55 protein-coding genes (2 of these 55 running past the window's edge) are annotated in these 57,671 nt (G+C 32.3%); 38 read left to right on the top strand and 17 right to left on the bottom strand.

The genetic code is table 11. From position 1 onward, the window contains the following. The 4 genes in view from GB234_RS11410 to GB234_RS11395 are tightly spaced (at most 8 nt apart) and all read right to left on the bottom strand, a layout consistent with a single transcriptional unit that may run on beyond the window. Positions 1–569, bottom strand: the beginning of a protein-coding gene (locus tag GB234_RS11410; protein WP_235906125.1) for an MFS transporter. It extends 598 nt beyond the left edge of the window; the window shows 569 of its 1,167 coding nt (coding positions 1–569); it begins with the start codon at positions 567–569; the stop codon falls past the left edge of the window. An 8-nt stretch (positions 570–577) separates the two neighbouring features. Beyond that, positions 578–817 (bottom strand): DUF1272 domain-containing protein, encoded by a 240-nt coding sequence (locus tag GB234_RS11405; RefSeq protein WP_151894695.1) that lies wholly within the window; start codon positions 815–817, stop codon positions 578–580. 4 nt (positions 818–821) lie between these two features. Next, on the bottom strand, positions 822–1,496 hold the full coding sequence (locus GB234_RS11400; RefSeq protein WP_151894694.1) for a LytR/AlgR family response regulator transcription factor: 675 nt from the start codon (positions 1,494–1,496) through the stop codon (positions 822–824). After that, positions 1,493–2,503 carry a sensor histidine kinase gene (locus GB234_RS11395; RefSeq protein WP_151894693.1) on the bottom strand — a complete coding sequence of 337 codons (1,011 nt, stop codon included), beginning with the start codon at positions 2,501–2,503 and terminating at the stop codon, positions 1,493–1,495. The genes GB234_RS11400 and GB234_RS11395 overlap by 4 nt, the downstream gene beginning before the upstream one ends. Positions 2,504–2,693: 190 nt before the next feature. Between GB234_RS11395 and GB234_RS11390 the strand changes: the two genes are divergently transcribed. The 16 genes from GB234_RS11390 to GB234_RS11320 all read left to right on the top strand — a co-directional run bounded on the left by GB234_RS11390 (position 2,694) and on the right by GB234_RS11320 (position 16,639). Then, positions 2,694–2,987 (top strand): EF-hand domain-containing protein, encoded by a 294-nt coding sequence (locus GB234_RS11390; RefSeq protein ID WP_151894692.1) that lies wholly within the window; start codon positions 2,694–2,696, stop codon positions 2,985–2,987. A gap of 114 nt (positions 2,988–3,101) precedes the next feature. Further along, positions 3,102–4,064, top strand: coding sequence for a YHYH protein (locus GB234_RS11385; protein ID WP_151894691.1), 963 nt, complete (start codon positions 3,102–3,104; stop codon positions 4,062–4,064). 372 nt (positions 4,065–4,436) lie between these two features. Beyond that, the gene (locus GB234_RS11380; RefSeq protein WP_151894690.1) at positions 4,437–5,186 is read left to right on the top strand and encodes a hypothetical protein; all 750 of its coding nucleotides are present in this window, start codon (positions 4,437–4,439) and stop codon (positions 5,184–5,186) included. 217 nt (positions 5,187–5,403) lie between these two features. Further along, positions 5,404–6,738, top strand: a complete 1,335-nt coding sequence (locus GB234_RS11375; protein ID WP_151894689.1) for a TolC family protein — start codon at positions 5,404–5,406, stop codon at positions 6,736–6,738. 7 nt (positions 6,739–6,745) lie between these two features. Beyond that, positions 6,746–7,954, top strand: a complete 1,209-nt coding sequence (locus GB234_RS11370; RefSeq protein WP_151894688.1) for an efflux RND transporter periplasmic adaptor subunit — start codon at positions 6,746–6,748, stop codon at positions 7,952–7,954. Between the two features lie 5 nt (positions 7,955–7,959). Next, the gene (locus GB234_RS11365) at positions 7,960–8,703 is read left to right on the top strand and encodes an ABC transporter ATP-binding protein (RefSeq protein ID WP_151894687.1); all 744 of its coding nucleotides are present in this window, start codon (positions 7,960–7,962) and stop codon (positions 8,701–8,703) included. Between the two features lie 2 nt (positions 8,704–8,705). Continuing rightward, the gene (locus GB234_RS11360) at positions 8,706–9,926 is read left to right on the top strand and encodes an ABC transporter permease (protein WP_151894686.1); all 1,221 of its coding nucleotides are present in this window, start codon (positions 8,706–8,708) and stop codon (positions 9,924–9,926) included. Positions 9,927–9,933: 7 nt separating this feature from the next. Then, positions 9,934–10,971: a sensor histidine kinase gene (locus GB234_RS11355; protein ID WP_151894685.1), complete on the top strand. Its 1,038-nt coding sequence runs from the start codon at positions 9,934–9,936 to the stop codon at positions 10,969–10,971. Positions 10,972–10,974: 3 nt separating this feature from the next. After that, positions 10,975–11,709: a LytR/AlgR family response regulator transcription factor gene (locus GB234_RS11350; protein WP_151894684.1), complete on the top strand. Its 735-nt coding sequence runs from the start codon at positions 10,975–10,977 to the stop codon at positions 11,707–11,709. Positions 11,710–11,883: 174 nt separating this feature from the next. After that, positions 11,884–12,486 (top strand): DUF6515 family protein, encoded by a 603-nt coding sequence (locus GB234_RS11345; RefSeq protein ID WP_151894683.1) that lies wholly within the window; start codon positions 11,884–11,886, stop codon positions 12,484–12,486. Positions 12,487–12,834: 348 nt separating this feature from the next. Beyond that, positions 12,835–12,963 (top strand): hypothetical protein, encoded by a 129-nt coding sequence (locus tag GB234_RS15280; RefSeq protein ID WP_262714112.1) that lies wholly within the window; start codon positions 12,835–12,837, stop codon positions 12,961–12,963. Then, entirely contained in the window at positions 12,960–13,703 is a 744-nt protein-coding gene (locus GB234_RS11340; RefSeq protein ID WP_151894682.1) for a YHYH protein, read from the top strand. The genes GB234_RS15280 and GB234_RS11340 overlap by 4 nt, the downstream gene beginning before the upstream one ends. Before the next feature lie 10 nt (positions 13,704–13,713). Then, a complete protein-coding gene (locus GB234_RS11335; RefSeq protein ID WP_151894681.1) occupies positions 13,714–14,322 on the top strand; it encodes a toxin-antitoxin system YwqK family antitoxin in 609 nt (202 codons plus the stop codon). After that, complete coding sequence (locus GB234_RS11330; RefSeq protein ID WP_151894680.1) at positions 14,312–14,998, top strand: SCO family protein; 687 nt, start codon at positions 14,312–14,314, stop codon at positions 14,996–14,998. Before GB234_RS11335 ends, GB234_RS11330 begins: the two co-directional genes overlap by 11 nt. A 45-nt stretch (positions 14,999–15,043) precedes the next feature. Continuing rightward, the gene (locus GB234_RS11325; RefSeq protein ID WP_151894679.1) at positions 15,044–16,036 is read left to right on the top strand and encodes a YHYH protein; all 993 of its coding nucleotides are present in this window, start codon (positions 15,044–15,046) and stop codon (positions 16,034–16,036) included. Positions 16,037–16,048: 12 nt separating this feature from the next. Continuing rightward, the gene (locus GB234_RS11320; RefSeq protein WP_151894678.1) at positions 16,049–16,639 is read left to right on the top strand and encodes a DUF6702 family protein; all 591 of its coding nucleotides are present in this window, start codon (positions 16,049–16,051) and stop codon (positions 16,637–16,639) included. 74 nt (positions 16,640–16,713) lie between these two features. Here the strand turns inward: GB234_RS11320 and GB234_RS11315 are convergent, their stop codons facing one another. Further along, positions 16,714–17,619, bottom strand: coding sequence for a DUF5694 domain-containing protein (locus GB234_RS11315; RefSeq protein WP_235906123.1), 906 nt, complete (start codon positions 17,617–17,619; stop codon positions 16,714–16,716). 906 nt (positions 17,620–18,525) lie between these two features. Here GB234_RS11315 and GB234_RS11310 point away from each other — a divergent pair. Further along, a complete protein-coding gene (locus GB234_RS11310) occupies positions 18,526–19,032 on the top strand; it encodes a DUF6265 family protein (RefSeq protein WP_151894677.1) in 507 nt (168 codons plus the stop codon). A gap of 54 nt (positions 19,033–19,086) precedes the next feature. Here the strand turns inward: GB234_RS11310 and GB234_RS11305 are convergent, their stop codons facing one another. After that, a complete protein-coding gene (locus tag GB234_RS11305; RefSeq protein ID WP_151894676.1) occupies positions 19,087–21,537 on the bottom strand; it encodes a DUF5916 domain-containing protein in 2,451 nt (816 codons plus the stop codon). A gap of 321 nt (positions 21,538–21,858) precedes the next feature. Here GB234_RS11305 and GB234_RS11300 point away from each other — a divergent pair, with 321 nt between their 5' ends. The 4 genes from GB234_RS11300 (at position 21,859) to GB234_RS11285 (ending at position 26,486) form a co-directional block, all read left to right on the top strand. Continuing rightward, positions 21,859–22,962, top strand: coding sequence for an FG-GAP repeat domain-containing protein (locus GB234_RS11300; protein ID WP_172966879.1), 1,104 nt, complete (start codon positions 21,859–21,861; stop codon positions 22,960–22,962). 41 nt (positions 22,963–23,003) lie between these two features. Then, entirely contained in the window at positions 23,004–24,398 is a 1,395-nt protein-coding gene (locus tag GB234_RS11295; protein WP_151894674.1) for a sensor histidine kinase, read from the top strand. Between the two features lie 5 nt (positions 24,399–24,403). Further along, positions 24,404–25,102, top strand: a complete 699-nt coding sequence (locus GB234_RS11290; RefSeq protein WP_151894673.1) for a response regulator transcription factor — start codon at positions 24,404–24,406, stop codon at positions 25,100–25,102. 100 nt (positions 25,103–25,202) lie between these two features. Next, on the top strand, positions 25,203–26,486 hold the full coding sequence (locus GB234_RS11285) for a hypothetical protein (RefSeq protein WP_151894672.1): 1,284 nt from the start codon (positions 25,203–25,205) through the stop codon (positions 26,484–26,486). Positions 26,487–26,497: 11 nt separating this feature from the next. Here the strand turns inward: GB234_RS11285 and GB234_RS11280 are convergent, their stop codons facing one another. From GB234_RS11280 to GB234_RS11255, 6 genes are all read right to left on the bottom strand, one after another. After that, entirely contained in the window at positions 26,498–28,117 is a 1,620-nt protein-coding gene (locus tag GB234_RS11280; RefSeq protein WP_151894671.1) for a SulP family inorganic anion transporter, read from the bottom strand. 234 nt (positions 28,118–28,351) lie between these two features. Then, complete coding sequence (locus GB234_RS11275; protein WP_151894670.1) at positions 28,352–28,519, bottom strand: Lacal_2735 family protein; 168 nt, start codon at positions 28,517–28,519, stop codon at positions 28,352–28,354. Next, complete coding sequence (locus GB234_RS11270; RefSeq protein WP_151894669.1) at positions 28,519–28,974, bottom strand: YHS domain-containing (seleno)protein; 456 nt, start codon at positions 28,972–28,974, stop codon at positions 28,519–28,521. Before GB234_RS11270 ends, GB234_RS11275 begins: the two co-directional genes overlap by 1 nt. A gap of 62 nt (positions 28,975–29,036) precedes the next feature. Beyond that, complete coding sequence (locus GB234_RS11265) at positions 29,037–31,553, bottom strand: M14 family metallopeptidase (RefSeq protein WP_151894668.1); 2,517 nt, start codon at positions 31,551–31,553, stop codon at positions 29,037–29,039. Between the two features lie 85 nt (positions 31,554–31,638). Next, positions 31,639–32,046: a PUR family DNA/RNA-binding protein gene (locus tag GB234_RS11260; RefSeq protein WP_151894667.1), complete on the bottom strand. Its 408-nt coding sequence runs from the start codon at positions 32,044–32,046 to the stop codon at positions 31,639–31,641. A gap of 65 nt (positions 32,047–32,111) precedes the next feature. After that, a complete protein-coding gene (locus GB234_RS11255) occupies positions 32,112–33,869 on the bottom strand; it encodes an ABC transporter ATP-binding protein (protein ID WP_151894666.1) in 1,758 nt (585 codons plus the stop codon). Positions 33,870–34,117: 248 nt separating this feature from the next. Here GB234_RS11255 and GB234_RS11250 point away from each other — a divergent pair, with 248 nt between their 5' ends. From GB234_RS11250 to yajC, 4 genes are all read left to right on the top strand, one after another. Then, positions 34,118–35,218, top strand: coding sequence for a Glu/Leu/Phe/Val family dehydrogenase (locus tag GB234_RS11250; protein ID WP_151894665.1), 1,101 nt, complete (start codon positions 34,118–34,120; stop codon positions 35,216–35,218). A 77-nt stretch (positions 35,219–35,295) separates the two neighbouring features. Next, the gene (nusB, locus tag GB234_RS11245; RefSeq protein WP_151894664.1) at positions 35,296–36,240 is read left to right on the top strand and encodes a transcription antitermination factor NusB; all 945 of its coding nucleotides are present in this window, start codon (positions 35,296–35,298) and stop codon (positions 36,238–36,240) included. Between the two features lie 63 nt (positions 36,241–36,303). Next, on the top strand, positions 36,304–36,777 hold the full coding sequence (locus tag GB234_RS11240) for a DUF1573 domain-containing protein (RefSeq protein WP_151894663.1): 474 nt from the start codon (positions 36,304–36,306) through the stop codon (positions 36,775–36,777). Between the two features lie 27 nt (positions 36,778–36,804). Continuing rightward, complete coding sequence (gene yajC, locus GB234_RS11235; protein WP_151894662.1) at positions 36,805–37,098, top strand: preprotein translocase subunit YajC; 294 nt, start codon at positions 36,805–36,807, stop codon at positions 37,096–37,098. A gap of 134 nt (positions 37,099–37,232) precedes the next feature. On the opposite strand, the gene GB234_RS11230 is transcribed toward yajC, so the two are convergent. Next, positions 37,233–37,823: an NUDIX domain-containing protein gene (locus GB234_RS11230; protein ID WP_151894661.1), complete on the bottom strand. Its 591-nt coding sequence runs from the start codon at positions 37,821–37,823 to the stop codon at positions 37,233–37,235. A 36-nt stretch (positions 37,824–37,859) separates the two neighbouring features. Then, positions 37,860–39,104, bottom strand: a complete 1,245-nt coding sequence (pepT, locus tag GB234_RS11225; RefSeq protein WP_151894792.1) for a peptidase T — start codon at positions 39,102–39,104, stop codon at positions 37,860–37,862. Between the two features lie 137 nt (positions 39,105–39,241). On the opposite strand from pepT, the gene GB234_RS11220 reads away from it, so the two are divergent. The 10 genes from GB234_RS11220 to guaB all read left to right on the top strand — a co-directional run bounded on the left by GB234_RS11220 (position 39,242) and on the right by guaB (position 52,147). After that, a complete protein-coding gene (locus GB234_RS11220) occupies positions 39,242–40,276 on the top strand; it encodes a quinone-dependent dihydroorotate dehydrogenase (protein ID WP_151894660.1) in 1,035 nt (344 codons plus the stop codon). Positions 40,277–40,293: 17 nt separating this feature from the next. After that, positions 40,294–40,905 carry a LysE family translocator gene (locus GB234_RS11215; RefSeq protein ID WP_151894659.1) on the top strand — a complete coding sequence of 204 codons (612 nt, stop codon included), beginning with the start codon at positions 40,294–40,296 and terminating at the stop codon, positions 40,903–40,905. Between the two features lie 71 nt (positions 40,906–40,976). Then, a complete protein-coding gene (locus tag GB234_RS11210; protein ID WP_151894658.1) occupies positions 40,977–41,840 on the top strand; it encodes a hydroxymethylglutaryl-CoA lyase in 864 nt (287 codons plus the stop codon). 96 nt (positions 41,841–41,936) lie between these two features. Beyond that, positions 41,937–43,520, top strand: coding sequence for a bifunctional metallophosphatase/5'-nucleotidase (locus tag GB234_RS11205; RefSeq protein ID WP_151894657.1), 1,584 nt, complete (start codon positions 41,937–41,939; stop codon positions 43,518–43,520). An 80-nt stretch (positions 43,521–43,600) separates the two neighbouring features. Continuing rightward, positions 43,601–44,074 (top strand): heme-binding domain-containing protein, encoded by a 474-nt coding sequence (locus GB234_RS11200; protein ID WP_151894656.1) that lies wholly within the window; start codon positions 43,601–43,603, stop codon positions 44,072–44,074. A 203-nt stretch (positions 44,075–44,277) separates the two neighbouring features. Then, positions 44,278–45,501, top strand: a complete 1,224-nt coding sequence (locus GB234_RS11195) for a DUF4856 domain-containing protein (protein WP_151894655.1) — start codon at positions 44,278–44,280, stop codon at positions 45,499–45,501. A gap of 82 nt (positions 45,502–45,583) precedes the next feature. Next, on the top strand, positions 45,584–46,693 hold the full coding sequence (locus GB234_RS11190; protein WP_151894654.1) for an imelysin family protein: 1,110 nt from the start codon (positions 45,584–45,586) through the stop codon (positions 46,691–46,693). Between the two features lie 61 nt (positions 46,694–46,754). Then, positions 46,755–48,068, top strand: coding sequence for an HTTM domain-containing protein (locus tag GB234_RS11185; RefSeq protein WP_262714111.1), 1,314 nt, complete (start codon positions 46,755–46,757; stop codon positions 48,066–48,068). Between the two features lie 19 nt (positions 48,069–48,087). Beyond that, a complete protein-coding gene (locus tag GB234_RS11180; protein ID WP_151894652.1) occupies positions 48,088–50,535 on the top strand; it encodes a TonB-dependent receptor domain-containing protein in 2,448 nt (815 codons plus the stop codon). A gap of 139 nt (positions 50,536–50,674) precedes the next feature. Then, the gene (gene guaB / locus GB234_RS11175; RefSeq protein WP_151894651.1) at positions 50,675–52,147 is read left to right on the top strand and encodes an IMP dehydrogenase; all 1,473 of its coding nucleotides are present in this window, start codon (positions 50,675–50,677) and stop codon (positions 52,145–52,147) included. Between the two features lie 106 nt (positions 52,148–52,253). On the opposite strand, the gene GB234_RS11170 is transcribed toward guaB, so the two are convergent. The 3 genes from GB234_RS11170 to GB234_RS11160 all read right to left on the bottom strand — a co-directional run bounded on the left by GB234_RS11170 (position 52,254) and on the right by GB234_RS11160 (position 54,099). Further along, positions 52,254–53,135 carry a hypothetical protein gene (locus tag GB234_RS11170; protein ID WP_151894650.1) on the bottom strand — a complete coding sequence of 294 codons (882 nt, stop codon included), beginning with the start codon at positions 53,133–53,135 and terminating at the stop codon, positions 52,254–52,256. Between the two features lie 232 nt (positions 53,136–53,367). After that, entirely contained in the window at positions 53,368–53,607 is a 240-nt protein-coding gene (locus tag GB234_RS11165) for a hypothetical protein (RefSeq protein ID WP_151894649.1), read from the bottom strand. Between the two features lie 33 nt (positions 53,608–53,640). Beyond that, positions 53,641–54,099: an SRPBCC family protein gene (locus GB234_RS11160; protein WP_151894648.1), complete on the bottom strand. Its 459-nt coding sequence runs from the start codon at positions 54,097–54,099 to the stop codon at positions 53,641–53,643. Between the two features lie 158 nt (positions 54,100–54,257). Here GB234_RS11160 and GB234_RS11155 point away from each other — a divergent pair, with 158 nt between their 5' ends. The 3 genes in view from GB234_RS11155 to GB234_RS11145 are tightly spaced (each overlapping or abutting the next) and all read left to right on the top strand, a layout consistent with a single transcriptional unit that may run on beyond the window. Then, entirely contained in the window at positions 54,258–56,207 is a 1,950-nt protein-coding gene (locus tag GB234_RS11155) for a peptidylprolyl isomerase (RefSeq protein ID WP_151894647.1), read from the top strand. Next, positions 56,207–57,061 (top strand): peptidylprolyl isomerase, encoded by an 855-nt coding sequence (locus tag GB234_RS11150; protein WP_151894646.1) that lies wholly within the window; start codon positions 56,207–56,209, stop codon positions 57,059–57,061. The genes GB234_RS11155 and GB234_RS11150 overlap by 1 nt, the downstream gene beginning before the upstream one ends. Then, positions 57,039–57,671: the start of a peptidylprolyl isomerase gene (locus GB234_RS11145; RefSeq protein ID WP_308645066.1), read on the top strand. 828 nt of this gene lie beyond the right edge of the window; 633 of the gene's 1,461 nt are visible here — the first part of the coding sequence; the start codon lies at positions 57,039–57,041; its stop codon lies beyond the right edge, outside the window. The genes GB234_RS11150 and GB234_RS11145 overlap by 23 nt, the downstream gene beginning before the upstream one ends.

Raw genomic sequence — 57,671 nt, 5'->3', positions numbered from 1 at the left:
TAGGGACCGTTAGGTACAATAAAGCCTACTATAAAGCCGCCTATTATTGCAAGTGTTGAAGTGGTTAAAATTATATATTCCCAATTAAATGAAACACCTAAGCTTTTTAATGCATGAGGAAATGCAGTACCCAAAACTAATGCGCCTACTAAATAACCTAATGATTTTCCAAGACCTTTATTGAAATAATCTGCGGCTATTTTCATTCCCACAGGATAAATGCCAGCTAAAAAAAACCCTGTTCCAAATCTAAATAGCAGTAAAGTAATTAATGTATTGCCACTCCATAAAATCCCAAAATTAAACAGTGCGGCTACTATGGCACAAGTTAAAAATACTTTAGAAGGAGAAAATCTGTCTGCAATAGTTAACGCTGCAAAACTAAGTGTACCTATTATAAACCCTAGCTGAACACTTGAGGTTAAAATGCCCATAGAATTTAATGAAATCCCAAAATTTGAAACCAAATTTTCTATAATTGAATTTCCAGCAAACCATAATGATGTACAGCAAAATTGAGCAATTACAATTAAGGGAAGTATATAACCTTTAATATTAGTTTCCTTCAAAATACCATTTATTTGATTTGTTTTGGTTTAAAAACAATCGTTGTAGAAGCAGGATAGTTTTCTAATAAATGCTTAGGTCTAATGGGTCTTTGAGTAAAATTACCACCACAATTAGGACATGTATTTTTAAATGTTTTTGAAGCACATTCTTTACAATAAGTACATTCAAAAGTACAAATCATCGCGTCTGTCGTATTATAGGATAGTGCTTTATTGCATTGCTCACAGCTGGGCCTTATCTCTAGCATAATTTCAAATAAATAATTTTTTAACCTTGTCAATATAACTATCACTAACTGAAATTATTTGATCTGAAAGTAATAAATCCCTTCCCTTTAATCCCGTAATTTTATTCTTATTAATTATATATGACCTATGTACACGCAAAAAATAATTTGGTAAAGAAGCCTCTAACTTACTAAGAGACTGATTAGCCATAATTTTTTTTCCATCCTCAATATGGTAGTGGACATATTCACTATCACTCTTAATAAAAATAATTGTTTTAGTAATTACTTTGTGAAGATCATAACCAGATTTAATAGTAATAGTGTCATCTAATAATTTTGCTGATTTTGGAAATTTTTCTACAGCACTCAAAAATCTTTTAAAAGTTATAGGCTTTACTAAGTAGTCTAGTGCATTTAATTCAAAACCCTGTAACGCATATTCAGAATATGCAGTCGTAAATATAATACGTGTATTCGATTTTGAAATTAAATCGGCAAAATCAGTCCCTTTTAAATCAGGCATTTGTATGTCTAAAAATATTAAGTCAACTGTATTTTTTTTTATATATGATAATGCTTCTACAGGGTTTTCAAAGGTGCCTTCACATTGTAAGTAATTTATTTTATCTACGTAAGTATCAATAAGCTTTCTAGCTAATTCTTCATCATCTATAATAATACATTTTATGGCATTCATTCTATAAATAATTTTAGGTAAACCTTAAAAACATTCAACCTTGAAATTTCTAAAATATGTTTATTAGGATATAAAATTTCTAATCTTTTTTGAACATTTGGCAATCCAATTCCTCCTTGTGTATCTGTTGGGCTTTGTGAAGATAGGTTACTGTTTTCTACAATAAATTCAATCTTTTTTTCGCTTTGTGTGAGTGAAATAGAAATAAAATTATCTCTTCCTTTCTCGATACCACTATGTTTAAATGCATTTTCAATGTAAGGTATAAATAACATTGGAGCTACTATTACATTTTCATCTATTACATTTTTAGTAAATGAAATATTAAAATTTTTGCTGCTTTTTAATTTAAAAAGTTCAATATAATTTATGATATAATTTAATTCTTTTTTTAGGGGAACTTTAGGTTGTTCACAATCATAGATAACATATCGTAGCATTTCAGAGAGTGTACTAATACTTTCTTGCGTTTTTTCAGAATTTATAACTGAAAGTGCATAAATATTATTAAGTGCATTAAATAAAAAGTGAGGATTGATTTGCATTTTTAAAAATTTTAACTCGCTTTCCATTAATTCGGCTTTTGCAAAGGCAATAGCTTTTTCATTTTGTTGTGCATAAATAAACGTTTCTAAAAGCACTGCAGATACACAAGAAATGCTAAGAATTAATAAGTTTACAAAAAAACGGGATGGTAGATTTTTAGGTGGACCACCTATTTCTAGTCTTGGCAAATGAGCCGGAGGTTGAGGCCCTATTTCTGATGTGACTAAGGCAGCAATCAATATTAAAGGTATAGTTGAAACAAAAAACAGTAAATATTTTTTTTTAAATAAAAACATAGGAACTGCATAATAAATCAATCCAAAAAGCAGGAAAATTTGTGATATAAATGCAGGGCTGTTTGCTTGCAAAAACATCTCATCATTTCCACTGTACACCCATAATAAGCAATAGATTCCTAACCAAAGCAGGACCTGTGAGACATATCTTTTATGTTTGTTCATACTGCAAATAAAGTGAATAATTTTTCAGTAAACTCTCAATTTTTAGTGTTTTAGACTGGTGAATTTAATTGTTCGCAGTATCTCAATGGGTGTTCACTTAAAACAAGAGTTCATTTATTGAAGTTTCAACTTCTCTATTCAACCATTATGCATATTTGTAGTCATAATAATGAACTTAAAATTTAAAAATATGAAATCGATAAACTTAAAAAGAGGCGTATTAGTAGCATTATTTTGCTTAGCATTTGTAACGTTTTCAAATGCACAAAAGCAAAGAGGTAATGATAGAAAAGCGCCTCCAACATTCGCAGAGCTTGTAGAAGAATTAGATGCTAATGAAGACGGAAAACTTGCAAAGGATGAACTTAAAGGACCACTTAAAGAAAATTTTACAGAAATAGATACGGATGAAGACGGTTTTATTACGGAAAAGGAATTCAAAGATGCACCCAAGCCTAAAAGAAAAGAGAGACGCTCAAACTAATATTAGCTATTTTAAATAATTAATAAAAAAGAAATTTAATTTTCATTGTTGTTTAGTTAGTTGAAGTCCTGTAAACAAATGCAGGGCTTCAATTTTTAAAAAAAAAGATTTAAAATGGAGTTAATAAAAGATATAAAATTTTTAGTGTTATTAGCAATTTGGGGATTAATTGTTGGATGTAAAAATCCTACTACCCTAGCTTTACATACACATGGGGAGGATACCCATACACATACTCAAATTGAAGAAAATTATTTTGGTTCTTACGTATTGAATGATAATCAATATGGTACAAGAACTGTAGTTACAATTAAAGATGGTCATCGTGAAATAATAACAAATGCATTACCTAATCATGAAACTGGGACATTTCCTAATGAAGGAAATCCTAATACAATTTCCTCTCAAAATAAATCATACTTATTGCCTGTTAATCCAAAATTTACTGGCAAAGCACAATGGGTTAGGGAGCCAGGTGTTGCTTTGAACGGAGTGAAATTTGAACCCGAAACTGCTGAGGTAGTTATATGTGAAAGTGGAGAACGTTACAGAGTTGAGGCAAAACAAGAGCTTATTGCTATGGGATTGGATTTTAATAACGCCCACGTACAACCTACTGGTGCTTATCACTACCATGGGACACCAACTTCTATTATAGAAAAATTTGATACGGGTAATGATCTTGTTCACATTGGTTTTGCGAAAGATGGGTTTGCAATGTATTATTCTAAAAGTGGTGCTTATACACCTAGTTATAAGTTATACGATAATAATCGTGAGGGAGAGGACTGTGAATATAGCAGACCAGGCAATCAATTTGAAGTAGAAATAGATGAAAGTCATCCAGATGGTACGTTTGTTTCAGACTGGGAATATGTAGAGAAATTGGGAGACTTGGATGCTTGTAACGGCACCACTATAAATGGAACTTACGCTTATTTAGTTACAGATAGCTACCCATATATACCACGTTGTTTAATGGGTGAATTTGAAGAAGAGCGACATGGACTACCACCTGGAGAACGACCTCCAGGTGGTGGGCGGTCGCCACAAGATGGAAGACCAAAGCACAATTAGTAATTATTTAATATTTCAGAAAAACTAATAACCATCATAAATTATCTCAACAGCGATTTTTATAAAAAGAAGTTGGGATGTACTCATAATTTGAATTAGCCATTCTACTTAACGAGTAAAAACCTTACATATTTTTATAAAAAGTAAAAAAAATATTGAGTAGGTTACAATAGGAAAAAGCTTCACAAATAATTGTGAAGCTTTTTGAGATAGTAAAAGACTATAAGTTTAAAAATTAATTAATAGGTTCATTATTTGGGTTTTATAATTTAGTCAAAAAATATATTCCTGATAAAAAAAACGCTGAGAAATATGATAATCTTTCATGCCAACTTTTTCAATGAAGTAAGTATATGTAAATAAATATTAATTATGAAGTTGTTTAGGAAAGTTAGAAGAAAATTAATTGAATCTGGAAAATTTAAAAGTTACCTGTTATACGCTCTTGGAGAAATTCTCTTAATAGTAATTGGTATTTCAATTGCCTGGAAAATTAATAATTTAAATGATATTAGAAAAAATAGAATAGTTGAGGTGAAAATATACGAAAGTTTGTATGATGAATTGCGTACAAATTTGAATGTTCTAGATAGCTCAATTGTTAGGTATAATACAAATACATTATCTCTTCAAAATACACTCAATTATGTGGGGGTAAAATCAAACAAATTGACACAAGAAACAAAGGATATAATTGTACAAATGAAATTTAGATATACAAATTTGAGAAATGATGCACTAAATTCTATAAATAATACAAATAAATTTGAATTTCTTGAAAATGAATCTTTAAAAGTTTTAATTGCAGAATATCCTAACGAGATTAAAATATTTGAAAGTCAAGAAATAAATATAGGGAATATCGTTACAAATAAATTAAAACCGATTATTGAAAAACATATTTCGCTTTCAGATATGTTGTCAAAGGTTGATGAAAACTTTAATCAGATTAGAACATTTGGACAACAATCAAACTATGAAACGCTATTAAATAGTAGGGAATATCAAAATAGTATTATCGATAGATTATTACAAACTGAAATACTCTTAAATTATGCTAAAGATTTGCGTAAAAAGACTGAAACACTTGCTGTTAAACTAAAGCAGGAATTATCTTCATAAAATATGAATTGGTTTTAAATAAGAATAAAGATATTAATATATGCACATAGAAATTTATAAATAAAAATACCTAGATTTATTTTGAACAATAATGCATAAAATTCTCATCGATAAAATTGTATCATTCATATAGTCAAAAGCCTAGTACATCTATTACTTTTTTATAGATAATCATATAGTTTCACCTTTGAAGTGTTAAATCAAAACATTCAATACAATGAAATTATATATCATCATAGCAAGTTTCATTTTTGTGCAATTATCGTTTGCGCAAGAAAGCTTACCAACTACAACTGGAAAAGTGTGGTCTTTAGAAGAGCTTATAGATTATGCTCTAGAAAATAACATAGTTGTTAAAGATGCGGCGTTAAATAAAAGTATCGCAGAGGTAGATTATAGCAAAGCGAAGTCGTCTAGGCTACCTAATTTATTTGGTAGTGCATCGCAGAGCTTTTCTAACGGAAGTACTATAGATCCAATTACAAGCAACTTTGTTACAGATCAAATTCACAGTACAAATGTTGGGATAAATAGTTCAATGACTTTGTTTCAGGGTAATCAAATTAGCAATCAAATAGAACAGAATAAATTGTTTCTAGAGCAGAGTCTTTACCAAGAGGAAGTAGAAAAAAATAATATAGCTCTAAGTATTTTAGAAATTTATTTACAAACGCTTTATAGTAAAGAAAGTATTGCTATTGCAGAAAATAATGTAAATGCTTCAGAAAAAGAAGTGCTAAGAGCAAAAGCACGATTAGATGCAGGAACAATTGCATTAAGTGATTATACAGAAGCTCAAAGTCAAGCAGCAACAAATAAGTACAATGTAATTGCAGCTAAAAACGATTACCAGCAATACATCATTCAATTGAAACAATTATTAGAATTATCGCCTTTAGATACTATTGAAATTAAAAGTATAGACGATGATATAGATTTAATAAACTTAGAACTTAATAAAAACGAAATCTATAATAATGCCTTAGGCTTTTTGCCAGAAATACAAACTAGTAATTTAAATATTGCAGCAAGCGAAAAAGAATTAGACATTGCTAAAGGTGGGTTTTTACCAACATTAGCATTAACAGGAAGCATTGGGTCTGGTTACACAAGTATAAATGATAACACATTTTCAGATCAGTTTGATGTTAATTTTAATCAGAAATTAGGGCTATCGTTAACGATTCCAATTTTTAATAGAAACCAAACAAAAGCAGAGGTGCAAACGGCGACTATAAATATTGAAAAAGCCCAAATACAAAAGCAAACTACGGAAAAAGAAGTTTATAAAAAAGTTGAAACTGCTTACCAAAATGCAATTTCTGCTCAAGAGCAATTAGTAGCGTCAGAAGCTTCTAAAGCAGCAGCAGAGCAAAGTTATAAGTTAGCACAAAAAAAGTATGAATTAGGAGATTTAAGTACAACCGATTTAGTAATAAGTCAAAACACATTTACAAATACTCAACAAAACTATTTGCAAGCAAAATACTTAAATATTTTATACCACCAATTATTACAATTTTACCAAGGAAACGATATTAAAATTAATTAACAGAATTATGAAAACTAAAAAGAAAATTATATTAGGAAGCGTAGTATTAGTGATACTTGCTATTATAGCATTCAGTTTTATGAAAATTGATGATGCTATTGTTATAGAGCCTAAAACAGTTACAGCAAAAATAAATAATGTAACTACTATGGTTACTGCAACGGGAACTATTGAGCCAATTACACAAGTAGAAGTTGGTACACAGGTTTCTGGAGTTGTCGAGAAAATCTATGTAGATTATAATAGCGTTGTTAAAGAAGGTCAGCTTATTGCAGAATTAGATAAAACTAACTTAAATGCTGCAAAAACACAAGCACAAGCAGCTTACGATAATGCTGTAAGCCAAAGGAATTATACCAAAACTATTTACGACAGACAACAAACATTATACGATAATCAAGTCATAAGTAAATCAGATTTTGATAATGCTGCATTTAACTATGCAACTGCTAAAGGTACAGTAACTCAACGTTATTCAGACTTACAATCGGCTAGAACCAATTTAGGTTATGCAAATATTTATTCGCCAATTGATGGTGTCGTATTATCTCGTGCTATAGACGAAGGACAAACCGTTGCAGCAAGTTTAAGCACGCCAACCTTATTTACAATTGCTCAAGATTTAAAAGAAATGCAAGTAGAAGCAGATGTAGATGAAGCAGATATTGGAAATGTAAAAGAAGGACAACGTGTAACCTTTACAGTAGATGCTTATTTAGGCGAAACTTTTGAAGGTGAAGTCACACAAGTTCGTTTAGATCCAACAGTTACCTCAAACGTAGTAACGTACACAGTGGTTATTAAGGCACACAATCCAGATTTAAAACTAAAACCAGGGTTAACAGCAACCATTTCAATTTTCACATTGGAATTAAATGATGTGTTAACTGCGGAAGCTAAAGCCATAAACTTTACTCCAGAAACTGAAACATTAGCGTCTTACAATACACATCATAACTTATCAAACAATGTTAGTACAGCTTCAAAAAAAGAAACTACACTTTGGGTATTAGGAAAAGATAGAAGTATAACACCAAAAACAGTAACATTAGGCGCTAGTGATGGAGTAAATGTACAAGTGTTAAGCGGAGTTAATGAAGGTGATGAGCTAGTATATAGTTTAAAAGGTGTATCAAAAGCAGAAGCTTCAGGACCAGCAGGAGCAAACGAAAGTCCGTTTATGCCACAACGTCCAGGAGGAAACAAGAAAAAATAAAAGCCATGAGTAAAGACATTATTAAAATAGAAGACTTAAAACGTCAGTTTACCATGGGAACCGAAACGGTACATGCCTTAAAAGGAATTTCGTTTAATATAAAAGAAGGCGAATTTGTTACCATAATGGGATCTAGTGGTTCTGGAAAAAGTACGATGCTTAACATTTTAGGGTGTTTAGATCAACCAACCTCTGGTGAATATGAAATTGATGGAGTAAGTGTTAAGGCTTTAAGCCGAAATGAATTAGCAACCATAAGAAACGAAAAGATAGGATTCATATTTCAATCTTATAACTTATTAGCAAGAACATCTGCAATAGAAAATGTAGAATTACCCTTGTTATATAACAGTAAAGTGTCAACTGAAGAGCGCAGAGAACGTGCTATAAAAGCATTAGAAATGGTTGGTTTAGGAGATAGATTGCATCATACACCTTCGCAGCTTTCAGGAGGACAACAACAACGTGTTGCTATCGCAAGATCCTTGGTAAATAATCCAGTAATGATTCTGGCAGATGAAGCTACAGGAAACCTAGACACAAGAACATCGTACGAAATTATGTCGCTGTTTCAGGAGCTAAATCAAAAAGGGATTACCATCACTTTTGTTACACACGAGCCTGATATAGCCACTTTTAGTAGCAGAACTATTGTATTAAAAGATGGAAGTATCATGCAAGACTATAAAAATCATAAAGTACAATCTGCAGCAGAGCAATTAGCTAAACTGCCTAAACAAGACGATTAATTATGAGACTATTAAATTTAATAAAAATTGCTTTTAAGGCAATTGTCCTTAATAAAATGAGAACCTTGCTGACTATGTTAGGTATTATCATTGGTGTAGCGTCTGTAATTGCTATGTTAGCTATTGGTGAAGGTTCTAAAGAAAGTATTCGTTCTACCATTTCAAATATGGGTTCAAATATGATTACCATACAACCAGGAGCAGACGATAGAGGTCCAGCTAGAGGTAGTGGAGGAGATGTGCAAACATTAACGCTTCAAAATTACGAAGTGATAAAAGCGCAAGCCGATTTATTAAGTTATGTAACACCTGTTGTAAATGGTGGTGGACAAGTTATTAACGGCTCTAACAACTGGCCTTCTACAATTTATGGTGTTAATCCAGATTATCTAGAGATTAAAGTTGTTGGACTGCAAAGCGGTAGTATGTTTACGAATGTAGATGTCCAATCGGCTTCAAAAGTTGTAGTAATAGGGCAAACGGTTGTCGATAATGTATTTTCAGATGGTCAAGAGCCTGTTGGACAGATGATTCGTTTTAATAATATTCCATTTAAAGTTATTGGTGTTCTAGAAGAAAAAGGAGAAAATACCTTTGGTCAAGATCAAGATGATGTGGTTATTGCGCCTTATACAACGGTTCAAAAACGTATTCTGGCAATAGACTATTTAAATCAAGTTATAGCTTCTGCAATTAGTGAAGATGATGCTGCTGATGCTGTAACTCAGGTTACAGAAATTTTAAGAACTGAGCATAAATTATTAGATGCTGAAGAGGATGATTTTAGTGTACGTTCTATGGAAGAATTAATTTCAACCTTTAGTTCTACTAGCGAAATGCTAACCGTACTATTAGTTGCAGTTGCAAGTATATCGTTACTAATTGGTGGTATTGGTATTATGAATATCATGTACGTTTCTGTAAAAGAGCGAACAAAGGAAATTGGTTTGCGTATGGCTGTTGGTGGCAAAGGATCGGATATTTTAATGCAGTTTTTAATCGAAGCTATTTTAATAAGCATCACTGGTGGATTGCTTGGTGTAATCTTAGGACTTGGAGCCACAGTTTTTATCGAAAACTTTTTAAATTGGCCTACAAGTGTAGCTTTGTATTCTATAGTAATTTCTTTTGCAGTCTGTGCAATAACAGGTATCTTTTTTGGATGGTATCCTGCCAGAAAAGCTTCAGCTTTAGATCCAATAACCGCGTTACGTTACGAATAAAAAACTTATGATTAAAAATAAAAACATAACACTGTTATCTCACATTCTAGTTTGGTTTGTGCTATTTAGTATGCCCTACTTATTGTCTTACGGTCAAGAGCAAGACATTGATAGAGTGGTTATTCATTTTTGGATTCCGTTAGTGCTATCTGCTGTATTATTTTATCTCAATTATTTTGTGCTAATAGATAAGTTTTTATTTACAAAAAAAACAGTTTGGTTTGTAGGTATTAATGTGATTTGCATTGCGTTATTCATTTATTTTAAGGAAGCGCTTGAAGGTGCTTTTTTTCAAGATATTGCTAAAAAACGGCCAAATAGTAGTGATAGTTCTGGTCCACCATTTAAGATGTTTATTTACGTTCAAATGGTATCTTATATGGCACCTTTATTGTTTTCAATTGCAGTAAAAACAACAAAACGTTGGGTGAAAACAGAAGCAGAACGTAAGGAAGCTACTAATTTTAAATTACAGTCAGAGTTACAACATTTACATTACCAATTACAACCGCATTTCTTTTTCAATTCATTGAATAATATTTATGCTATGGTAGATATTTCGCCAGATCAAGCCAAAATATCAATACATAGTTTGAGTAAGTTGATGCGATATATGTTATATGAAACAAGCGAAGAATCAATTGCTTTATCAAAGGAAATAGATTTTATGAAAAAATATATCGAGCTTATGAAGCTTCGTGTGTCTGACAAAACAGTTGTTAATTATAGTTTTCCTTCTGCTGAAACTGGAATTAAAATTGCACCTTTATTATTTATTTCATTAATTGAAAACGCTTTTAAACATGGTGTTTCCGCTAGTAAAGCAAGTACTATTGATATTAATATGACGTGTGATAATCAAACAGTTTTATTTACTATCGAAAATCATAACTTTCCGAAGAAAACCGAAGATAAAAGCGGCTCAGGAATAGGACTTCCTAATATTAAAAAACGATTAGAATTGTTGTATCCAAACAAAAACAGTTTTAAAACCTTTGCAAAAGAATCGCGTTTTGTAGCCCAATTAGAAATTGAAACCAACTAAATTATGAGCAACCTAAAAATATCTTGTGTTATTGTAGATGATGAGCCTATGGCTTTAAATTTAGTAGAAAGTTATGTGGAGAAAACACCTTTTTTAGATCTAAAACAAAAGTGTAGTAGCGCAATTGAAGCTATGGAGTTTATTAAAAACAATCCTGTAGACTTATTGTTTTTAGACATACAAATGCCTGATTTAACAGGTATTGAATTCTCTAAAATGTTGCCAAAAGAAACGCGTGTTATTTTTACTACTGCTTTTGATCATTATGCGTTAGAAGGTTTTAAAGTTGAAGCTATAGATTATTTATTAAAACCTTTTGATTATGCAGAATTTCTTGCTGCAGCTAATAAAGCAAACACATGGTTTGAGTTGTTTAAAGGAGTTCGAAAAAGTATTCTTTCCGAAGAAAAGGAATTCCTTTTTGTAAAATCTGAATACAAACAATTAAGAATAAAACTCGCAGATGTTTTATATTTTGAAGGGCTTAAAGACTATATAAAAATATGGTTGAAAGACAACCCAAAGCCTATTTTAACGTTGATGAGCCTAAAATCTCTGGAGGAAGAATTACCTGAAACCCAATTTATGCGTGTACATCGTTCTTTTATTGTAGCTTTAAAAAGTATTGAAGTAATAGAACGTAGTCAAATTATAATTAATAAACAACGCATTACAGTTTCAGAACAATACAAATCAAAATTTTTAGCTTTTATAAACAATAATTCGCTTAATTTTTAGAACATTTCTGTCCAGTTCTATAAAATTTACATCATGGTAGATACAATCTGGGAGTTCGTCTATTTCAGTATTTTTTAGTAATTAATCTTCATACTTTTAATTTATCAATACAAAATAAGATGTTATATATTGATAGAAATAAGAAATTATAATCTTTAAAAAACTAAAAAAATTATGAAAGCATTTATCAAAAAGGTTGTCTTGCCGTCGTTATTTATAGTAGCTTTTTCAGCACAAATTTTAGCACAAATAAATCGTAACTCTACTGCAAAAGAAAAAGCTGTTAAAATTACAAATACTAGTTTAAAAAAAGCTAATGCTAAGAGAAGTATACCAAAAAGTAGAGTAACCTATAAAACACCACAAAAAAAGGTGGTTTCAGTTAGAAGTGTACCAAATAAGACGATAGTAAAACATAATAATCAAAACTATTACTATGGAAATAATACATATTATACACAATCCAGAGGTCGATATATTCCCGTTGCACCAAAAGTTGGATTTAGAATTAAAACCTTACCTGTAAATTTTAAAATAGTTCGTTATAATAACAACAACTATTACAATGCCCACGGAATATTCTATATACAAATAAATAATCAATATGAAGTAATTGATCCCGAAATTGGAACCATAGTATATGAGTTGCCAGATGATTATGAAAAAGTAACAATAGATGAATTGACCTATTATGAATATGCAAATATTTTATACGAAAAAATACAAGTAGATGACGCCAGAGCTTATGAAGTTGTTGGAATTATTGAAATGGAATAAACTTATAATTTCCTCTATTTTTATTTTGTAATGTATAATTAAAAATAGAGGAAACGTGATTTAAGAATTCAATTGTTTTCATATTAATTGATTATTATAATAAGGCTTCGTAAGTAATTGCGAAGCTTTTTTGTTTAGTGCTATTAATTGAGGAGTTATTACTGAAACTGAAAAAATAGAAACTAAATTTTTTCAAACAATTTGCAAATTCCATTTAACATAATAAAACCTGCAATTCACTTAAAGTTAAAAGTTACTCATTGATTATATGAAATATGCATGTAAATGCTGATTACATTTGATGTAAAATACGAGCAAGTAATCAAATATTATAAAAAATTAAAGATTATGAAATTGAAAAAATCAAAAGCAATAAGTTCCCATTTTGTTCCAGCAGGATCACGTTTTGAAATTGAAATAAATTCTAGTATAAGTGCTTTAAAAGCAATAACTAACTTTAAAACAGAAAAAAAATGAAAAACGAATTTAAAATTTTGTCGTTAATTCTAATAACAATAACAGTTTTTGTATCCTGTTCAAGTGATGAATCAACAACACAAGAAGCGGACGATGATATTGTAACAGAACTTCATGCGGCGTTCTCAGCTTTTAATCCTGAAGCAACGACTATTTATTTAGACGGAACAAACGTTATTATAGAAACAACAGGATTACCTAACCACGAAACTGTTTATTGGGGAGAGGGGCATCCACTTTATAGAGACGAACCAGATGTAGATTTAACTCCTTCAATTATGTCAAGTAATAATAATGCAACTAGCATTACTGTAGATGCAACTCCTAACCTAACTGGAAATACCATTTCTACTAATTTTAATACCATTGGTATTGCTGTAAGTGGTGTTTCTATATTTAATGACCAAGAAGGTGGCGGACCTTTAGATCAAGCTGCCGCAAGCTTAGATTGGACTGGTGCTCATATAGGACCAGGCGTTTATCATTATCATTTAGAGCCTAAGGCATTTACAGATGATGATGAAAATCTTGTGGGAATTCTTCTTGATGGAGTTTTTCTTTATGGTAGAAAATGTAATAGTACAGGTAGCTATCCTAATGATTTAGATGCTTCTGGGGGTCATACAACGACTACCCAATATACTTTAGGTGAAGAAGAATATCACTATCATATTATAAATGAATTGTATTCTAATACAGGTTCATACATTGCATTTTCAGGTCCTTATCAAGGGTATTAATTTAGAAAACATGAGGGCTATTCTATTAATAACAATTTTACTGTTTTTTTTCATTTCATGTAATAAGGCTTCTAATGTTACAATTAAATTAGATGAAAATACAAATGTTATTAATGCTTCGGAAATTTTAAAACATGATTTAATTCTGAATCAAATAGAAGGAAAGTGGTATTATAAAAATGAACCATTCAATGGGTATTCTCTTAAATATCATACTAATGACACTTTAGGTGAAAAAATTGGTTATATAAATGGAAAAAGAAAGGGTATCGTGAGGAAATGGTCAGAAAACGGAGTTCTTCGTATTCAGTCTTTTTATAAAAACAATAGATTAGATAGTGTTTATAAAGCCTGGTGGGAAAATGGGACATTAGCTTTACAAACAAATTATAAAAATGGAGTAAAACAAGGAGTTGAAAAAGAATGGTATCCCACAGGCGAACTAGCAAAACAAAGGCAACTAGTTAATGGTAATGAAGAAGGCTTACAAAAAGCTTGGTTGCAAAATGGAACTTTGTATGTTAATTATGAAGCTAAAAACGGAAGAGTTTTTGGCATGCGAAGAGCAAATTCTTGCTATAAATTAGAGAGTGAAAAAATTATTAAAGATGAAATATAGTAGTAAATTTTTAATTTTTTTAGTCCTTATTTCTTTTACAAATTGTAAGAAAAATAATAAAAAGGAAAATAAAAAAATTGTTGAAACAAGTAGAGTTGAATTTTTACCTTTTTATAATAATAAGTCTTTTACACCAATTTGGTTAACTCCGGGAAGTAAAGAGGAAAAGAATTTTCATAAAATTCCTGATTTTAAATTAATCAATCAATTAGGAGACACTATAACTCAACAGACCTTTGAAAATAAAATCTATATAACAGATTTCTTTTTTACAATTTGTCCAGGAATTTGTCCACAAATGACAGATAACATGTATAAATTGCAAGAGGGGTTTAAAAAAGACTCAGATGTACTATTACTTTCTCATTCTGTAATGCCTTCAACAGATTCAGTTTCTGTTTTAAAAGAATATGCTAAAACTCATGGTGTGGTTGATAATAAATGGCATTTAGTAACAGGAGATAAAAAACATATTTACACATTGGGAAGAGATCATTATTTTGTTGAAAATGATTTAGGAGAACCTAAGAATATCAATGATTTTTTACACACTGAAAACTTTTTGCTAATTGATAAAAATAAACATATTAGAGGTATTTATAATGGTTTAAATAGAGCATCTATTGCACAGTTAATCCTAGATGTAAATACATTAAAGGTTGAAAAGCAAAATTAATCCTCAAAAAAAGCAAATCTTAACAATTAAATTAAAAGGAGAATCATGAAAACATTTTTTTTAAAATTATCTATGCTATGCTCAGTAATCATATCTATGGGTTTATTTAGTTGTGTTTCCTGTTCAAGCGACGACACAAGTACAGAAGCAAACAACTCAATTGTAGTAAATGTTGATGAATCAAATTTTACAAACTCAGTAACAGTAACTACAATACCATGTACACTTTCTGATGGCACAACCACAGAATGTTATCAAATAGTAACAACAAGTACACCTAGTGACCATCAAATGGGACCTTGGTGCCCTACAAATATTGCTGACAATGCAGAGGCAGGTGGAATATGGCTGGAAAATGGGGAGGTTTATGATGTAGATGGCGCCTTTATAGAAAATATGGCAACATTTTATAATGATGATAATTGGTTAATGTATGATGCTAATGGAGACATATTTATTACTGCAACTGAAGAAGATTGTATAAATGCAGCAAACCCAAACGTTGGCGAAGAATATGAGAACTTTTGTGTAGAATGTTTACCATCTTACATTACAGATTTATCTCAAACATTTGTAATTCCAATTACACCCGTCATTCAAGATAATTCAGTACTTTTTGCTACAGGGCCCGGAGGAGGTCCTGGTGGTCCTTGGAATAATATTCCCTCAACCCGTGGTATAGCTCTTAATGGTATAGAATTTTCTGCACCCGCACCAGTTGATAACATTCTGGGAGCTTATACGCTTGCACCTTTTGATGATGCTGGGGGACACATTAATGTGCATCAAGGATATCATTATCATGCTGCAACAGGATTTAGTAGTAAAGTAACACAAACTGATGGTCATGCGGCATTAATAGGTTATGCACTGGATGGTCATGGAATTTATGAATTAAATGATGTAAATGGTAATTCGGCAACAGAATTAGACGAATTACTTGGGCATACAGATGATACTCGTGGTTACCATTATCATGTAGATGCAGCAGGAAATAACAATTTTATTAATGGTCTTAAAGGTGCTTATGCAAATTAAAAAAACTTAATAATGAAAAAGTATATTTTAATATTATTACTAGGGTTGTATTCTTTGTCGGGTTTTTCGCATCAACCAGAGGCATCGTCAGCAGTCTTAATAGAAAAAGAACCAAATGTATGGGTGCTTCAAATAAATGCTTCCTTAACGGCATGTCAAAAAGAAGTAAAAAAACATTTTGCTGATACACCTTATAAAACTCCCCAAGAGTTTAATGAAATGCTACTAGAACATATTGACGATAATTTTGATATGCGCTTTAACAATGGTGAGAAGTTAACTTTAAATAACGGAGTTGTACAATTAGGTCATGAAACTAAAATTATTTTTGAGATTTCAGGAATTCCTACAGAACTTAAAAGTCTTACCGTTGAGAATAAAGTATTTGAGGATATTTATAAGAGCCAGAGTATATTAGTAATTTTGAAAGAAAACTTTGCTAAAAATAAATTTATTATGAATAATGCTAATGAGCACCGTTTGTCTTTAGCGATTCAAAACAATGAATTTGTTGAAATTGTAGAAGAAAAAGCAAATATGAATTCTACAATTATCTTTATTATTCTTGGATGTTTAGGACTTGTACTTTTTTTAAAAAAATAATATATTCAAAATTTAAAAAGTTTTATATTAATTAAGCAAAATGAAAAAGAGATGGTCATTTTGCTTAATTTTTTTTAAAGACTATTAAATTCTACAAAGTCATATTCAGGTGACGCTTCTATAAGTTGACGAAGAATTGCGGCATGCCCATTTCCCATTAAAACCATGATGCGATCTTTTGCGCTTTCTGTAATACCTATAATGTTTCTAAAAATCCTAGCGTTTCGATTGTACCACCATATTGTTAAATAGTCTGCTCCTTGATTATTTTCATTTTTAAACCAACCATCAAGATAAGAACCATACCCATACTGATGGGATTCTGGACTATTCATATATTTAAAATAGTCTAATAAATTTGATTCTTTAGTCATTTTATCATTATAGGCGTACCATTCTTTATAATTTCCTTCCATTGTATTCTTATAATCCCAATTTAAATCTCCAATAATTTTACCTAGCGAAATTGAATCTTTTACATACCAGTCATTTGATAATGCCCTAGAATTTACACTGTATATAGTATCTAACTTTAGCTCATTTGCAATTCGCATTGCAATTTGAAATCTTTCATCGCGGGAATCACGGTGTTTACCAGCAATATATTCATTCATTTTTTTAGTCGCACTCCAGCTTGGGCCTGCTTCAATTGCTATTTTAGTAGGATTAAATTTTTTAATGTAATCTACAAGCTCATTAACTTCAGCTTTTTTAGGATCTTTTAAAACATCTATTTTGTCCTCATTTGTCGTTTTGTGTTCATCTAATCCAGGGTAATCCATATGGAATGTTCCTACAACTAAGACTTGTGTTTTTTCCTTTGGGAAAAATTCAGATGGACTTTTAAAAATAGTTTTATTTGTAACTTTTTCTTCAGTATTTAAAATTTCGGCTTTGCCATTTGATGATTCATGAGTTGTTTTTTCAATACATGATATAAGTGAAAATATTACTAAAGTGGTGATGATTATTCTTCTCATTTTCTGAAATTTAAATTGGATTACACTAAAGAGTTTCACATTAAAAAAATGTTACAGTTGATTATATAAAATTTTTAATCTCAGGCAACCATTTTTCAAAATATAGCGTCTATTAATGTAGAAGAAATAGAAGTCTGTTTATTTTAATTTAGAATTTAACTTATTAGGATAACTATAATAATAGTAAAAAATCTGGCTGTGTTTTAGGTAAACCGTAGGTGTTTTTTAAACCTTAATATGTTTACATAATAGTATATTAATTATAAATTGTAACAGTTTTAAAATTTACACGTCTTTTAAGTGATTGATAATCAATGATTATTAAATTAACAGTACTTTGTTTTGCATAGTACTGTAACAAAATTAAGATTGATGCGTCTATTAAGTATACAACAATAAAAAACTTTATATTATGAGAACATTAGACAGTAATTATTTGACAGAAAGAGTAGCAACTTCAAAAGCATATGCTTGGAATAGTAAGCGTCGTTACAGAAATTAATTAGCAATTTTCCTGCAAAACAAAACTCAATTTTTAAACAATTAAATATATTATTATGCAACATTCAAGAAATCAAAACCACGGAACATCAAAAAGTAGAATTTCCATTTGGAACGAAAAAAGACGCTACGGCTTACAAATGTAGATGTAGACATTTTTTAACAATTTAAATCCAACCACCATGAAAATTTATAGAAATATTAGAATTAGAGAGAATCATCATCTACGTCCCATCATAAAATGTTTGAATAAAGTTCCTCGTAGTAATCCTATAGACACCCTTTTAAATGTATTATAAAAAAAGAAACCTATTTGAAGTAGCCAACCACTGAAAACCGAATCTAAATTTTAAAGATTCGGTTTTCTTTTTTGGGTATATTTGGATTTTCAAATTAATATATCTCATGAGAAAATTACTTGCCTTTAGTTTACTTGCTCTACTTATAATAAGCTGTAAAAATGAAGTTAAAGAAACAAAAATAGAAACACCTGTGGCTAATACCGAAACTATTTTTGAAGATTTTGAATGGCTCTTAGGTGACTGGATTAATATAAATACAGAGACAAAATCTTTTGAACATTGGGAGAAAAGCAATGACGGAAGCTTAGTAGCATATAGCATTACCCTTCGTGACCAAGACACGGTTTTTCACGAGCAAATGAAAATGTATGAGGAAAATGGAATATTAAATTTATACGTTGAAACCGTTGGTGATAATCCTAATCCCGTTGTTTTCACTCAAAAAGAAGGAGCAACTCATCCTTTTACATTTGAAAACCCTAGAAATGAATTTCCTTCTCAAATTGTTTACACAAACCCTGAGAAGAAAAAAATCCACGCTTGGGTTGCAGGTTTTATCGACAGTGTTCCTCAAAAACAAGATTTTTATTTTGTGAGAGTAGAGGAGTAGGTTTCTTGGCATTTTTATATCCATAACTTTTTTGAAATTTAATGATTAAGAAAACTATCTTTTTCTCAATGAATTTGCATCTAGAAAGTAAGTCATCTTCAACGATAACGTTTGGCTATTGTCTGCACTCGCAACATCTTTTAAATTTTCAAAATAGCTAGACCGCACATTACTATTAAATGCATTTGCCCCTAATTTGTAGCCTAGACTTATTTCGCTTGCAGGTGCAAATTGCCATTTTGCAATAAAATCAATATTAAATTGATTAAAATTATCATTAAATTCATCTACGGCAATATCTAAATCATTATCCTTTAAATCTCCATTTTCCAGTAATGTAAATTGGTCTTTGTAATCCACTTGAATCCAGTAATGACGTAGTCTTACATTCATGTTAATTTTTGAGTTAATGCTATAATAAAGTTCAAGTCTATTAACTAATTCATTTATATTTCGTTGACCAAAAATTATTGCCTCATCAATATTCTTCAAATAACCCGCATTACCTTTTTTATTCTCAAAAGACTGTCCAAAATATGCAAACACATGTTGTCCCACACGTGCTCTTATGCCGTATCCAGCTATAAACTCATTATTAAAAATAGGAGAGTCCAAAAAATTCACCAGTACTACATATCCTGCCGCAGAGAGATTTTTATTGCTATTTGTTTGGTACTCTAAAAATGTTTCGGTGTACGCAGGGAGTTTAAATGGCTGGTCTTTAGTTCTTGCTTCAAAAAAGTTTTTACCACTCTCAATATAGGTTGCTTCAGCAAAATAGGTATGGTTATTTTTTTTGAACGTTCCATTTGTCCCCAATTTGTAGTAGGCTAATTCTTTTTCAAAAAGTGTGTAATAAAAACGACGATATACATCAATAAAGTGGCTATATCTTGATAGACTACTCTTAGGATTATTTTGTGAATACCGTACATCTGCTCTAAAGATTAACTGATTGTTTCGAGATAGAAAGCCAAAATCATTGGGGTCATAGTTTTCATCATATAGTTTAGCAGAAACTCCTCCCGTCCAGTTGCCACTCACTTTTCCAAAATACCCAAAATACTCATGCCCAAAAATGTCTTTTTCTTCAAAAATTTCTGTCTCATTAGCACTAAAATATTGTTGTGAAACTGCTTTTTTAAATCTAAAAGAATAGGTTCTGTTTTTTGTATAAAATGTACCTAATAGCGCTGTGAGATTGGCATCATAAAAGTTTCCATTTCTCATAACTGAGTTGTTAATAAAAGTAACAGATGAGTTGTTTTTTAAAGCTTGGTCGAGGACTAGGCTATTATAATTTGTAAATGGATTAGTCACTTTTTTTCGCCTCACGCCAGTTTCGGTATTTAATATTTCGGCCTCCGCTTTTGCCGTAATACCATTGAGCAACCCTATGGAGAGTCCGCTGGCTGTTTTTCCTGTGAACTTGACTAAATTCAAAATATTTGCAGACACAGGGTTGCTCGTTATTAGTTCATCTTCATTAATTTCTATGTCATTCTTATTGATTGGTTCGCCACCTATACGTCGTGTGTAGAGGTAATCACCTTTATCAAAAAGCTCAGTACCCTCAATGAAAAATTGACGGTTTTCATTGAATTTAATTTCAAAAGGGGTGAGGTTAAAAACCTGGTCATCACTCTGAGCTTGGCTAAAATCTGGTATCAAAGAAACATCTAGCGTGTATGCATTATTGTGAACATATTTTACATCCATCCCACCGTTAAAAGAAGTTTGATTATCACCTTCGGGGCTTTTTTCGTTAACTACCGAGACAAATGGATAAAATGATAAATTGAGTGGCGGGTCAATAACTGGAAGTCCAGTGAGTTTTCCAAATTGATTTAAATATCCATCTACTTGCGGGTCTATGGGATTCCAAAAAGACTCTTCATTGAGTTTGCTGGAAAATCGTTGAAAATTGATTCTAAAATTACTCAAGTTTTCCTTCGGAAATCTAATGCTGTTAAAAGGGATTCGTATTTCAACAATCCACTTATCATCATGGATTTCAACAGCACTATCCCAAACTACATTAAAATTTCCGTAGCCATTATTGCTACTCAATTTTTCATCACTTTGCACTCCGGCGGCAGTGACAGAAAAATCATAGCCTTCTCGCGCTTCGCCAAAGGGATCAATTTGTAATCCAAAATAATCCGAATTTCCTAAATCATCACGTGATGTAAGTTGACGATTAATTTCCTTTTTATCTTTTATATAGAAAACAGCGGCTACGTACAAATAGTTTTGGTTATAAAGAACTCCAACATTGCTTTTTCGCAATGACGGTTTTCCACTTTCTGGTCTAATTTGAATAAAATTACCAGGCTGTAAATTTTGATTCCAATCTGTTTCGGTAAGCACTCCATCTATCTTTATATCACTGGTTGTAGCATGGGCAGCAATAGTTTTCTGGGCAGAAATTTCCGAAGAGAAAAGTAAGGATATAATATATGTGGTGATAGATAATAGGGTAGTTATTATATGATTGGTTTTCATCTTGGTTTGGTTTTTAATTGTCTTGCAAAGATGAATTGTAATAATGCACAGTTGAGTTAAGAGCTTGGTTAAGGTTGGGTTAATGTAGTTTTTTGAGGATTAACAATGTGGTTAACCTTGGTTGTATATTGTAGCGTTTAAAGGGGTTACAGGCTTTTCTAAGGTTAATGCTGGGTTAACGATGTTGTTTTTTTAGGCAAAAGACAGCTTGTTCCCTACTTTTGAAGTGTGATGTTCAGGTTATGAGCATTTTAAAGATTGACTAATAGCCTAAATCACTCGTTATATTTATTCATTAAGTTGCCAATTGCTATGAAAAGAATGCTACACAAATTATATTTTATTTTCTTCTTTATGATTTCTGGAAGCGGCGTTGCTCAAAAGGTTTCTTTTTTTAATGCTGATGGTTTTTTTTCAATAGGAACTCAAACAAATAGAACAGCATCAATAACATTGTGTGATGTTGATAAAGATGGAGATTTAGATGCACTTGTTGCTAATGGCAGGCATTGGGCTGAGCAAAATTACTTATTTTATAATGATGGTTATGGCGGTTTTAAACTAGCCCAACCCATAGGTAAATTTCTGGATGCTAGCTATGCCATGAAAAGTGCAGATTTTAACAATGATGGTTTTATGGATATTGTTGTTGCAAATGATAACATTGATAATATGTTATATTTTGGTTCCAATAAAAATGAATTTTCTAACGGAATTTCCTTTGGTTCAAAATCGCCTTCACGAAATTTAGAAATTGCAGATATAGATAATGATGGAGACTTTGACTTAATTATATCAAATAGAAAAGCACAAAATGAGATTTGTTTAAACGATGGTGATGGTACTATTAAAGCTAGTATTTTCTTCGGAAATGAGACAAACCAAACAATACAAACTAAAGTAATAGACATAAATGCTGATGGATTTTTAGATTTGATAACTGCCGAAAGAGGTTCTAAAAATAATATATATCTCAATGACGGAAATCAAAATTTTTCTAAAACAATTGAGTTTGGCCATGAAGATGATCAAACACGTTCTATAGATATTGCAGATTTTGACAATGATGGGTTTTTAGATGTTGTTATGGGGAATTTGGGCGCTAAGAATAGTATATATTATGGTGATGAAAAATTAGCTTTCAATAGAGTTTTTGATTTTGAAGCAGAACGAAATACAATGTCAATTAAAATAGCAGACTTAAATAAAGATGGGTATTTAGATATTGTTGAAGGCAACTCTGAAGATCAAAATTATGTTTATTTAGGCACAAAAGAAGGGGTTTTCAAAGAAATAGGATTGAGAGAAGATTTAAAAGATGATACCTATAATATTGAAATAGGGGATATAAATAATGATGGCTTACTCGACATTATGGAATCAAATTCTCAAGCATGGAATTTATATTATAGAACTAAGATGTAATATTTTTTAAATAGTAAAATATTAGATTCAAAACGCATACAATGAAAAACAAAACTACCTTATTAATTATTGCTGCAATAATTGCTGTACTTGGACTTTCTGCAATCCAAGGATACCTTATTAGCAATGCATATCAATTAGAGAAAGATGTTTTTATTGATGAGACAAATGATGCAATGTCTAAAATTCATGTTCGTGAGGAGATTGAGCTGTTATTTGATTCTATGAGCGAGGAGTTAGAATATTTTATTTCAGATTATAAAAACCAACGAATTTCTAAAGGCGAAATATTAGTTAGATTAGCAAAAGTAGCAGATAGTTTAAATGGATTGCATCAAGTTCATTACAAGGATGAAATAAACAATATAGGATTAGATTATGCAGTAAAGTACAAAGAGAATATTACAAGTATAACTGTGTTTGAGGCTAAAGAAATTGATACTATTTTACCTTATCAAGGCATAAAAAAAACTTTTTTGTTTGGTGAAAACTTTAATGAGGATAACAGTGTTGTTATTGGTAATTCCCGTCTGTTTGAAGAAAACGATTATATTTTACAAACAAAAGATTCTGTGGTAACGCGTACTTTTGATTATGAAGTTCGCTCACAACGGCTCATTTTAATTGAGGATTATAAGTCAATTGTCTTTGGGCGTATGGCATTATTACTTACAGCTAGTGCATTAATATTTTTAATTGTTGTGGGGCTTTTTTATTATTCCATAAAAAACCTAATTACTCAAAAAAAGACCAGCGAAATAAAAACCGATTTTATCAACAACATCACCCACGAATTAAAAACGCCACTTGCCACATTAAGTATTGCAACAAAGAGTTTAAAAAATGATGCAATAAAAAATAATGCTTCGGCTTTTGAAAATACTTTGAATATTGTTACTCGTCAAAGTGACCGTTTACAAAAACTAGTAGACCAAGTGATGACAAATAGTTTATCGTCTGAGTCAATCTCAATGCATAAAGAGCATGTAATTGATAATGTTTATTTCAAGGAATTATTAGAAGATTTTAAATTATCAACACAGCGCAATGATTTGACAATAGACAATCAAGTTTACGGTTCTGAGGTAATGCTTCGTATTGATAAATTTCATTTTAATACAGCGTTGTTAAATATTCTTGAAAATGCTGTTAAGTATGGGAAAGAAAAAACGCATATTGTATTAAAGACAGAGTTGCGCAACGGTACTTATCATATAAGCATTATGGATAATGGAATTGGAATTTCAGAAAAAAACAAACAGCATCTATTTGATAAATTTTACAGAGTAAGTGATGGTAATGTGCACGATGTTAAAGGCTTGGGGCTTGGTTTGTATTATACACATCAAATAATTAAAGCTCATAATGGTACCATTATCGTAGAAAGCGAATTGAATAAAGGCACCACTTTTAATATTAAAATACCTGTAAATTAAAAATTATGAAGCACGTTTTATTAGCAGAAGATGATTTTGACTTTGGGAGTATTTTAAAACAATACCTAGAGATTCACGACTTTAAAGTGACTTGGGCACATGATGGAAAAGAAGCTTTATCAATTTTTAAAGCCGAAACAGAACAACCATTCAATATTTGCGTATTTGATGTAATGATGCCTAAAATGGATGGTTTTACATTAGCCGAAAAAGTAGTGGATTGCAACCCAGAAATTCCCTTTGTATTTCTTACGGCAAAGAAGATGAAAGAGGATAGAATTAAAGGATTAAAACTAGGTGCAGACGACTATATTATTAAACCTTTTGAGGCAGATATACTAGTATTAAGATTGAATAATATTTTAAAACGACTGCAACAGGTTCAAGTTAAAGTTAAGAAAGCGGGTAATTTTTTGATAGGTGCTTATCACTTTGATCCAGTTAATCACAGTTTAAAATTAAATGAAACTGTACAGCGCATTACGGATAAGGAAGCGCAACTTATTCAATATTTGTACAGCAATAAAAATGAGCTTATTAAACGCGATGATTTGCTCATTAACGTGTGGGGGAATGACGATTTCTTCTCCGGTCGCAGTATGGACGTTTTTATAAGCCGACTGCGCAAATATTTTAAAGAAGACCCAAACATTGCTATAAAAAGTACGCGTGGTGTGGGGTTAACTTTTAAAGTTATGGGTTAAGAATTATAAGTTCTGCTCAACGTTTTATTATTAATCTAAAAATAAAAGTGGGAATGTTTTTTTCTGAAATTTGAATTAAATAAACCACGCAACTATAATTATGAAAACTATATTAAAATCAATAACGACAATAACCTTGACATGCCTTGCTATTACAGGAGCATTGGCTCAAACACAACCACCTCAGCCACCAACGCCGCCTAGTAATAATGTTTCTGTGCATAGTGATGAAACAAAATCATCCACTTCTTACAGTTATAGTATAAAGGATGATGACAATAAGGGCAGTAGCGGAAATGTATCTATTTCAACCAGTAGTAATGATGGTTCATACTCTTTTAGATTACGATACGACGGTAGCAAGGATGACCAGATTAAGAAATTGCTATATAAAGAAATGGGTACTAATAATTTAGATACTTCTGGCAGTAAAGATGTTTGGATTACTAAAAGTGGAGGAGAGGAAGTATATGAAATCAAGTTCGGTAAAGGGAAATTGAACATGGATGTAGATAAAGAAATTGCTTCTGAAGCCATAGCGAATAAAATTGCAGAGATTGGTAAAACTGTTCGTACTATCATTACTGGTCAAAAAGAGGGAGACCGCGAAGCTGAAAGATTACAGCGTGAGGCAGATAGACTTCAACGTGACGCAGATAGAATGCGTCGTGAAGCAGATAGATTGCAACAGCAAGAGCAACGCAATATTGACCGCATTAAGCGAGAAGCAGACAGGTTAGCTCGTGAGGCAGAACGCGCTGGAGATAACGCCCGTCGCAGTGGAGGCGTTAGCGCTGTTGTAATTGAATTATTGAAGGAAGATAAAACATATTATGATGGATTAGATAATGGAACAGCTTGGGTTTTGCCCAAGTTGTTACCTTTATTAATGTCACAATTAGAAAAAGATGGGTTCATCAAAACGGGAGAGGATATTAACATTTTGAATGAAGAAAGTGGTATGTATATTAATGGAAACAGAATTTCAAAAATGACACTACAATATGGTAAATACAATGCAATATTTAAAAAAGCAAATATAAGGACAGATAATTATTTCAGTTTAAATAAGAATAAAAATAACGTAATAGTTGTAGATAATAATGCAAATATTGACAATTTACTTTTCACACTTCGTACTTTAAAATTGATTCCAGAAAATGATGAGAAACTTATTTTAGAATTAAATGGAAATACTGTAATTCAGAACGGAATATCCTTATCAACATCTCAAGTAAAATTATTTAATAAAGTTTTATTAGGAGAAAATGTAATTTTAGCACCAGGCAAAGTTCTGGAAATTAAGGGAGAGGATAATTATACATTAGGCTATACGCTCAACAATGGAAAAACGCATTTAGGTACGTGGGTAATGGGGCGTTAAGAAGAATACGGTTATACCTCTGCATCCATCATATCTGTAACAACATGATATCTGGGGTCATCAATGGCGTTTTCAATAATAGTGTCAAACTCAGGGTTCCACTTTAACAACATTGCTTTACAATCTGGGCTAAGATGTGTTAGCGTCACTTTTTTACCTGCATGCATGTATTTATTAGCGATATTTCGTAAAGCTTCAACACCAGAGTGATCCCCTACTTTAGATTCTATGAAGTCAATCTCAATAGCTTCAGGATCTGTTGCAAGGTCAAATTTACTGTTAAATGCTGTGGTTGAACCAAAGAAAAGCGGCCCCCAAATTTCGTATACTTTAGTACCATCATCTTTTAGTCTTTTTCTAGCTCTAATCATTGTTGCGCTTTTCCAGGCAAAGCTTAATGCGCTCATAATTACACCCGCGATAACAGCAATGGCTAAGTCTTGCCATACAGTAATGGCAGAAACAGCGATTAATACAATAGCATCTGTCAATGGGATTTTGTGTAATATTCTAAAACTACTCCATGCAAATGTTCCAATAACTACCATAAACATTACACCTACAAGTGCAGCAATAGGAATTTGTTCAATGAGTGGTGCTCCAAAAAGTACAAAACATAAGAGCGCAACTGCTGCAACGGCACCAGATAATCTTCCGCGTCCCCCTGAGTTAATATTTATAATTGATTGTCCAATCATTGCACAACCTCCCATTCCTCCAAAGAGTCCGTTTAAAATGTTTGCACTTCCTTGCGCTACACATTCTCGATTTCCACTTCCACGAGTTTCAGTCATTTCGTCGATGAGGTTGAGTGTCATTAAGGATTCAATCAATCCTACAGCAGCAAGAATTACAGCTGTTGAAAGAATGAGACTCCAGTTGTCACCAATGGTGTAAAATAGTGTAAATATTTGGTCTTGGAATGTAGGAAGCCCTCCTTGTAAACCTTCGCCACCACCATCTTTAATGAAAGACCCAACGGTTGAAACGTCTACATTTCCGAAGATAACAATAGCAGCTACCACAACAATAGCTGTCAATGCAGCAGGAATTTTTTTAGTTAATTTAGGGAGTCCAAACATGATTCCCATTGTTAATGCAATAAGACCTAACATCATCCATAAACTACTACCGCTCATCCATTGCATTTCGCCACCCACATTCTCTTTAAAAAGACCTAATTGTGATAGAAAAATTACAATAGCTAGACCATTTACGAACCCCATCATAACGGGGTGGGGAATAAGCCTAACAAATTTTCCAAGGCGCAAGACTCCAGCTAAAATTTGAATACCCCCTACAAAAAGTAATGTGATAAATAACCATTGTAAACCAAGGTTTTCTATAGGTGTCGCAAGTGCATCGCCTACCTCGTTTCCTTTTTGAATAAGATGAACCATAACTACTGCCATAGCACCAGTTGCTCCACTAATCATTCCAGGGCGTCCCCCAAAAAGTGCTGTGATAATCCCCATCATAAAGGCACCGTATAAACCTACGAGTGGATCAATACCTGCCACGAATGCAAATGCTACAGCTTCTGGAACAAGTGCAAGTGCAACGGTAAGTCCAGAAAGGATATCATTTTTAGGATTTTGCGTAAAATTTTTAATTGTCTTTTGGAGTAACATAGTTCAATTTTAAGAAGCGGCAAATATACCGTTTTGAACTACTTTTTTACGTGGAGCTGTATTTATTTTCGATGAAAGTTTGTGATTCCTACAATTTTTTCCTACGTTTATACTGTGAAATGAAACATAAAGTAAATTTCTGAGCCCCAGATTTCAATAAAAAGAAACATTTGACGTACATAAAAAAGCCTTTTCAATTTTTGAAAAGGCTTTTTATATCAAAATAGATGCACTTTATTTATTAAGTTTTTCTATTCGTTCGGCTATTATATTAGCCTCTGCATATTTTTTATCACTTTCCTTTCTATTAGTTGTAGAAAGTTTATGATAGTCATTCATCAACTTTGAATATTGCTCTTGTAATTTTTCAATTTCGGTTTTCTTTTTAAATAGACCAAACATTAATTTTTATTTTTAAGGGTTTTCCAGTTTGTATCTGCTTGTTGTTCTAGTTTTTCTGGATTTTCATTTAACCATTTTTCTTTTGTGTCTGAAAATACAGTGTCGTAAAAAAGATATAGTTTCCCGTCTTCAACTATAAAGCTTTCTGGGTTAATACCTATTTTACTATTGCTGTCTCCTACGGCATAAGCACAAAAACCTCCGTATTGTGGTTCGTACTGTGAAGGATTTTTGTCAAACATTGCTTTGTTTGCTGCATTCATAAACTTATACGAAGCTCCATTGTATGTGCTTGTGTAAGCATTATTTCCCTCTTGGGCATTGCCTTCAAAATATTCAGTCACATCATATCCATCTGCTATAAAACCTTTGTTGTCTGTATTAACAACTCCTTTTGATGCTCCGCAGCTTATTGCTACGAAAGCTAATGATAGTATTAAGATTAACTTTTTCATAAAATTTAGTTTTATCTCAATGTACGCATTACGACATTAGAAAGTTCTTTATAAAATGTTAATTACATCTCATTTCCGAAGAAAATGGCATTCATTAATAGTTTATTTGTGCCAAACCAAAAGGCTCTAAAATTAGTGTTATCTGTAAAATAAATAATTTCTCCTCTTCCTAAATTTCCTACTTTAAACATAGAAGTGTTTTTTAAATCTTCTAGATTAGGCTTTGAAATATAACCACTTAATAGTGGGGTAGTAGTATATTGAATTGGGTTATTATAACTGTTTTTGTCTGCTTCCATAAATAATGTAGAATTTCTAAATGTAGGAAGTTTTTCATTTTTATAACCAAAAGCTATAGGGTGAGAACGGTCTAATTTTGTCTCAAAAATAGCTCCACCAATTACCTGAGCTCCACGATAATCTCTTCGCTGTTCGAAACTGATAGCATTTGCAGTATCTTTTCGGGTTTTAAAATTAATTTTTAATAACTCATTAGAATCAAACCAACGTCCTACATTTTTATAGCCTATTAATGTTCCTCCATTTTTGACCCAGTCTTTTAATTTTTCTGAATGACTTTTATCTAATCCACCCCAAGTATTTGGTATAATAATATCTGTATAACGGCTTAAATCTGTTCGTCCTAAATTATTTACATCCAGTTTTGTAATGAGCATATCATAACGCTGGTCAAATAAATGCCAAATTTCGCCAGCATCATAAGGGTTCATTCCATCTCCTACTAACAATGCTACTTTAGGCAATTCAATTGCTCTAAATTGATTGCTACCTAAATCAATTCCTTTTGTTGAACCTGTTGTAACGGGAGTAATTGTAACATTTGTTTCTTCGGAAATTTGCTGTAAAAATTGTCCAATTTCTATAGGAGACATTTTTTGGTTTTTTGCAGGAATCATAATAGTTCCATAATCATAAGTAGTGTTACCACTTGTAAATGGTGACATCCCTACACTTGCTCTCAGGCCTTTACTTAAAATCATATTTAAAGCTTTTGGCGTATAGTAATCGTGCCATTCCATTAAATATGCATATTGTGATGTTGTAACCATTTTGGGCGTAACTCTTTTTAATTCTGAAATTTCTGCTCCAGCATTATTGAGTGATGCATTTTCATCATAGTCTAAGTTAAAAGCCAAAGGAAATGTCCAAGCACTTATATCATAAAAAAGACTGTCTTGAAATGTAGTGCGCTTTTCAAACATGGCGTTAATCAAACGATTTTGGCGTTGATTTTTTGGAATTATATAACTAGCACCTTTTTTATAGTTTTTTCCATTTGATGAAAAGTCATTTTTAACTTCGTGGAATTTAATACCGTGGTGTTGTAATATTTGCGCAAGCTCATAAGCTTTTGATGCATCTTTTTCATCGCCAAAAACAATAGCTCCACCTTTTGATGCCTCATTAAAAGCATCCTTATAGAATTGTTGATGGTATTTTAAAATTTTTGTTCGCATGCCTACAGCTGCTTCCAGTGTTGAAAGTGCTGCTGTAAACTGGTTACGTATTGTAAACGGAAACGTTAAAATGCCATTATCACTTTCTTGCGCATGTCCTCTTGAAGAAGCTTGTTCAAAAAGAATACCTATACTTCCATTAACATCTGGAAATGTTGAGCCTTTTCCATAATAGAAATCGTCAAAATTTTCTTCAGTATAATAAAAGCTTCCTATTTTATCAAAAGCCTTTGCGTGATATGTGCCAATTTCACCTGTCAAGTCTTGATTTTGTTGAGGGGTTAATGGGTGCGTTCTTGAAGGAATTCCTGGTTGAAAGAAGAAAGAACTATTAGTGCCCATTTCATGATGGTCAGTAAGGATATTAGGTATCCATTTATGGAATGTTGCAATGCGTGCACGACTCTCTGGTAATTGAACAGGCAGCCAGTCACGGTTCATATCAAACCAATAATGATTTGTACGTCCGCCAGGCCATACTTCGTCATATTCTCTGTCGTTTGGGTCTGGGTTTATATTTTTACTTTTATGCATATTTGCCCAATACGCAAAGCGTTGTAATCCATCAGGATTGTAAGATGGGTCAAAAAGGATGACTACATTTTTTAATAGTTCATCAATTTTTGGCCCCTGCGCAGCGGCTAAATAATATGCTACAGCAAGGGCAGCATTTGAACCACTTGGCTCATTTCCGTGTATAGAAAAACCTTCTTGAACAACAATAGGCATGTTTGAAACATCTATATTTCCTCCATTTTTAGATGTTAAGTCTAAGTGATTTTTTCTTATTGACTCAATATTTGCATGGTTTGAGGGTGATGTGATGGTTAGTAATAATAGTGATCTACCTTCATAGGTTGTGCCTCTGTCTTCGATAGTAATGCGATCACTAGAAGCTGCAAGTGCCAGCATGTATTGTGCTAGTTTATCGTGAGTAATGTGCCATTCACCAACTTCGTGTTTAATTATATCTTTAGGCTTAGGGATGTCTTGATTGTAAGTAACATCGGTTGGGAGATAGTAGGAGAGATCTACATTTTCAATTTGAGCAAATGTGTTTGTTATAGACAAAATAGCAATGAGCAATAGTATTTTTTTCATATTTTCTTTTTTTAGCTGAATTTTAAAAATAAAAAAACCGCTACAATTTATGTAGCGGTTTTGATTATAGTTTTACATTTTAACTTTATATATCATCAAAATCAATATCTGTAAAGTTTGATGTTGACGGTTCATCAAGTGTTGCTCCAGCAGATGCAGCAGAGTCAGGTGCCCCAGGTGCTGGGTTTTCTTCACGCTTGTAATCTTTTTGGTGACGCTCACTAATAACTTCTTCCCCCTTTTCTTTAAGTACGTAGTTAATCATTTCTTCTAAGCTATCTTTAAACTCGTGGAAATCCTCTTTGTACAAGTAAATTTTATGCTTTTTGTAGTGAAAAGACCCATCATCGTTGGTGAACTTTTTACTCTCAGTAATTGTTAAATAGTAATCTCCTGCCTTAGTGGCTCTTACATCAAAAAAATAAGTACGTCGTCCCGCGCGCATTACTTTACTAAATATTTCTTCTTGCTCCATTGCGTAATTATCGCCCATAATAATAGATATTGTTATTGATTTTCCTCAAAAATCTAAAAAAAAACTAAATACGACAACTATAATTACATTTCTTTTTCGGTGAGTTGTTTTATATATAATTCTTTGTAATACCCTTCTGTGTTTACTAGTTGGTTGTGAGTTCCTCGTTGTATGATTTTTCCTTCTTCAAGTACAATTATTTTGTCTGCGTTGATTGTAGATGATACGCGATGACTTACAATTATTGTAGTTTTTTCTTCTGAAATTTTATGAAGATTATTAAGTATTTCTTCTTCAGTCTCAGTATCTACAGCCGAAAGACAATCATCAAATAATAAAATTTTTGGATTTTTAATTAATGCCCTTGCGATAGATACACGTTGTTTTTGTCCACCACTTAATGTAATTCCCCGCTCTCCTAAAATGGTGTTGTACCCATTAGTAAAACCTATTATATTATTGTGAACAGAAGCTAATGTTGCAGCATCAATGACCTGCTGGTCTGTAGCATCTTCTTTACCAAATTTAATATTATCCTCAATACTCTCTGAAAACAAAAAGGCATCTTGTGGCACGTAGCCAATGGCGCTCCTAAGGCTTTTAAGGTGTACATCTTTAATTTCTGTATTGTCTATAAAAAGGTTACCGTTTTCAATGTCGTATAATCTTCCTATTAATTCAAGGATGGTTGATTTTCCAGATCCTGTATTTCCTACAATTGCTAACGTTTCTCCTGGATTAACTTCAAACGATACATTTTTAAGTGCTGTAATATTTGTGTCATCGTAGGTAAAGGATAAGTTTTTGAACTCAATTTTTCCTTTGATTAATATTTCCGAAGAGACTCTATTTTGAATAGCTGGTTCTGTTTGAAGGAATTCATTGATACGTTTTTGCGATGCTTCTGCTTGTTGCACCATTGAGGTCACCCATCCTACAATTGCTACGGGCCATGTGAGCATATTGACATAGAATAGAAATTCTACTATGGTGCCTAAGTCTGGAATCTCTCCATTGATATAACGTGTGCCTCCTATATATATAACAAGAATATTACTAACACCAATAAGCAGCATCATAAGAGGAAAGAAGAGCGCATTAACTTTAACTAGGTCTATGTTTTTTTGTTTGCTGCCGTCTGAGAGTTCAACAAACTCTGCATTTGTTCTTGGTTCAATACCGTATGCTTTGATAACGCCTATTCCACTAAAACTTTCCTGTGTAAATGTGGTGAGTTTTGAGAGGTATTGTTGCACGACGGTACTTCGTTTGTGGATGGCAATGCTCAGTCTATATACCATAATTGAAAGAATAGGTAAGGGTAGAACGGCAAAAGTTGCAAGCACGGGTGCTTTGTAAAACATGTATGAAATTACAACGATAAATAAGGTTATTGTCGTTGTGCTATACATTATTGCTGGCCCTACGTACATTCTTACTTTTCCTACATCTTCACTAATGCGGTTCATTAAATCTCCAGTTCTGTTTTGTTTGTAGAAACCTAATGAGAGTTTTTGATAGTGTGCGTAAATTTCATTTTTGAGGTCAAATTCTACTTTTCTAGATACGATAATAATAGTTTGTCGCATTACAAATGTGAAAAGTGCGGCGAGGATTGTAGCTCCAAAAAGCAATAAAATATTTTTCATTATTCCGGATGACACTAATGCCATGTCAGTGATCTCACCATTAATTTTTTGCTCAATGATATTTACCGAGTCTCCAATTTTCATAGGGACAACTAATTTAAATACTGCCGCAACTACTGTGATTATAAGACCGAGTAGTAAGCGTCCACGATATTTATGTAAATATTTGTTGAGGAATTTTAGCTCTTTCATAGAAGCACAAAGATACATTGTTTTTAATTCTGAAATGTAACTGAATCATCTCCTAATTATCAAAGTTGTTACATCTCTAAAGATGATATTATTTAATTTTTTAAATGGATTATTATAATGTTTGGTTTTAAAAAATTGAGACTCAACTTATTAACAAATTCTTGTTTTAATGTTATTACTTTTGTGGAATATGCAGTATTCTACTACTTTTGTACGTCCTTTTTAAGGATTTGAAAAAAGAGAAAAATATGACAGCTGAAGTTTTATCAACAAAAGATTTACAGAAAGTAGCTCCAGTTTTTGGGCAACTTTCATTTGATAACCATGAACAAATCGTTTTTTGTAACGATAAAGAGACTGGTTTAAAAGCAATTATAGGTATACATGATACTACATTAGGTCCTGCCCTTGGAGGAACAAGAATGTATCAATATAATAGTGAATGGGAAGCTTTAAACGATGTACTGCGTTTATCTCGTGGAATGAGCTTTAAGTCTGCAATTACTGGACTAAACCTTGGTGGTGGGAAAGCCGTTATTATAGGTGATGCTAAAACACAAAAAACACCAGAGTTAATGTTGAAATTTGGTGAATTTGTACATTCATTAAGTGGAAGATATATTACTGCAGAAGATGTAGGAATGACCACGGCAGATATGGATCTTGTTAGAACAGTTACACCTTACGTTACTGGAATAAGTGAAGATAAAGGAGGAGCTGGAAATCCATCTCCAATTACTGCATATGGAGTTTTTATGGGAATGAAAGCTGCTGCTAAATACAAATTTGGTAGTGATGATCTTGAAAATAGAGTAATCTATGTGGAGGGAATAGGTAATGTAGGTGAGGCACTTGTTGAGCATTTAAGTAATGAAGGTGCTAAGGTGATGATTTCTGACATTAACCAAGCTCGTTTGGAGGAAGTTAGAGATAAATATAGTGTTGAAATTTATGGAGGTAGCAATCTTCATGCAGAAGAGATGGACATTTATGCACCTTGTGCTATGGGGGCAACCGTGAACGATATATCAATCCCACAATTAAAAGCTAAAGTAATCGCAGGAGCTGCAAACAATCAACTAGCCGAAGAAAATAAACATGGTATGTTATTAAGGAAGAGAGGTATTGTTTATGCACCAGATTTTTTAATTAACGCTGGAGGTATTATTAATGTATATGCAGAGTTAGAAAACTACGGAAGACAAGAGATTATTCGTAAAACTGAAAATATCTATAACACTACTTTAGAGATTTTAACAAATGCTGAGAAAAATAATGTTACCACCCATGCTGCTGCATTAGCTATTGCACAATCAAGAATTGATGCAAGAAAAACAAAAAAAGCATAAACATTTTTTAAAAAACAATATCTTTACACCGCACTATAGATTAGTGCGGTTTTTTATTAAAAAAGTTCTTTCAAACTATGTTAACAAGAAGACACATAAGGGTAAAAGTAATGCAAAGTATATATGCTTTTAACCAAAGTGAAAATCCAGATCTGGACAAACAAGAAAAATTTATGTTTTACAGCATCGACCAAATGCTGGATTTGTATGCATTGTCACTACAATTGCTAGTTGAAATGCGTGATGCAGAAGCTACTTTTCTTATAAAATCGCAAAAAAAACACCTCGCAACTTCAGAAGAAAAAAATTACAGTAAAAACTTTATTAATAATGAAGTGATTGCATTAATTACGGGTAATGAGGACCTCCAGACTTACATAGAAAACAAAAAACTTAACTACTGGAAACAGGATGATGAGTATGTCTCCATCTTATTAAAGGATTTACGTAAACGAGAATTTTATAAGGAATACATTTCACTCAAAGAGGTTAGTTATAAACAAGATCAAGAATTTGTATCTAAATTGTTTAAGAAAGTAATAGCCCCAAACGAAAAATATTACGATTATATTGAAGACAAACGTTTGACGTGGGTTGATGATTTTCCAATTGTCAATACTGCTATTGCAAAAATGCTAGGTAAAATTTCAGAGAAAAATGCACGAAGTATATTAATGCCAAGTCTTTATAAAGATGATGATGACCGTCAATATGCCTTAGATTTATTCCGTAAAGTGATACTAAAAGACGACGTGTTGAGTGAGGCAGTAGAAGGAAAAACCCCAAATTGGGACAAGGAACGTATTGCCGAAATGGATATGATAATTTTAAAATTAGGAATTTCAGAATTTTTATATTTTCCATCAATTCCTGTGAGAGCAACTATCAATGAGTATTTAGAAATTGCAAAAGAATATTCAACTCCTAAAAGTAGCATCTTCATAAATGGAATTTTAGACAAGCTTGTAAAGGAATTTGAAGCTTCCCAAAAAATTCATAAAATTGGTCGTGGGTTACGCTAAAAGCAAATTTTTAAGTATTTTAGCACCTCGAAAAACAAAAATTTTAACCATAATTTAATTCCTATGAAAAATTCAATTTTAATGGTAGCTGTAATGGCACTATTAGCATTTACATCTTGCAAAGATAATGCAGCAGACAAAGTAAGTGAGACTAACGTAGCAGCAGCTGCAGATCGTGATGCTAAAGCTGGTGAATATCCAGTAATGACTTTTGATGAGAAGCAATATGATTTCGGAGAAATTGCACAAGGAACTGCAGTTGAGCATATATTTAAATTTAAAAATACAGGAAGCAGCAATTTAGTAATTGTTGATGCTAAAAGTAGTTGTGGTTGTACAGTGCCTACATTTACAGACAAGCCAGTTGCTCCAGGTGAGACAGGTGAGTTATTAGTTAAATTTAACGGTAGTGGTAAAAACCAAGTAAGTAAGACAGTAACAATTACTGCCAACACTGAAGGTGGAAAAGAGACTTTGTTGATCAAAGCTTTTGTACAAGCTAAAGAAGGTGCAGCAGCAGTACCAGCGACAAAATAAATTTTTAACAAAGATTCCCCAAGCTTTATGGAACAGTTCCTTCCCCTAATTTTACTTTTCGGAGTAATGTATTTTTTCTTGATAAGACCTTCAATGCAGAAGCAAAAGAAAGAAAAAAAGTATATTCAAGAAATTAAAACAGGTGATAAGGTTGTTACTAAAAGTGGATTGCATGGTAAAATAATGAGTCTTAATGACGATGGTACCTGTATAATAGAATCTGGTGCTGGTAAAATGAAGTTTGAACGTTCAGCTCTTTCTATGGAAATGAGTTTAGCTTTAAACAAACCAATTAAAGAAAATAAGCTTATCAAAAAATAATTGATTAGCATTTTAAAAAAAACCTTCAGTAAGAACTGAAGGTTTTTTTTTATACGTATATTTTAATAAAGTGATTTTAGCTTACGCGAAAATGTGGCAGAGATTATTAATGCGTCGTTTGATTATTAAGTGTTTTAAAAATTTTCAAATTTATATTCATTTTTTTTATTAGCTAAAAACCATTGTACTCCAATTAAAGTTTTTGCATCTCTAAATAGGTTATTATTTAATGCTTCGATTACCTCTTTAGTTTTAATTTTGATTAACTGAATATCCTCCTTTTCATACTTCATACCTCCGCCTTTAAAAACTTTATCTGCTGCGTTGACCTCAGAGTAGTAAAGAAAAATTCTTTCTGATGACCCTCCTGGCGAAACAAAAAAAGAATTTATGAATTCCAGTTCTTTAACCTGATAGCCTATTTCCTCTTCGACTTCTTTTTTTACTCTTTTCTCAGGTTCTTCATCAGTCTCTAAAGTACCTGCGGTAAGTTCAATTATCCAACCATTGTTTTCTTTGATAGTAGGGTATCTAAATTGATTTGTGAATAATAATGAGTCTGTATCTTTCTCATAAATTAATATAGCGACAGAATCTCCTCTTTCAAAACTAAGTCTATCTACTTCAATAACATTTGAGTTAAATAAATCATGTTCAATTTTAGCTTTTTTTATTTTGAAAAAATCATCAAATACCGTTTCCTCTTTGATTATTTTATAATTCATTATTTCTCAATTTTCTGAATGTATAAACTCCTGACTTTAATGTTGCTTTTCTTTAGCAACCAACTGTGCAATATTCACAATTACCTCGATCGCTTTTTGCATTGATTCAACAGGTACATATTCAAATCTTCCATGAAAATTGTGACCACCCGCAAATATATTGGGGCAGGGAAGTCCCATAAAGCTTAATTGTGAACCGTCAGTCCCTCCTCGTATGGGTTTAATTAGTGGTGTGATTCCGGCTTTTTTCATTGCTTCTTCAGCAATATCAACAATATGCATTACGGGTTCAATCTTTTCGCGCATATTAAAGTACTGATCATTAATCTCAACAGTAATAACTTCTTTTTCAAACTGCTGGTTTAGTTCGTCAGCAAGTTTTTGAACCATTTCTTTGCGTGCATCAAAATGTTCTTTGTCGTGGTCACGAATGATATACTGTAATTTTGTGCTATCTACTTCTCCATTTACACTATACAGGTGGAAAAAACCTTCTCTATCGCTTGTATGTTCTGGTGTTTCTAATCGAGGAAGTGAGTTAATATAATCTGTAGCAATGTACATGCTATTTACCATTTTGCCTTTTGCATAGCCTGGATGAACAATCTTACCTTTAATAGTTACAACTGCACCTGCAGCGTTAAAGTTTTCATATTCAAGTTCACCTACTTGGCTTCCATCCATTGTGTATGCCCACTCAGCGCCAAATTTTTTTACATCAAATTTATGTGCGCCACGACCAATTTCTTCATCTGGCGTAAAGCCAACTCTAATTTTACCATGTTTAACCTCGGGGTGTTTTATTAGATACTCCATTGCCGAAATTATTTCGGCAATACCAGCTTTATCATCTGCACCCAATAATGTAGTTCCATCTGTTGTAATTATGGTTTGCCCTTTATATAATAGTAGATCTTCAAAATAATCAGGGGATAAGACAATATTTTGTTCTTTATTAAGAATAATATCTTTTCCGTCGTAGTTCTCCACAATTTGTGGTTTTACGTCTTTTCCAGTAAAGTCTGGAGTAGTGTCAAAGTGCGAAACAAAGCCAATAACGGGTACCTCGTGATCCACATTACTAGGGAGTGTTGCCATAATATATGCGTTCTCGTCAATAGTGACATCCTCTAGTCCAATCTCCTTCAACTCTTCTACAAGTGCTTTTGCTAAATCCCATTGTTTAGCACTACTTGGTGTCGTGTTGCTTTCAGGGTCACTCTCTGTATCAACAGTTACGTAACTAATAAATCTCTTAATAAGTTTGTCTTTTTCTATCATATTGTGCCCGCGCATGCAGGGATCTTTTAATTAAACATCAAGTTACAAAATAAAGATAATTAGTACTTTTTTTGTAACGTTGACTAATTAATTTCAGAAAATTTTTATTTGTATTTTTGCACTAAGATTTTAAGCTTATGTATAAAACACTTGTCCGTCCGTTACTTTTTAAATTTGACCCAGAAAAAGTGCATTACGCGACATTTAGTATGATCAAGCTTGCAAATAAAATAGGGTTAGGGGGACTTTTCAGAAATTTATATCAAATTAATAATCCTAGATTAGAAAGAAAACTTTTTGGCCTTACATTTTCTAATCCCGTGGGCCTAGCTGCAGGTTTTGATAAAAATGCAGTGCTTTATAATGAACTTGCGAATTTTGGATTTGGTTTTATCGAAATAGGAACAATTACCCCTAAAGGACAAGAGGGGAATCCCAAAAAACGATTATTTCGGTTGCAAGATGACAAAGGTATTATTAACCGAATGGGTTTCAATAACGAAGGGCTTGATGCCGCTATATTTCAGCTAAAGAAAAATAAAGGCAAATTAATCATAGGGGGAAATATTGGGAAAAACACCCAAACATTACCAGAAAATTACACAGCAGATTATTTTACATGCTTCAATGCATTGCATCCCTATGTTGATTATTTTGTACTTAATGTAAGTTGCCCTAATGTGGGAAGTCATGCAAAATTGAATGATAAAGATTATTTAGAAGAACTAATTGGCGCTGTACAGAAAGCAAACAAAACTTTTGATAAGCAAAAACCCATTCTCTTAAAAATTGCTCCAGATTTAAACGATATGCAACTTGATGAAATCGTAGGTTTAGTTCTAGAAACTAAACTTGACGGAGTGATAGCGAGTAATACATCTATTGATAGAACGGGGCTTAAAATTTCAGATGAAAAATTACAAGAAATAGGCAACGGAGGATTGAGCGGGCAACCTATCAAAAATAAAAGTACACGAGTTATAAAATATCTAGCCGATAAAAGTAATAAAGCGTTTCCTATTATAGGAGTAGGTGGAATTCACAGCGCAAAAGATGCTTTAGAAAAGTTAGATGCTGGAGCAGATTTAGTGCAAGTATATACAGGATTTATCTACGAAGGTCCTAAGTTAATAAAGGATATAAATGATGCATTGTTGAATAGAAGTACTTAAGAAATTCAATTTCACAAATGCTCGAATCACTCCTTTCATTCTCACTTGCAACCATAGCATTGGCTATATCACCTGGACCAGATAACATTTATGTGCTTACACAGTCATTAGTCAATGGATTAAAAAGCGGTATTGCGACTACGGCTGGGTTGATAAGCGGTTGTATTGTTCACACAAGTTTACTAGCATTTGGAATTTCGGCAGTAATTACAACTTCAGAGATTTTATTTTATGGAATTAAAGTTTTTGGAGCTATTTACTTGTTCTTTTTAGCTTTCAAAGTTTTTAAGAGTGATGCTTCAATTAATATGGAATCAAATGCGCCTAAAAAATCTCACGGTTCTTTATTTAAGCAAGGTTTTATTATGAACCTTCTTAATCCTAAAGTAATGATTTTTTTTCTTGCTTTTTTTCCAGCTTTCATTTGGAATCCAGAAGGTGAGACTGTGTCCCAAATATTTATTTTAGGAATAACTTTTATGGCAATAAGCTTTATTATTTTTAGTTTAATTGCTTTGCTCGCAGGAGGAATATCTAAATATTTAAAAAAAAATAAAAAGATAGGAGTGATATTAAAATGGTTGCAAATTGTCGTTTTTATAGGCATTGGCGTATTTATACTTTTATAATTACAACGTTTGTAACTTACTTTTAACTTAGAAGGTCACACTTTTGCTCATATCTAATTATCTTTACACTAATGCAAAAAGTAAAAATTATAGAATGTCCTCGTGACGCCATGCAGGGAATTAAGGATTGGATACCTACTGAAAAAAAAGTTCAGTATATCCAGTCATTATTACGCTGTGGCTTTGATACAATAGACTTCGGAAGTTTTGTCTCACCTAAGGCTATCCCGCAAATGGTAGATACAGCCCAGGTATTGTCTCAACTTGATTTATCTGCAACTAAAAGTAAGTTGTTAGCAATAGTGGCAAATGTACGTGGTGCCCAAGAGGCCTCTGTGCATAAAGAAATTCAATACTTAGGGTATCCATTTTCAATTTCAGAAAACTTTCAAATGCGTAATACGCATAGAACTATAGCAAGGTCTATTGAGACGCTGCAAGAAATTTTGAATATTGCTGATGCTAATAATAAGGAGGTAGTAACTTATTTGTCAATGGGTTTTGGAAATCCTTATGGTGATCCTTGGAATGTTGATATAGTGGGTGAATGGGCAGAAAAATTAGCGAGTATGGGAGTCAAAATTTTATCGCTAAGCGATACAGTGGGCTCCTCAACTCCTGAAATTATTGATTATCTCTTTTCAAATTTGATTGAAAAATATCCTACGATAGAATTTGGTGCGCATTTACACACAACACCAACCGCGTGGCATGAAAAAGTAAATGCTGCCTATAAAGCTGGATGCCGTAGATTTGATGGTGCCATTCAAGGTTTTGGAGGTTGCCCAATGGCAAAAGATGATTTGACAGGAAACATGCCTACCGAAAAAATGCTTAGCTATTTCAATACCGTAAAAGCACCCAACGACATTAAAACAATGAGTTTTGAGAGTGCACATAATGAGGCTAGCAAAATTTTTAATATGTATCATTAATTAAATTTTCCTCGGTGATGATTTAAAATTTAAACATTTTTTACTTCGGAAATTTTAATTTAATAATATTGATTCATATAATTTCAAATTTATAGAATGAAAAAGCCCTTTTTAGATATTCCATTTTTTAATTTTAAGAATAAAAGCTCTTTTCTCCATATACTTTTTTTAATTTTTTTGTTAGTAACAACAGTTCAAGGTTGTAAAACTGCTAAAATTCCTGAAGTAAAGAATGATGACATTACTACAATAAAGTTAATCCAGGTCAATGACGTTTATGAAATTGCGCCCTTGAGTGGTGGACAATATGGTGGGATGGCACGTGTGGCTCATATTAGTGACTCGATAAAAAAGCAATTTCCAAATTCATACTTAGTAATGGCGGGTGATTTTTTAAATCCATCGTTATTGGGAACTTTAAAAGTTGACGGTAAGAGAGTCAAAGGAAAGCAGATGATTGAAGTGATGAATGCGATGGAATTTGATTTAGCTACCTTCGGTAATCATGAGTTTGATTTAAAAGAGTCTGAATTACAAGAACGCTTAAATGAATCAGATTTTGAATGGGTTTCAGCAAACGTATTTCAGAAAAAAGGTGATAATATTAAAAGTTTTTACCGTGTAAAAAATGGAGATTCCATTAGAATACCTGAAACTATTTTTTACGACATAGAGATAGGAGAGGAGTATCCTTTACGTCTAGGTTTTTATAGTGTTACTGTGGACTCAAATCCTGTGGATTATGTGTATTACGCAGATTATTCATTAGAAGCTCGCAGTGCCTATACCTCTTTACAGCAATCAAAAAGTGATATTATTATAGGTTTAACACACCTTGCCATAGAGGAAGATATTCTGGTTGCCGAAGATTTACTTGAAACAGATTTAATAATGGGTGGACATGAACATGTTAATATGATGGTGCCAGCAGGAAATACTTTTGTCGCAAAAGCAGATGCAAATGCAAAAACTATTTATGTACACACACTTACTTATAATAAAAAAACGGAGCAAATAACAAGAACTTCTCAGTTGGTAGATATCAATGATAAAGTCCCTTCTTTACCAAGAGTTAAAGCCATTGTTGATAAATGGGAAAACATTTTAAATACCGAAATCAAACAAGTAATCGACAATCCTGACGAAATAATTTATACTACAAAAGTACCCCTTGATGCTACAGATAAAACAGGGAGAAGTACCCAGTCTAATTTAGGGGCATTTTTTACAGAAGCAATGGCAAAAGGGTTTGATGCTCCAACAGAATTGGCTTTTGTTAATGGAGGTTCTTTTAGATTAGATGATAAACTGGAGGGAGATGTTACGAGCATTGATATTTTTAGAGTTTTACCTTTCGGCGGAAATGTACAGCGCGTTGAAATGACGGGAGCTTTATTAAAAGAAATATTAAGTTACGGAGAGAGTAGAGCAGGAACTGGCGCATATCTGCAACGTTATAATTTGTCTAAATCTGAAAACGGTGACTGGTTAGCGCTATCAAAACCTATTGAGAATACTAAAATTTATACTGTTGCATTAAGTGATTTTTTATTAAAAGGATTTGATATTCCATTTTTAACCGAAAAAAATCCTGGCGTAAAGAGTGTTTACATTCCAAAGGCAACTGAACCTGCTAGTGATATAAGAAAGGCTATTATTGAGTATATGAAAACACTTTAAAAAGTTTTAATAATTTTTAAACTGTATATATTAGTGCTATTCTTATTAATACCTATTTTTGTTTTTTAAATTTTGAAACTATGAAATTTGTAAAATATTTTTTAATTTTTGCTTTAGTAGCCTTGGTTTTAATTCAATTCTATAGACCTGAAAAAAATGAAAGCGGCTATGAGACAGTAGCCCATTTTGAGCAAGAAGCACAAGTGTCACCAGCACTTGCTGCTGTTTTTAAAACAAATTGTTACGATTGTCATAGTGACCAAACAATATATCCTTGGTATTCTGAGGTTGCTCCGGCGTCATTTTGGTTAGACGACCATGTAAGAGATGGAAAGAAGCATTTTAATGTTTCGGCTTGGGAATCATACTCAGCAAAAAAGAAAGACCACAAACTTGATGAGCTTATTGAGTTTGTAGAAGATGGCGAAATGCCATTAGATAGTTACACCTGGTTACACGGTGATTTAAGCGATGATGATACCAAAGCCATTTTAGACTGGGCACAATTACAGCGATTAAAATATCAAAAAGAGATGACTGAGATGTCTAAATAACATCTTAAAAATTCGAAAAGCCACTTTTTTTTTAATAATAAAGGTGGTTTTTTAGTTATAACAAATTGTGTTTTAGTTGTTTAATATTTCCGAAGAAATTTAATCTAGATTTAATCTAAATAAACTTGCTTAAACCATAATCTGTATTTATTTTTGCACCTGAAAATAATTAACTATTTATATTCAGTCTAAATAAATACTAAATGAAAAAATTAGCATTCCTTTCAATAATTGCAGCAACCACTTTTATTTCTTGCCAGTCAGATGATGATGCTGCAGTTTTAGAAGAAAATAATGTAGAAGCGCCAGCTAATTATACATTTACTAGAGATAATCAATCTACAGTTTCTTTCTCAGGGCAAACTACACGTATATTAATGGCGCAAGAAACAGTGTCAGCTTTCACAAATTTTGACACAGCTACAGAGGCTTCAATATCATCAATGTTTGCACATGTAGAAGGAGCAAATGATTTTAGCGATGCAGATCTAAATGCTTCAGATAAAAGTGTAAGAAGTAAAGTAGCAGCTTCGCAAGATTTTTTTAATGCTAATAGTACAGAAGCAACATTGATAAAAAATACATTTGATGGCTACATTGCTGGACAAGTAAATGAGGTATTTCCAAATCAAAACACACTAGCAGAACCAGGTGTTGCTGGTCAAATAGCAGATGGAGATAGAACACGTTACGTAAACAGTAATGGATTAGAATTTAATCAAGCTTTCGCAAAAAGTCTTATAGGTGCGCTTATGGCAGACCAGATGTTAAACAACTATCTAGGAACTGCTGTGCTTGATGAAGCAAACAATAGGGAAAATAACGATAATGGTATTACAGACGGTGATAGTCCTTATACTACTATGGAACATAAGTGGGATGAAGCATATGGTTACATATATGGAACATCTGTTAATGCCGCTAATCCTAACTTGACAATTGGTGATGATGATAGTTTTTTAAATGAATACACGGGGCGTGTAAATGATGATCCAGATTTTAATACTATTGCAGCACAAATTTTTGATGCTTTTAAACTAGGACGTGCTGCAATCGTTGCAAAAAATTACGAAGTACGTGATGCGCAAGCTGCTATTATTCGCCAAAAAATTTCTGAAGTTATCGCAATACGAGGTATTTTCTATTTACAACAAGGGAAAAATAAAATAGCAGATGGTAACCGTACAGGTGCATTCCATGCGCTTTCTGAAGCTTATGGGTTTGTTTATAGCCTTCGTTTTACTAGAGATACTCAAAGTAATGAATCTCTTTTTAGTAGAGCAGACGTGGATAATCTTTTAGGTCAATTAGTGGACCAAGATAATAACGGTTTCTGGACTCTTACTACAGAAACAATAGATGCTATTTCTCAGGCTATTGCAGCAAAATATAGCTTTACTGTAGCACAAGCTGCAAGTACGAATTAAAAAGTTAGTTTTATGTGTTAAAGCAACTGTTTTGAATTTCAAACAGTTGCTTTTTATTAATTTTGCAAAAAAAATAAGAGTTATGAAGTTTTGGAAATTTTATCTTTTAGCAGCGCTCTTTGTAGGTGTATCTTGCGGTACTGATGACAGCACAGAGCCAGATACAACTACTAATGATAATTTTGATAGAGGGGCGATGTTAGTACACTGGGCAGATAATATTATAATCCCTGCTTACACTAGCTTTGAAGTACAGACATCATTATTTGATGAAGCCGTTACTCAATTTAATATATCACCTTCAATTAATGAATTGACTTTATTAAGACAAAGATGGATTGAGGCTTATAAGTCTTTTCAAAAAGTTTCAATGTTTGAAATTGGCAAAGCCGAAACTTTAAACTATAGAAACAGATTAAATGTTTATCCAACAAATACACAAGAAATTCAAGGTTTTATTACAGAAGGAATTTGGAATTTTGAGCTACCTTCTACAATTGACGCACAAGGTTTTCCAGCTATCGATTACATGTTAAATGGTCTTGGGACTGATGAGGAAATAATAGTGCATTACACAACAAATTCAAATGCAGATGGGTATAAAACATATTTGAAATCACTTTCTCAAACTATTAAAAATCTTACAAGTCAAGTGTTAACAGATTGGAACACTAGTTTTAGAGATACATATGTTTCAAATACAAGTTCTTCAGCATCAGGTGCTGTTGATCAAACTGTAAATGCTTACATATTTTATTATGAAAAAGGATTAAGAGCTGGAAAAATAGGAATTCCAGCAGGTGTTTTTTCTTCAAATCCATTACCAGAAAACGTAGAGGCGCTATATAAAAGTGATATTTCAAAACTCTTATTAGAAGAAGCATTACAAGCCACACGTAATTTTTTTAACGGTAATGGAACAACAACAGGACCAAGTTTAAAAGCATATTTAGATGCTTTAAATGTTGTTAAAAATGGAAGTGATTTAAGCACATTAATTAATAATCAATTTGCAACTGCAAGTAATCAAATAGAAACTCTTTCAAATAACTTTGTTGAACAGATTACTCAAGATAACCCTCAAATGACCACAACATTTGATGAGTTGCAACGTAACGTTATTTTAATAAAAGTAGATATGTTACAGGCATTAAGCATCAATGTTAATTATGTGGATGCAGATGGCGATTAATCCATAATTATATATCAAAACACTCAACACATATTTAAATACACATATAAAGGCTGCCCCGTTGGCAGTCTTTCGTATTTTCTTTGGGTTGATGATGGTGTATAATATTATTAGATTTTGGGCAAATGGATGGATAAAAACACTTTATAATGAACCATCATTTCATTTTAAATACTTTGGTTTTGAGTGGGTACAAACTTTAGGGGTATATAATTATGCGCTTTTTATTATCTGCGGTATCGCTGCGCTTTGTGTTGCGCTAGGTTTTAAATATAGGATCGCTAGTATTATATTTTTTTTAAGCTTTACTTACATTGAACTCATTGACAAAACAACATATCTTAATCACTATTACTTTATAAGTTGTATGGCCTTTTTGCTCATGTTTTTGCCAGCAAATGCTTATTTTTCAATTGATGCTTACCAAAACAAAAATCGTCATTTTGCAACAGTACCTCGCTGGACTATTGATGTAATTAAAGCGTTACTATTTATAGTTTATTTCTACGCAGGATTAGCAAAGTTAAATAGTGATTGGTTGCTAGAAGCAATGCCATTAAAGATTTGGTTGCCCTCAAAATATGATATCCCTTTCTTCGGAAATGTGCTACAACAAGAGTGGCTTCATTATGTCTTTAGTTGGGGTGGAATGTTATACGATTTAATGATACCATTTCTACTTTTATATAAACCCACTAGGAAAGTAGCGTTCTTCTTAGTAATTGTTTTTCATGTTTTAACACGAGTTTTATTCCCTATTGGTGTATTTCCTTTTGTCATGATAGTAAGTGCTTTAATCTTTTTTGATGCTTCGTTTCATCAAAAAATTATTAACGGTATTTCTAAATTGTTTAAAATTTCCGAAGCTAAAATTCAAAATAATATAACTTCCAGTGCATATCTATTTAACTCTAAAATGTCTGTAGTAATTGTGGCTTTTTTCTTGCTTATTCAAGTACTTTTGCCGTGGCGATATTTAGCGTATCCCGGTGAGCTTTTTTGGACAGAAGAAGGGTATCGTTTTTCGTGGCGGGTAATGTTAATGGAGAAAGCTGGTTATGCCCAATTTAAAATTAAGAATTCAAATACGGGAAGCCAATTTCTTGTAAATAATTCAGATTTTTTGACATCTTTTCAAGAAAAACAAATGAGTACACAGCCAGATTTTATCATTCAATATGCACATTTTCTTGGCGATTATTTTGCAGCACAAGGTCAAAATAATATTGAAGTTTATGTAGAAAGTTATGTGGCGATTAATGGGCGCTTGAGTCAATCGTTTGTGGACCCATCAGTTAATTTATTGAAAGTTAAAGAAACCTTCAAACCTAGAGACTTCTTATTGCCTTTTGGTGATGAGATTAAAGGATTATAATAATAAATAATAAGTATAAATGTTGACCTTATTTTTTAAGCGTATTTTATTTGTAATGTTATTTACGGTTTCGTTTATAGCAACAGCTCAATATCAATTATCTGGGAAAGTAGTTTCGCAAGATGGAGCTTCGGCAATTGAGAATGCTGAGGTTTATGTAACACAACTTGGTATTTCAAAAACAACAGATGCTTTAGGGGTATTTAGTTTCAGTAATTTACCAAGTGGAAATTATCAATTGGTTGCATTTTCTTTTGAATTTGAAGTAGTGGAAATGATGCTTACCGTTTCCGAAGACAAAAATATTATCATTGAATTACCACTATTGGGAGAACAACTCTCTGAAGTTTTAATAACAAAACGTAAAGAACGCATATTTGCCCTTCGTCAATTAAGAGAAGTGGAAGGCACTGCAATTTACGCTGGTAAAAAAACCGAAGTCGTTCTCGTTGAAAATCTCACTGCAAACCTTGCCAGTGGAAATGCACGCCAAATTTATTCGCAGGTTGTTGGACTTAATATTTATGAGAATAATGATGCTGGATTGCAGTTAAATATTGGTGGTCGTGGTTTAAACCCTAACCGTAGTGCAAATTTTAATACAAGACAAAATGGTTATGATATTTCGGCAGATGTACTTGGGTATCCAGAGAGTTATTACACGCCGCCAGCAGAGGCAATCGAGTCGATTGAAGTGGTGCGTGGTGCGGCTTCCTTGCAATACGGAACACAATTTGGTGGATTGATTAATTTTAAATTAAAGCAGCCTGAAAAAGATAAAAAGATAGCTTGGATTTCAAGACAATCTTTAGGTAGCAATGATTTGTTTACAAGTTTTAATAGCTTGAGTGGTACCGTGGGAAAAGTGGGATACTACACTTACTTTAATTATAAAAAAGGGAATGACTTTAGACCTAACTCTCAGTTTGATTCTTACAATGCTTTTGCACATGTTGATTATAGTTTTTCTGAAAAAACAAAAGTTGCTTTTGAGTTTAGCTATTTAGATTATCTGGCACAACAACCGGGAGGTTTAACCGATGCTCAATTTGAAGCCGACCCTACTTTTAGCAATCGAACAAGAAATTGGTTTGATGTTAATTGGAAATTATACTCGCTACGTTTGGAGCATGAAATTTCAGAAAAAACAGATTTTAGTCTCAACCTTTTTGCCTTGGATGCATCCCGAAAATCGGTTGGTTTTAGAGAAAATAGAGTATCTCAAGATGATGACCTCGAAGCGCCCCGCGAACTTATCGTGGGGAATTTCAATAATTGGGGAGCTGAAGCCCGAGTATTGACGCGCTATAATTTATTTGAAAAAGAGAGTACATTATTATTGGGAGCAAAATATTATCAATCTGAAAATAGTGAACAACAAGGTCCAGGTACAAATGGAACTGATGCTAATTTTGATTTTGCAACCGCAACATATCCAGATTACGCAAGACAAAGTGACTTTACATTTCCTAACTTGAACCTTGCTTTTTTTGGTGAAAATATTTTTAAACTTTCAGATAAATTTTCAGTGACACCAGGTTTTAGGGTTGAATATATAAAGACACAAAGCGAAGGAGAGTACAAAAATATAATATTAGACTTGGCAGGAAACCCTATTACAAATGAAACATTGCCAGACAATCGAGAATTTGATAGGAGCTTTGTTTTGTTTGGAGTTGGTTTAAGCTATAAAGCCACGTCAGTAACAGAGTTTTATGGAAACCTGAGCCAGAATTATCGCTCCGTAACATTTAATGATATTCGTATTATTAATCCTTCATTTAGCGTGGATCCAAATATTACAGATGAGCAAGGTTACACCTTTGATTTAGGGGTTCGCGGGAGATTTAAAAAATATGTTTCTTATGATGTTGGTGCATTTTTATTGAGTTACCAAGATAGGTTAGGGGTTATTGTTAGAGAAGTGAGTGACATTCAAGAAGAAAGATTTCGTGGAAATATAGGCGATGCAATCACTTACGGTATCGAAAGTTTTATCGATTGGAATATTTGGGAAACGATTTCAGAAAACAAAAAATTTAGACTGAACACATTTGTAAATTTAGCAGTGACAGAAAGTGAGTACACGTCTTCACAAGAAACAAATGTAGAAGGAAAAGAGGTTGAATTTATTCCTAAATTTAATTTAAAAACGGGTGTTGGTTTTGGATATAAAAACTTTCTAGGAAGCCTTCAATATACGTATTTGTCAAAACAATTTACTGATGCTACAAATTCTCCTCGCGACCTTGAAAGTCAAAGCGGAATCATTGGTGAGATTCCTGCGTATGATATTCTAGACCTGTCGTTATCGTACACTTACAATAGGTTTAAACTAGAAACGGGTATAAATAATGTACTAAATAATAGTTACTTTACAAGACGCGCAACAGGGTATCCCGGGCCAGGAATTTTACCTAGCCAACCACGTACTTGGTATGCATTGTTGCAGTTTAAATTGGATTAATTTTTTAAAAACTTCTGAAATTTCAAAAGAGCCAAAGTATTAATCAAGTAATTTAAAAAACTTAATTAATAATAGTACCTTTACACGCAATTATATGTTAACCACTTTCACTACTTCTAGAAAGTAAATACTAATTGCAATGACCGCACACGAAAACAAAATTTTAGGAGAAGGACTAACTTATGACGATGTCCTTTTAGTACCCGCTTTTTCTGAAGTTCTACCGAGAGAAGTCTCCATTAAAACAAAATTTTCAAAGAACATAACTTTAAATGTACCTATCGTCTCTGCAGCTATGGATACGGTGACAGAGAGTGCTATGGCTATTGCTATTGCACGTGAAGGAGGTATTGGTGTGTTGCATAAAAATATGACCATCAAGCAACAAGCTGCCGAGGTGCGTAAAGTAAAACGTGCAGAGAGTGGTATGATTCAAGATCCTGTTACTTTGAAAAAAGATAACACTGTGGGTGATGCTCAAAAAACAATGCGAGAATACAGTATAGGTGGAATTCCTATTATTGATGATGCAGGTATGTTAATTGGTATTGTTACTAATAGAGATTTGCGTTTTGAGAAAGACTACGAGCGCAAGTTGAATGATATAATGACGACTAAAAACCTTGTCACTGTTGCTGAAGGGACATCATTAAAAGAAGCGGAGCTTATACTTCAAAAAAACAAAATTGAAAAGTTGCCAGTAGTAGATGATGCAGGTAAATTACTTGGGTTAATCACATTTAGAGATATAACAAAACTTACATTAAAGCCAACAGCAAATAAAGATACCTTTGGTCGATTAAGAGTTGCTGCGGCACTTGGTGTTACTGCAGATGCTGTTGAAAGAGCAGAGGCATTAGTAAATGCACAAGTAGATGCGGTTATTATTGATACTGCGCATGGTCACACAAAAGGGGTGGTTATGGTATTAAAAGAAGTAAAAAAGAAATTTCCAAATCTAGATGTAGTTGTTGGAAATATTGCAACTGCAGATGCGGCTAAATACTTAGTAGAAGCAGGTGCAGATGCTGTTAAAGTAGGAATAGGGCCAGGATCAATTTGTACAACGCGCGTAGTTGCCGGAGTTGGATTTCCGCAGTTCTCAGCAGTACTTGAAGTTGCAGCAGCTATTAAAGGAAGTGGTGTACCTGTTATTGCAGATGGAGGAATACGCTACACAGGAGATATTCCTAAAGCAATTGCAGCAGGAGCAGACAGTGTAATGCTTGGTTCATTATTAGCTGGAACTAAAGAGTCACCTGGTGAAACAATTATCTACGAAGGTCGAAAGTTTAAATCTTACCGAGGAATGGGATCTGTAGAGGCTATGAAGCAAGGCTCAAAGGATAGATATTTTCAAGATGTTGAAGATGATATTAAAAAATTAGTTCCTGAAGGTATTGTGGGTCGTGTGCCATATAAAGGTGAACTTGTTGAAAGTATGACACAGTTTATTGGTGGTCTTAGAGCTGGAATGGGCTATTGCGGTTCAAAAGATATTGAGACGTTAAAAGAAACGGGGCGCTTTGTGAAAATTACAGCTAGCGGAATTAATGAAAGTCATCCACATGATGTAACTATAACAAAAGAGTCACCTAATTATAGTCGCTAGTTTTAAAACTATTTTTGTAAAATATTTCTAAAATGAAAAATACCCTATCTTATATAAGATAGGGTATTTTTAGTAATAAATTAGCTTTGATTAAAATTTGCTATAATTAATTACAATATGAACAATTTACGTTAGATTGCGCAAGTGCGTCGCATACATAATTAAGCTCAGTCGTTGCTCCTAAGCATTGGTAAAGTTGGGCAGCTTGGCACCATTGCATATCTTGACCTGTAGTTGGTCCACTGTAAACTAGATTATCACAGTCAGCGCCTCCGCCACCATTTCCACCGCCACCATTTCCATTACCACCATCATCACCTGGATCAGTAAATATGTTGTTATCTGGCTCAATAACTATATTCTCTCCCTCAAGATTAAAATCCATTTCTACATTTTGACTTTCTCCTGCTTCATTAGAAAATTCAACATTAAGAACTCCGCTTATTTTTTCAAATGGGTAATCTTGTCTAACACCATCAATAACTTCTTCATTTCCATTTGAAACTCTTTCATTGATCACAAGTGTAATATTATCAATTATTACTTCGATAGCATTATCTGGGTATCCAGTATGCCCAATGTAGCTTTCTCCTTGTAGCAATGATCCTACGTAATAATTATCTTCATTTGCAAGAGCCATAGAAAATGAAAAGAACCATGGGTTTTCAACTGTTTGTCCAACAGGAATTGGTTCGCCATTGAAAGAACTTCGATAATTAAAGCTGAATCTATCAAAAACATTTGAGTTTTCAAGGGTAAATTCAAACTCTACTGAGTTTCCAGTGTGCATAATTTCGGTAATTTCACAGTTGGCTTCGTTTTGTGACTGGTAGTATTCACCAGCTTTTAGCTCATGTGGTTGGTTGTTGAGAGTTAAAGTAACATCTTGTGTACCTAAAAAGTTATCAGCAGGATTTTCATCGTCTGAGCAAGAAAATAACACAGCAAAAAAAGCTATGAAAATTGTAAGTTGTAATGTTTTCATCATTTTAAAAAGTTTAAAGACAAATAAAATATTTTTTAATTTTATGAACAATACCTAATAATGGGTATTTTTTAGTTCAATTATAAATTTAAAAAATGTATGTCTTTAAACTCTATAAAATGATAGAGTAGGGGTAAGTTAATAGTTTATGGAAAATGTGTCAATTTATAATAATATGATTTAGATTTTCTTCGGAAATTTTAGATAAACATGTAATACTTAATTTTATTAAATACTACTCTTTATATAATTGACCTCGGTTAGGTTTTAATCGCGCTCTTAAGTCTTGCATGTTTTCTTCGTCGATAACCATGTAAGCAATATGATGCACATCACTTAATTTTTCAACATCACAGATTGTGTTTTCAAGACTTTCGGTGATAGCAAATTCATTAAGGTGAATTACATGGTGTGATGCAATTTTTGAAGCATTGGGACCTTTGAAATCCCAAATCATTTTTATTCTTTGACTCATTTTTATTTGTTTTATTTCTGCAGCGCTTTTAATCTATTTATCTGCAACTGATGTCCCGTTTTCTACAAAATTTTTAAAATCATTTAAATATTTTTGAGACTGCTTTTTAAATGCTTTGGGCATAAGAAAGCCCATTGCTTTCATCATAAAGTTATTGAATATAAATTGTGATTCACTCAGCCATTGAGTTGTATTTTTATCAATTGCGGTAAAGTAGTTTTTCTGAATATTTTTGGCTGTGCCTGTGTCATAACTAGCATGAAATTCTGACGGGAAGTTATTCTTTATAATTGTTTCGGTCATGGTCATATCTCTTTTTCCCATTTTATAGCGTAATTCCATTTGGGCTCCTGCAGTACCTGGAGTGTTTTGATTTAGTATTTTGTAACTAATAAAACCTCTTTGCCAGTGTTTCATGTTTTCTGGATTGTCAAGTTTTTCTATGACTTCAGAAATAGGTTTTTCAATAATAACTTTAGTCTCGTAATTCATTTTTGTAATGGTTAGTTGTATTGTAAATATATTTAAAATTTCAGAAGAAGATAGACTAATATTATTGCTTTAACGTTAGTGTAACTCATTTGTGTAGCGCTGTTAAATTGTTATTTTTGCAAAATTAAAAATTGTTTAGGCTCAGATTAAAAAATACTATGAATAAAAATGTAATTCTCTTAGTTTTTCTCGCAACTATTTTTAGTGCTTATGCACAGAAAAATAAGGATGTTTTAATGACAATTGATGGAAAGCCTGTTTATAGTCAGGAGTTTATAAATGTTTACAAAAAAAATCTAGATTTAGTCAAAGATGAAAAGCAAAAATCTGTAGATGGATATTTAGATTTGTTTATTGATTATAAGCTTAAAGTCACTGAGGCTTATGCGCAGGGTTTAGATAAGGATAAAGTGTATAAGCGTGAGTTTGAAAAATACCGTGATCAGTTATCTAGAAACTATATTTATGAAACTCAAGTGACTGAAAATTTAGCGCTTGAGGCTTATGAAAGATCTAAAGAAGAGATAAATGCAGACCATATTTTAATCAAAGTTGGTTATGATGCTTCTCCTCAAGATACGCTTACAGCATATAATAAAATTAGTGAAGCACGTGCCAGGGCTCTTTCTGGAGAAGATTTTAAAAAGTTAGTAACTGAATATTCTGAAGAGCCTGGAGCGGCAAAACGTGGAGGGGCATTAGGGTATTTTACAGCTTTTTCAATGGTATACCCTTTTGAAAATATGGCGTATAAAACTAAAAAGGGTGATATTTCGCAAATTGTTAGGTCAAGTTTTGGTTACCATATAATTAGTGTCAATGACAGAAGGCCTTCAAGCGACCCTGTGATAGCATCGCATATTATGATTTTAATCAAAGATGGTAATGATATTGATGCTGAAAAGAGAATCAACGAAATTTACCAATTACTGGAGCAAGGTGGTGATTTTTCTTCATTAGCAAAAGAGTTTTCTGATGATAAAAACTCTGGTGCGAAGGGTGGTCTTTTAAAAATGTTTAAACGTGGGCAATTAAGATCTACTGAATTTGAAGATGTAGTTTATAAATTGGAAGTTGGTGAAATTTCAAAACCAGTAAAAACTAATTTTGGGTGGCATGTAATTCGTCTTGAAGAGCATGTTCCTTCAAAAACATACGAAGAACAGAAAGAAGATTTATTAAAAAGAATTGAACGCGGTGATAGGTCTAAGGTCATAGAGTCATCAGTAAATAAAAAAATAATAGATAAATATGGAGTGACATTGAATGATTATATGGATGATTTAAAAGATCATATTTCAGATGATATTTTTAGAAGAAAATGGGAGTTAGATACTTTGAAAGGAGCAGAGAATAAATTGTTATTAAATATAGGTGGGGATAAAAAAATCTATTTCAATGATTTTTTAAACTTTATAGTGAACAACCAGTCAAGTATAATATTGATTGACTCAAAAGAGCAGGTAATTAATAATCTTTATAAGCTTTTTGAGTCAAAACAATTAACTGAATATTTTAAAATGAAGTTAGAAGAAGAAAACCCAGAATATGGTGCTGTAGTCCAGGAGTACAGAGATGGTCTTTTAATTTTTGATGTTATGCAGAAAAACATATGGAAAAAAGCTGCAAATGATACAATAGGTGTTAGAAATTTTTACAACAAGGTAGCGTCTAAATACCAATGGCAAAATCGTGTAAAAGGAACTGAGTTCTCTGGAAGTAATAAAGAAATACTTGAGAAAGCCAGAAAATTACTTACTAATGGTATGATTTCTGAAAAGGTAAAGGAGTCTTTGAACAGTGGACAAAAAGTAAATGTGTTAATTACAGAAAGAGTTTATGAGAGTGGAGATTCAAATTTACCAACAGACTTTAAATTTGAAAAAGGAATTAGCGAAATTTTCAAAGTAGGAGATTCATATAGAATATTAAAAATAAACGAAATATTACCCGCTACACAAAAAACATTTGATGAAGTTAAAGGAAAAATATTAAATGAGTATCAAGGTGTTATTGAAAAAGAATGGATGAATAATCTACGTAAAAAATATAATGTTGAGGTAAATAAAAAGCAATTAAAAAAAGTTAAGAAAAGTATTGAAAAATAATGAGATATAGCCTTTTCATAATAATATCTATTTTTTTTTTTACTTCCTGTGATTTTTTGAACAGCGCTAGTAAAGAGGAGCCAGTTGCTCGAGTTGATAAAGTTTTTTTATATAAAGAGGATATTGAGGGTTTAATTAATGATGCTATTTCAAAGGAAGATAGTATAACAATTATCAATAATTATATAAATAGATGGGCAACACAGCAATTGTTAATAAATCAAGCAAATATTAATTTGCCAGCAGAGCAACTTGCTACGTACAATAGGCTTGTTGAGGATTATAAAAACGATTTATTAACAGAAGCATATAAAGGTGCGGTTGCGACACAACAGCTAGATAGTGTTATTTCTGAAAAAGAATATAAATTATATTACGAGGGAAATAAAGAAAACTTTAAACTTAAAGAATCTTTATATAAACTGCGTTACCTGCACTTAAATAAAAATTTTGCTAACCTTTCTGAAACGAAGCAACAATTTACTCGTTTTAATAAAGTAGATAAACAAGGATTAATTAAAGTGAGCTTACAGTTTAAATCTCAAAATTTAAATGACTCTATATGGGTTAAAAGAGAAGCCCTTTTAAAACAATTGCCAGTCATCCAAGCTCAAAGTGAAACAGTGCTAAAAAAGTCTCAATTTTCACAATTAGAAGATTCATTAGGAGTATATTTGGTGAAAATTATAGATGTACTTGAACCCAATGATATTGCGCCATTAGAGTATATAAAACCTACAATTAGTCAAATTATACTGAGTAAAAGAAAATTAGAGTTGATTAAAAAATTAGAAAGAGATATTACGAAAGATGCTATTAAAAACAAAAAATTTGAAATTTACACACCTAAATAAAATTGCAATTGCTATTATTCTATTAACCCAATCAATTGTATTTGCGCAAGAAGTTATTCAAGTTGATAGCACAGGAGTTGCCAAAGAAACAGAGTTAATACTAGATAAAAAACCAACTAATTTAAAGGATACAATTGTACCTTTTAAAAGGTTTAAAGCTGAGGGTGTTGCTGCGGTTGTGGGTGAATATGTAATTCTTGATAGCGATATTGACAAAAGTTATCTAGAGTTTGAACAAACAGGTGTTTCCACTGCAGACATTTCTAGATGTCAACTCTTAGGTAAATTAATGGAAGATAAATTATATATTCATCAAGCTCGTGTAGATAGTATATTAGTTAGTGATACAGAAATTAATCCTCAAGTAGATCAACTTGTTGAATATATGGTAGGTCAGTTAGGGAGTGAAGAAAAAGTAGTTGAATATTACAGAAAAGATAATATTACAGAGCTTAAAAATGATCTCCTTAAAGCTAAAAAAGATATTGAGCTAGCAAATAGAATGCAAGCTAAAGTTGTAGAAAATGCAGAAGTTACTCCAGAGGAAGTTAGACAATTTTTTTACAATATTCCAGAAGATGAACGCCCAGTATTTAGTGCCGAGGTAGAG

Origin of the sequence: Patiriisocius marinistellae, assembly GCF_009014635.1 — a bacterium.
GTDB classification, from domain to species: domain Bacteria; phylum Bacteroidota; class Bacteroidia; order Flavobacteriales; family Flavobacteriaceae; genus Patiriisocius; species Patiriisocius marinistellae.
This window is presented reverse-complemented; position numbering and strand designations above follow the sequence as displayed.

What these genes read in the sequence shown, in the direction of transcription:
- GB234_RS11220 (WP_151894660.1), top strand. Translation starts at nt 39,242, where the DNA reads ATGTATAAAACACTTGTCCGTCCGTTACTTTTTAAATTTGACCCAGAA.
- GB234_RS11210 (WP_151894658.1), top strand. Translation starts at nt 40,977, where the DNA reads ATGCAAAAAGTAAAAATTATAGAATGTCCTCGTGACGCCATGCAGGGA.
- GB234_RS11170 (WP_151894650.1), bottom strand. Translation starts at nt 53,135, where the DNA reads ATGATGAAAACATTACAACTTACAATTTTCATAGCTTTTTTTGCTGTG.
- GB234_RS11180 (WP_151894652.1), top strand. Translation starts at nt 48,088, where the DNA reads ATGTTGACCTTATTTTTTAAGCGTATTTTATTTGTAATGTTATTTACG.
- GB234_RS15280 (WP_262714112.1), top strand. Translation starts at nt 12,835, where the DNA reads ATGAAATTGAAAAAATCAAAAGCAATAAGTTCCCATTTTGTTCCAGCA.
- GB234_RS11335 (WP_151894681.1), top strand. Translation starts at nt 13,714, where the DNA reads ATGAGGGCTATTCTATTAATAACAATTTTACTGTTTTTTTTCATTTCA.
- GB234_RS11355 (WP_151894685.1), top strand. Translation starts at nt 9,934, where the DNA reads ATGATTAAAAATAAAAACATAACACTGTTATCTCACATTCTAGTTTGG.
- GB234_RS11270 (WP_151894669.1), bottom strand. Translation starts at nt 28,974, where the DNA reads ATGAAAAAGTTAATCTTAATACTATCATTAGCTTTCGTAGCAATAAGC.
- GB234_RS11200 (WP_151894656.1), top strand. Translation starts at nt 43,601, where the DNA reads ATGAAATTTGTAAAATATTTTTTAATTTTTGCTTTAGTAGCCTTGGTT.
- GB234_RS11330 (WP_151894680.1), top strand. Translation starts at nt 14,312, where the DNA reads ATGAAATATAGTAGTAAATTTTTAATTTTTTTAGTCCTTATTTCTTTT.
- GB234_RS11290 (WP_151894673.1), top strand. Translation starts at nt 24,404, where the DNA reads ATGAAGCACGTTTTATTAGCAGAAGATGATTTTGACTTTGGGAGTATT.
- GB234_RS11345 (WP_151894683.1), top strand. Translation starts at nt 11,884, where the DNA reads ATGAAAGCATTTATCAAAAAGGTTGTCTTGCCGTCGTTATTTATAGTA.
- GB234_RS11360 (WP_151894686.1), top strand. Translation starts at nt 8,706, where the DNA reads ATGAGACTATTAAATTTAATAAAAATTGCTTTTAAGGCAATTGTCCTT.
- GB234_RS11300 (WP_172966879.1), top strand. Translation starts at nt 21,859, where the DNA reads ATGCTACACAAATTATATTTTATTTTCTTCTTTATGATTTCTGGAAGC.
- GB234_RS11275 (WP_151894670.1), bottom strand. Translation starts at nt 28,519, where the DNA reads ATGTTTGGTCTATTTAAAAAGAAAACCGAAATTGAAAAATTACAAGAG.
- GB234_RS11390 (WP_151894692.1), top strand. Translation starts at nt 2,694, where the DNA reads ATGAAATCGATAAACTTAAAAAGAGGCGTATTAGTAGCATTATTTTGC.
- GB234_RS11205 (WP_151894657.1), top strand. Translation starts at nt 41,937, where the DNA reads ATGAAAAAGCCCTTTTTAGATATTCCATTTTTTAATTTTAAGAATAAA.
- GB234_RS11375 (WP_151894689.1), top strand. Translation starts at nt 5,404, where the DNA reads ATGAAATTATATATCATCATAGCAAGTTTCATTTTTGTGCAATTATCG.
- GB234_RS11215 (WP_151894659.1), top strand. Translation starts at nt 40,294, where the DNA reads ATGCTCGAATCACTCCTTTCATTCTCACTTGCAACCATAGCATTGGCT.
- GB234_RS11190 (WP_151894654.1), top strand. Translation starts at nt 45,584, where the DNA reads ATGAAGTTTTGGAAATTTTATCTTTTAGCAGCGCTCTTTGTAGGTGTA.
- GB234_RS11285 (WP_151894672.1), top strand. Translation starts at nt 25,203, where the DNA reads ATGAAAACTATATTAAAATCAATAACGACAATAACCTTGACATGCCTT.
- GB234_RS11325 (WP_151894679.1), top strand. Translation starts at nt 15,044, where the DNA reads ATGAAAACATTTTTTTTAAAATTATCTATGCTATGCTCAGTAATCATA.
- GB234_RS11240 (WP_151894663.1), top strand. Translation starts at nt 36,304, where the DNA reads ATGAAAAATTCAATTTTAATGGTAGCTGTAATGGCACTATTAGCATTT.
- GB234_RS11370 (WP_151894688.1), top strand. Translation starts at nt 6,746, where the DNA reads ATGAAAACTAAAAAGAAAATTATATTAGGAAGCGTAGTATTAGTGATA.
- GB234_RS11310 (WP_151894677.1), top strand. Translation starts at nt 18,526, where the DNA reads ATGAGAAAATTACTTGCCTTTAGTTTACTTGCTCTACTTATAATAAGC.
- GB234_RS11230 (WP_151894661.1), bottom strand. Translation starts at nt 37,823, where the DNA reads ATGAATTATAAAATAATCAAAGAGGAAACGGTATTTGATGATTTTTTC.
- GB234_RS11195 (WP_151894655.1), top strand. Translation starts at nt 44,278, where the DNA reads ATGAAAAAATTAGCATTCCTTTCAATAATTGCAGCAACCACTTTTATT.
- GB234_RS11280 (WP_151894671.1), bottom strand. Translation starts at nt 28,117, where the DNA reads ATGTTACTCCAAAAGACAATTAAAAATTTTACGCAAAATCCTAAAAAT.
- GB234_RS11315 (WP_235906123.1), bottom strand. Translation starts at nt 17,619, where the DNA reads ATGAGAAGAATAATCATCACCACTTTAGTAATATTTTCACTTATATCA.
- GB234_RS11380 (WP_151894690.1), top strand. Translation starts at nt 4,437, where the DNA reads ATGAAGTTGTTTAGGAAAGTTAGAAGAAAATTAATTGAATCTGGAAAA.
- GB234_RS11305 (WP_151894676.1), bottom strand. Translation starts at nt 21,537, where the DNA reads ATGAAAACCAATCATATAATAACTACCCTATTATCTATCACCACATAT.
- GB234_RS11365 (WP_151894687.1), top strand. Translation starts at nt 7,960, where the DNA reads ATGAGTAAAGACATTATTAAAATAGAAGACTTAAAACGTCAGTTTACC.
- guaB (WP_151894651.1), top strand. Translation starts at nt 50,675, where the DNA reads ATGACCGCACACGAAAACAAAATTTTAGGAGAAGGACTAACTTATGAC.
- GB234_RS11295 (WP_151894674.1), top strand. Translation starts at nt 23,004, where the DNA reads ATGAAAAACAAAACTACCTTATTAATTATTGCTGCAATAATTGCTGTA.
- GB234_RS11400 (WP_151894694.1), bottom strand. Translation starts at nt 1,496, where the DNA reads ATGAATGCCATAAAATGTATTATTATAGATGATGAAGAATTAGCTAGA.
- GB234_RS11385 (WP_151894691.1), top strand. Translation starts at nt 3,102, where the DNA reads ATGGAGTTAATAAAAGATATAAAATTTTTAGTGTTATTAGCAATTTGG.
- yajC (WP_151894662.1), top strand. Translation starts at nt 36,805, where the DNA reads ATGGAACAGTTCCTTCCCCTAATTTTACTTTTCGGAGTAATGTATTTT.
- GB234_RS11255 (WP_151894666.1), bottom strand. Translation starts at nt 33,869, where the DNA reads ATGAAAGAGCTAAAATTCCTCAACAAATATTTACATAAATATCGTGGA.
- pepT (WP_151894792.1), bottom strand. Translation starts at nt 39,104, where the DNA reads ATGATAGAAAAAGACAAACTTATTAAGAGATTTATTAGTTACGTAACT.
- GB234_RS11265 (WP_151894668.1), bottom strand. Translation starts at nt 31,553, where the DNA reads ATGAAAAAAATACTATTGCTCATTGCTATTTTGTCTATAACAAACACA.
- GB234_RS11150 (WP_151894646.1), top strand. Translation starts at nt 56,207, where the DNA reads ATGAGATATAGCCTTTTCATAATAATATCTATTTTTTTTTTTACTTCC.
- GB234_RS11395 (WP_151894693.1), bottom strand. Translation starts at nt 2,503, where the DNA reads ATGAACAAACATAAAAGATATGTCTCACAGGTCCTGCTTTGGTTAGGA.
- GB234_RS11155 (WP_151894647.1), top strand. Translation starts at nt 54,258, where the DNA reads ATGAATAAAAATGTAATTCTCTTAGTTTTTCTCGCAACTATTTTTAGT.
- GB234_RS11350 (WP_151894684.1), top strand. Translation starts at nt 10,975, where the DNA reads ATGAGCAACCTAAAAATATCTTGTGTTATTGTAGATGATGAGCCTATG.
- GB234_RS11320 (WP_151894678.1), top strand. Translation starts at nt 16,049, where the DNA reads ATGAAAAAGTATATTTTAATATTATTACTAGGGTTGTATTCTTTGTCG.
- GB234_RS11165 (WP_151894649.1), bottom strand. Translation starts at nt 53,607, where the DNA reads ATGAGTCAAAGAATAAAAATGATTTGGGATTTCAAAGGTCCCAATGCT.
- GB234_RS11340 (WP_151894682.1), top strand. Translation starts at nt 12,960, where the DNA reads ATGAAAAACGAATTTAAAATTTTGTCGTTAATTCTAATAACAATAACA.
- GB234_RS11260 (WP_151894667.1), bottom strand. Translation starts at nt 32,046, where the DNA reads ATGGGCGATAATTACGCAATGGAGCAAGAAGAAATATTTAGTAAAGTA.
- nusB (WP_151894664.1), top strand. Translation starts at nt 35,296, where the DNA reads ATGTTAACAAGAAGACACATAAGGGTAAAAGTAATGCAAAGTATATAT.
- GB234_RS11405 (WP_151894695.1), bottom strand. Translation starts at nt 817, where the DNA reads ATGCTAGAGATAAGGCCCAGCTGTGAGCAATGCAATAAAGCACTATCC.
- GB234_RS11160 (WP_151894648.1), bottom strand. Translation starts at nt 54,099, where the DNA reads ATGAATTACGAGACTAAAGTTATTATTGAAAAACCTATTTCTGAAGTC.
- GB234_RS11250 (WP_151894665.1), top strand. Translation starts at nt 34,118, where the DNA reads ATGACAGCTGAAGTTTTATCAACAAAAGATTTACAGAAAGTAGCTCCA.